The 57671-nt window shown below is 26.0% G+C and carries 57 protein-coding genes (1 of these 57 running past the window's edge); 9 read left to right on the forward strand and 48 right to left on the reverse strand.

All coding sequences use genetic code 11. The features are described 5' to 3' along the window. The 4 genes from ACYUDJ_RS16555 to ACYUDJ_RS16570 all read right to left on the reverse strand — a co-directional run. A partial coding sequence (locus ACYUDJ_RS16555; protein ID WP_460289669.1) for an ATP-dependent helicase occupies positions 1 to 1743 on the reverse strand: 1743 nt, incomplete at its 3' end. 94 nt (positions 1744 to 1837) lie between these two features. After that, positions 1838 to 2386 carry a CD3072 family TudS-related putative desulfidase gene (locus ACYUDJ_RS16560; protein WP_043031829.1) on the reverse strand — a complete coding sequence of 183 codons (549 nt, stop codon included), beginning with the start codon at positions 2384 to 2386 and terminating at the stop codon, positions 1838 to 1840. A 129-nt stretch (positions 2387 to 2515) separates the two neighbouring features. Further along, positions 2516 to 3175 carry an amino acid ABC transporter permease gene (locus ACYUDJ_RS16565; protein ID WP_043031828.1) on the reverse strand — a complete coding sequence of 220 codons (660 nt, stop codon included), beginning with the start codon at positions 3173 to 3175 and terminating at the stop codon, positions 2516 to 2518. 1 nt (position 3176) lies between these two features. Continuing rightward, positions 3177 to 3986, reverse strand: coding sequence for an ABC transporter substrate-binding protein (locus ACYUDJ_RS16570; protein WP_043031827.1), 810 nt, complete (start codon positions 3984 to 3986; stop codon positions 3177 to 3179). Positions 3987 to 4444: 458 nt separating this feature from the next. On the opposite strand from ACYUDJ_RS16570, the gene ACYUDJ_RS16575 reads away from it, so the two are divergent. After that, the gene (locus tag ACYUDJ_RS16575; protein WP_043031826.1) at positions 4445 to 5926 is read left to right on the forward strand and encodes a nicotinate phosphoribosyltransferase; all 1482 of its coding nucleotides are present in this window, start codon (positions 4445 to 4447) and stop codon (positions 5924 to 5926) included. Between the two features lie 141 nt (positions 5927 to 6067). On the opposite strand, the gene ACYUDJ_RS16580 is transcribed toward ACYUDJ_RS16575, so the two are convergent. The 3 genes from ACYUDJ_RS16580 to ACYUDJ_RS16590 form a co-directional block, all read right to left on the reverse strand. Continuing rightward, on the reverse strand, positions 6068 to 7588 hold the full coding sequence (locus tag ACYUDJ_RS16580) for a YfcC family protein (protein WP_080333511.1): 1521 nt from the start codon (positions 7586 to 7588) through the stop codon (positions 6068 to 6070). 173 nt (positions 7589 to 7761) lie between these two features. After that, complete coding sequence (locus tag ACYUDJ_RS16585; protein ID WP_030034653.1) at positions 7762 to 7986, reverse strand: hypothetical protein; 225 nt, start codon at positions 7984 to 7986, stop codon at positions 7762 to 7764. A gap of 375 nt (positions 7987 to 8361) precedes the next feature. Further along, positions 8362 to 9525, reverse strand: a complete 1164-nt coding sequence (locus ACYUDJ_RS16590; protein ID WP_043031825.1) for an iron-containing alcohol dehydrogenase — start codon at positions 9523 to 9525, stop codon at positions 8362 to 8364. A 365-nt stretch (positions 9526 to 9890) separates the two neighbouring features. On the opposite strand from ACYUDJ_RS16590, the gene ACYUDJ_RS16595 reads away from it, so the two are divergent. Then, positions 9891 to 10238: a hypothetical protein gene (locus ACYUDJ_RS16595; protein ID WP_003486655.1), complete on the forward strand. Its 348-nt coding sequence runs from the start codon at positions 9891 to 9893 to the stop codon at positions 10236 to 10238. A 50-nt stretch (positions 10239 to 10288) separates the two neighbouring features. Here ACYUDJ_RS16595 and ACYUDJ_RS16600 read toward each other — a convergent pair whose 3' ends face one another. After that, entirely contained in the window at positions 10289 to 10912 is a 624-nt protein-coding gene (locus ACYUDJ_RS16600) for an NUDIX hydrolase (protein ID WP_003486656.1), read from the reverse strand. Between the two features lie 321 nt (positions 10913 to 11233). Here ACYUDJ_RS16600 and ACYUDJ_RS16605 point away from each other — a divergent pair, with 321 nt between their 5' ends. Continuing rightward, complete coding sequence (locus ACYUDJ_RS16605) at positions 11234 to 12508, forward strand: D-alanyl-D-alanine carboxypeptidase family protein (protein ID WP_043031824.1); 1275 nt, start codon at positions 11234 to 11236, stop codon at positions 12506 to 12508. Between the two features lie 201 nt (positions 12509 to 12709). Here the strand turns inward: ACYUDJ_RS16605 and ACYUDJ_RS16610 are convergent, their stop codons facing one another. The 14 genes from ACYUDJ_RS16610 to ACYUDJ_RS16675 all read right to left on the reverse strand — a co-directional run bounded on the left by ACYUDJ_RS16610 (position 12710) and on the right by ACYUDJ_RS16675 (position 27505). Then, positions 12710 to 12928: a helix-turn-helix domain-containing protein gene (locus tag ACYUDJ_RS16610; protein ID WP_003491000.1), complete on the reverse strand. Its 219-nt coding sequence runs from the start codon at positions 12926 to 12928 to the stop codon at positions 12710 to 12712. Between the two features lie 427 nt (positions 12929 to 13355). After that, positions 13356 to 14093: an amino acid ABC transporter ATP-binding protein gene (locus ACYUDJ_RS16615; RefSeq protein ID WP_043031823.1), complete on the reverse strand. Its 738-nt coding sequence runs from the start codon at positions 14091 to 14093 to the stop codon at positions 13356 to 13358. Between the two features lie 18 nt (positions 14094 to 14111). Then, positions 14112 to 14777: an amino acid ABC transporter permease gene (locus tag ACYUDJ_RS16620; RefSeq protein WP_003486666.1), complete on the reverse strand. Its 666-nt coding sequence runs from the start codon at positions 14775 to 14777 to the stop codon at positions 14112 to 14114. A gap of 12 nt (positions 14778 to 14789) precedes the next feature. Next, the gene (locus ACYUDJ_RS16625; protein ID WP_042385214.1) at positions 14790 to 15608 is read right to left on the reverse strand and encodes a transporter substrate-binding domain-containing protein; all 819 of its coding nucleotides are present in this window, start codon (positions 15606 to 15608) and stop codon (positions 14790 to 14792) included. Positions 15609 to 15682: 74 nt separating this feature from the next. Then, positions 15683 to 16861: a MalY/PatB family protein gene (locus tag ACYUDJ_RS16630; RefSeq protein ID WP_003486668.1), complete on the reverse strand. Its 1179-nt coding sequence runs from the start codon at positions 16859 to 16861 to the stop codon at positions 15683 to 15685. A gap of 397 nt (positions 16862 to 17258) precedes the next feature. Further along, positions 17259 to 18293 carry a DUF2804 domain-containing protein gene (locus ACYUDJ_RS16635; protein ID WP_043031822.1) on the reverse strand — a complete coding sequence of 345 codons (1035 nt, stop codon included), beginning with the start codon at positions 18291 to 18293 and terminating at the stop codon, positions 17259 to 17261. Between the two features lie 357 nt (positions 18294 to 18650). Continuing rightward, positions 18651 to 19373 carry a DUF3298 and DUF4163 domain-containing protein gene (locus ACYUDJ_RS16640; protein ID WP_042385215.1) on the reverse strand — a complete coding sequence of 241 codons (723 nt, stop codon included), beginning with the start codon at positions 19371 to 19373 and terminating at the stop codon, positions 18651 to 18653. Positions 19374 to 19441: 68 nt separating this feature from the next. Next, on the reverse strand, positions 19442 to 21250 hold the full coding sequence (locus ACYUDJ_RS16645; protein WP_043031821.1) for an FtsX-like permease family protein: 1809 nt from the start codon (positions 21248 to 21250) through the stop codon (positions 19442 to 19444). Beyond that, positions 21240 to 21995, reverse strand: coding sequence for an ABC transporter ATP-binding protein (locus tag ACYUDJ_RS16650; protein WP_043031820.1), 756 nt, complete (start codon positions 21993 to 21995; stop codon positions 21240 to 21242). The genes ACYUDJ_RS16645 and ACYUDJ_RS16650 overlap by 11 nt, the downstream gene beginning before the upstream one ends. Before the next feature lie 49 nt (positions 21996 to 22044). Next, complete coding sequence (locus ACYUDJ_RS16655; protein ID WP_043031819.1) at positions 22045 to 23022, reverse strand: sensor histidine kinase; 978 nt, start codon at positions 23020 to 23022, stop codon at positions 22045 to 22047. Position 23023: 1 nt separating this feature from the next. Next, a complete protein-coding gene (locus ACYUDJ_RS16660; RefSeq protein WP_003486679.1) occupies positions 23024 to 23725 on the reverse strand; it encodes a response regulator transcription factor in 702 nt (233 codons plus the stop codon). 464 nt (positions 23726 to 24189) lie between these two features. Then, positions 24190 to 24687: a transglycosylase SLT domain-containing protein gene (locus tag ACYUDJ_RS16665; protein ID WP_043031818.1), complete on the reverse strand. Its 498-nt coding sequence runs from the start codon at positions 24685 to 24687 to the stop codon at positions 24190 to 24192. A 177-nt stretch (positions 24688 to 24864) separates the two neighbouring features. Then, positions 24865 to 26754 carry an ABC transporter permease gene (locus ACYUDJ_RS16670; protein ID WP_043031817.1) on the reverse strand — a complete coding sequence of 630 codons (1890 nt, stop codon included), beginning with the start codon at positions 26752 to 26754 and terminating at the stop codon, positions 24865 to 24867. Further along, positions 26741 to 27505, reverse strand: coding sequence for an ABC transporter ATP-binding protein (locus tag ACYUDJ_RS16675; RefSeq protein WP_003486683.1), 765 nt, complete (start codon positions 27503 to 27505; stop codon positions 26741 to 26743). Before ACYUDJ_RS16675 ends, ACYUDJ_RS16670 begins: the two co-directional genes overlap by 14 nt. A gap of 546 nt (positions 27506 to 28051) precedes the next feature. Between ACYUDJ_RS16675 and ACYUDJ_RS16680 the strand changes: the two genes are divergently transcribed. Continuing rightward, complete coding sequence (locus ACYUDJ_RS16680) at positions 28052 to 28690, forward strand: peptide-methionine (S)-S-oxide reductase (protein WP_043031816.1); 639 nt, start codon at positions 28052 to 28054, stop codon at positions 28688 to 28690. A 296-nt stretch (positions 28691 to 28986) separates the two neighbouring features. Here ACYUDJ_RS16680 and ACYUDJ_RS16685 read toward each other — a convergent pair whose 3' ends face one another. The 3 genes from ACYUDJ_RS16685 to ACYUDJ_RS16695 all read right to left on the reverse strand — a co-directional run bounded on the left by ACYUDJ_RS16685 (position 28987) and on the right by ACYUDJ_RS16695 (position 32480). Beyond that, complete coding sequence (locus ACYUDJ_RS16685; protein WP_043031815.1) at positions 28987 to 29823, reverse strand: pyridoxamine kinase; 837 nt, start codon at positions 29821 to 29823, stop codon at positions 28987 to 28989. A 240-nt stretch (positions 29824 to 30063) separates the two neighbouring features. Continuing rightward, a complete protein-coding gene (locus tag ACYUDJ_RS16690; RefSeq protein ID WP_042385216.1) occupies positions 30064 to 30957 on the reverse strand; it encodes a tetratricopeptide repeat protein in 894 nt (297 codons plus the stop codon). A 59-nt stretch (positions 30958 to 31016) separates the two neighbouring features. Next, positions 31017 to 32480 (reverse strand): aminoacyl-histidine dipeptidase, encoded by a 1464-nt coding sequence (locus tag ACYUDJ_RS16695; protein WP_043031814.1) that lies wholly within the window; start codon positions 32478 to 32480, stop codon positions 31017 to 31019. Positions 32481 to 32891: 411 nt separating this feature from the next. On the opposite strand from ACYUDJ_RS16695, the gene ACYUDJ_RS16700 reads away from it, so the two are divergent. The 3 genes from ACYUDJ_RS16700 (at position 32892) to ACYUDJ_RS16710 (ending at position 34860) form a co-directional block, all read left to right on the forward strand. Then, the gene (locus ACYUDJ_RS16700) at positions 32892 to 33095 is read left to right on the forward strand and encodes a cold-shock protein (protein WP_003362301.1); all 204 of its coding nucleotides are present in this window, start codon (positions 32892 to 32894) and stop codon (positions 33093 to 33095) included. A 167-nt stretch (positions 33096 to 33262) separates the two neighbouring features. Next, a complete protein-coding gene (locus ACYUDJ_RS16705; protein ID WP_003486693.1) occupies positions 33263 to 33754 on the forward strand; it encodes a hypothetical protein in 492 nt (163 codons plus the stop codon). Between the two features lie 554 nt (positions 33755 to 34308). Then, positions 34309 to 34860, forward strand: a complete 552-nt coding sequence (locus ACYUDJ_RS16710) for a nitroreductase family protein (protein WP_003486695.1) — start codon at positions 34309 to 34311, stop codon at positions 34858 to 34860. A 377-nt stretch (positions 34861 to 35237) separates the two neighbouring features. Here the strand turns inward: ACYUDJ_RS16710 and ACYUDJ_RS16715 are convergent, their stop codons facing one another. The 18 genes from ACYUDJ_RS16715 to ACYUDJ_RS16800 all read right to left on the reverse strand — a co-directional run bounded on the left by ACYUDJ_RS16715 (position 35238) and on the right by ACYUDJ_RS16800 (position 49961). Further along, the gene (locus tag ACYUDJ_RS16715; RefSeq protein ID WP_043031813.1) at positions 35238 to 35456 is read right to left on the reverse strand and encodes a hypothetical protein; all 219 of its coding nucleotides are present in this window, start codon (positions 35454 to 35456) and stop codon (positions 35238 to 35240) included. 18 nt (positions 35457 to 35474) lie between these two features. Then, complete coding sequence (locus ACYUDJ_RS16720; protein WP_043031812.1) at positions 35475 to 36581, reverse strand: ABC transporter permease; 1107 nt, start codon at positions 36579 to 36581, stop codon at positions 35475 to 35477. A 1-nt stretch (position 36582) separates the two neighbouring features. Further along, positions 36583 to 37761 carry an ABC transporter permease gene (locus tag ACYUDJ_RS16725; protein ID WP_043031811.1) on the reverse strand — a complete coding sequence of 393 codons (1179 nt, stop codon included), beginning with the start codon at positions 37759 to 37761 and terminating at the stop codon, positions 36583 to 36585. A 105-nt stretch (positions 37762 to 37866) separates the two neighbouring features. Then, positions 37867 to 38805 (reverse strand): ABC transporter ATP-binding protein, encoded by a 939-nt coding sequence (locus ACYUDJ_RS16730; RefSeq protein WP_043031810.1) that lies wholly within the window; start codon positions 38803 to 38805, stop codon positions 37867 to 37869. Positions 38806 to 39071: 266 nt separating this feature from the next. Beyond that, positions 39072 to 39725: a response regulator transcription factor gene (locus tag ACYUDJ_RS16735; protein ID WP_043031809.1), complete on the reverse strand. Its 654-nt coding sequence runs from the start codon at positions 39723 to 39725 to the stop codon at positions 39072 to 39074. 53 nt (positions 39726 to 39778) lie between these two features. Then, entirely contained in the window at positions 39779 to 40936 is a 1158-nt protein-coding gene (locus ACYUDJ_RS16740) for a sensor histidine kinase (protein ID WP_043031808.1), read from the reverse strand. Positions 40937 to 40951: 15 nt separating this feature from the next. Beyond that, positions 40952 to 41329 carry a PH domain-containing protein gene (locus ACYUDJ_RS16745; protein ID WP_003486707.1) on the reverse strand — a complete coding sequence of 126 codons (378 nt, stop codon included), beginning with the start codon at positions 41327 to 41329 and terminating at the stop codon, positions 40952 to 40954. A 636-nt stretch (positions 41330 to 41965) separates the two neighbouring features. Further along, positions 41966 to 43006: a ribonuclease Z gene (locus ACYUDJ_RS16750; RefSeq protein WP_003486709.1), complete on the reverse strand. Its 1041-nt coding sequence runs from the start codon at positions 43004 to 43006 to the stop codon at positions 41966 to 41968. Positions 43007 to 43382: 376 nt separating this feature from the next. Next, positions 43383 to 44654 (reverse strand): M14 family metallopeptidase, encoded by a 1272-nt coding sequence (locus ACYUDJ_RS16755; RefSeq protein WP_043031807.1) that lies wholly within the window; start codon positions 44652 to 44654, stop codon positions 43383 to 43385. Positions 44655 to 44796: 142 nt separating this feature from the next. After that, on the reverse strand, positions 44797 to 45276 hold the full coding sequence (locus ACYUDJ_RS16760) for a DUF134 domain-containing protein (protein ID WP_003486713.1): 480 nt from the start codon (positions 45274 to 45276) through the stop codon (positions 44797 to 44799). Then, positions 45246 to 45452: a Fur family transcriptional regulator gene (locus ACYUDJ_RS16765; RefSeq protein WP_242651486.1), complete on the reverse strand. Its 207-nt coding sequence runs from the start codon at positions 45450 to 45452 to the stop codon at positions 45246 to 45248. Before ACYUDJ_RS16765 ends, ACYUDJ_RS16760 begins: the two co-directional genes overlap by 31 nt. Then, positions 45428 to 45574: a transcriptional repressor gene (locus ACYUDJ_RS16770; RefSeq protein ID WP_321161540.1), complete on the reverse strand. Its 147-nt coding sequence runs from the start codon at positions 45572 to 45574 to the stop codon at positions 45428 to 45430. Before ACYUDJ_RS16770 ends, ACYUDJ_RS16765 begins: the two co-directional genes overlap by 25 nt. Positions 45575 to 45656: 82 nt before the next feature. Then, complete coding sequence (locus ACYUDJ_RS16775) at positions 45657 to 46256, reverse strand: ABC transporter ATP-binding protein (protein WP_080333610.1); 600 nt, start codon at positions 46254 to 46256, stop codon at positions 45657 to 45659. Between the two features lie 153 nt (positions 46257 to 46409). Next, on the reverse strand, positions 46410 to 47171 hold the full coding sequence (locus ACYUDJ_RS16780) for an ABC transporter permease (RefSeq protein WP_043031806.1): 762 nt from the start codon (positions 47169 to 47171) through the stop codon (positions 46410 to 46412). Beyond that, positions 47143 to 48150: an ABC transporter substrate-binding protein gene (locus ACYUDJ_RS16785; RefSeq protein WP_043031805.1), complete on the reverse strand. Its 1008-nt coding sequence runs from the start codon at positions 48148 to 48150 to the stop codon at positions 47143 to 47145. The genes ACYUDJ_RS16780 and ACYUDJ_RS16785 overlap by 29 nt, the downstream gene beginning before the upstream one ends. Before the next feature lie 1067 nt (positions 48151 to 49217). Then, a complete protein-coding gene (locus ACYUDJ_RS16790) occupies positions 49218 to 49547 on the reverse strand; it encodes a nucleotidyltransferase domain-containing protein (RefSeq protein ID WP_242867353.1) in 330 nt (109 codons plus the stop codon). An 85-nt stretch (positions 49548 to 49632) separates the two neighbouring features. After that, positions 49633 to 49767 carry a hypothetical protein gene (locus tag ACYUDJ_RS16795; RefSeq protein WP_265202985.1) on the reverse strand — a complete coding sequence of 45 codons (135 nt, stop codon included), beginning with the start codon at positions 49765 to 49767 and terminating at the stop codon, positions 49633 to 49635. 56 nt (positions 49768 to 49823) lie between these two features. Beyond that, the gene (locus ACYUDJ_RS16800; RefSeq protein WP_072584590.1) at positions 49824 to 49961 is read right to left on the reverse strand and encodes a hypothetical protein; all 138 of its coding nucleotides are present in this window, start codon (positions 49959 to 49961) and stop codon (positions 49824 to 49826) included. Between the two features lie 475 nt (positions 49962 to 50436). On the opposite strand from ACYUDJ_RS16800, the gene ACYUDJ_RS16805 reads away from it, so the two are divergent. Further along, positions 50437 to 50691 (forward strand): hypothetical protein, encoded by a 255-nt coding sequence (locus ACYUDJ_RS16805; protein WP_042385223.1) that lies wholly within the window; start codon positions 50437 to 50439, stop codon positions 50689 to 50691. Positions 50692 to 51013: 322 nt separating this feature from the next. On the opposite strand, the gene ACYUDJ_RS16810 is transcribed toward ACYUDJ_RS16805, so the two are convergent. The 4 genes from ACYUDJ_RS16810 to ACYUDJ_RS16825 all read right to left on the reverse strand — a co-directional run bounded on the left by ACYUDJ_RS16810 (position 51014) and on the right by ACYUDJ_RS16825 (position 55881). Continuing rightward, complete coding sequence (locus ACYUDJ_RS16810) at positions 51014 to 52090, reverse strand: Ig-like domain-containing protein (RefSeq protein ID WP_043031804.1); 1077 nt, start codon at positions 52088 to 52090, stop codon at positions 51014 to 51016. A gap of 278 nt (positions 52091 to 52368) precedes the next feature. Next, a complete protein-coding gene (locus ACYUDJ_RS16815; protein ID WP_043031803.1) occupies positions 52369 to 52800 on the reverse strand; it encodes a DUF1259 domain-containing protein in 432 nt (143 codons plus the stop codon). A 632-nt stretch (positions 52801 to 53432) separates the two neighbouring features. Continuing rightward, positions 53433 to 53981: a GGDEF domain-containing protein gene (locus ACYUDJ_RS16820; RefSeq protein ID WP_030034589.1), complete on the reverse strand. Its 549-nt coding sequence runs from the start codon at positions 53979 to 53981 to the stop codon at positions 53433 to 53435. A 133-nt stretch (positions 53982 to 54114) separates the two neighbouring features. Beyond that, complete coding sequence (locus ACYUDJ_RS16825; RefSeq protein ID WP_003486737.1) at positions 54115 to 55881, reverse strand: helicase-related protein; 1767 nt, start codon at positions 55879 to 55881, stop codon at positions 54115 to 54117. Between the two features lie 413 nt (positions 55882 to 56294). On the opposite strand from ACYUDJ_RS16825, the gene ACYUDJ_RS16830 reads away from it, so the two are divergent. After that, entirely contained in the window at positions 56295 to 56789 is a 495-nt protein-coding gene (locus tag ACYUDJ_RS16830) for a hypothetical protein (protein WP_043031802.1), read from the forward strand. A gap of 123 nt (positions 56790 to 56912) precedes the next feature. On the opposite strand, the gene ACYUDJ_RS16835 is transcribed toward ACYUDJ_RS16830, so the two are convergent. Next, positions 56913 to 57671, reverse strand: the 3' portion of a protein-coding gene (locus tag ACYUDJ_RS16835; protein WP_043031801.1) for a metal ABC transporter solute-binding protein, Zn/Mn family. The gene runs 180 nt beyond the window's last position; 759 of the gene's 939 nt are visible here — the last part of the coding sequence; its start codon lies beyond the right edge, outside the window; it ends in the stop codon at positions 56913 to 56915.

The raw sequence follows: 57671 nt of genomic DNA on the forward strand, positions 1-57671 counted from the left end.
TTCTTTTGCCCTTGTAATACCTACATAAAAAAGTCTTCTCTCTTCCTCTATATTAATTTCTTCATCTGATTTACTATAAGGAATATTATCTTCATTACAATTTACAATAACTACATTTTTAAATTCCATGCCTTTGACTCCATGTATTGTACTTAATATTACACTATCTTCATTTATTTCTTTTTTATTTATTTCCTTTTCTACTTCCTCAACATGAACTAAGAAAGTTAAGATACTTGTATATCCTTCCCCTGCTTCTTTTAATTCATCTACTATTTGTAAAAGCTCTTCCTTATCTATTTTTATTCTTTCACTATATTCTTTAATATACTCTTCATAACCTAAAGTATGCATTATGTGCCCTATAGCATCTTGGGCACTCATTTTATTCATTTTATTTATATCCTTTTCAAGATTCTCTAAATTCTTTATTTGAAAAGGTTGTATATCCTTTTGCTCTTTTAATATATCAAAACTATTTTTAGCATATTTATATCTTCTTACTCTTTCCACATTTAGTTTACTTACATATCTAAAGGGTTTATTTATAATCTTTAAAAAGCTTTTTTTATCATAGGGATCTATACATACTTGCATATAGGCTAGTATATCCCTACATACAAAATGATTAAAAAAATTATATCCCTTATCTAAAAGTCTAAAGGGTATTCTTTTTTTAAAAAACAAATCTGTTAAACTTCTACTTTCCATATTAGTTCTATAGAGTATAGCTATATCTTTATATTCATATCTCTCATTTATAATGTTATTAATTATTTTACTTATTTCCTCCGCTTGCTCCCTTTCGTTTAAAAAGGATTTTAACACTATATTTTTATCATAGTCATTATAAGCTTCTATTTTCTTATTATTTCTTAATTTATTATTTTGAATAAGATTTTTGGAAATCTCTACTATATTTTTAGGACTTCTGTAATTATATCTTAAGTATATCTTTTCTCCATTTTCAAAATAGTGGTTAAAATTCACCATACATTCTGGCTTAGATCCTCTAAAAGAATATATACATTGATCCTCATCCCCTACTGCAAATAAAGAATTACCCTTAGATAACATTTGAAGAATATTTATTTGCAATGTATCACAATCTTGAAATTCATCTACTAATATATATTTAAATAATTTTTTATAACCATTAAGAATTCTTCCATCTTCCTTTAAAAGCTTAAACATATTAATTTGCAAATCATCAAAATCTAAAAGTTCTTTTTTATCTTTATACTCTTCATAGCTATTAAGACAGTGCTCAAATATACTTTTATCAATTTTAGGAACAAAATTGTCCATAGTTAACCCACTAGTTTTAAAAAAAGATATATCATTTAAAACATCTCTTACTTTATCCTCATTTACAGAATCCAAATAAGATATAAGTATATTGTTTATTAAAGAATAGGCTTCTTTGCTGCTTATTATATTTATGTTTTTATAATATCTATTTAATATTTTATAAAAAAGGCCATGAAAAGTCCCAAAAAAAGGTGATCTTCTACTATCACTTATTTTTTTATATCTTTCTTTCATATTCATAGCTGCAGCTCTAGTAAAAGTTATTACTAGTATATTATTAGGATTTATTTTTAAATCCTCTATTAAATGTACAACTCTATTTATAATAACAGTGGTTTTACCAGAACCAGGTGGAGCCACAATCAATGTATTATCCTTATGGCATTTAACCGCTTCCTTTTGATATTGATCTAAAAAACTATAATCTATCATATAAAAACTCCCTTAACCTTCTAATGTTAATTAAGTATACTTTACTAGAAGCTAAAGAAAATATCAAATTTACAATAGTAACCTTTCCTATCATTTATAAAAAATTTTTTATCTTTTCTAAAGAAATCTTTTCAACTTCATTTATTGAAATTATAGGAATATTTATATCTTTTTCTTTCAACATTTTGTCTATCTCTTCCATAAATATCCCTTTCTCATTACAATATTTTATATTATCTATCTTTTTTAATGTTTCCTCTTTATTTATAAAATCTCCCTTCCATTCTTTTGATGAACATGTAAAAGAAACACCACAACTTGGACTGCCATCTATTCCTATTATGCATTTTATCTCATATCCATTATTTATATAATCTTCTACCTGCTGAAGTATAGGATAAAATATTTTTCGTGAGTATTCTCTATAATAAGGTGTATCAAATTGTTCTTTTACATGTCCCCATCTTCTCATTCCATAAAACCCTGCTTCTGGACAAGGTAATTGTATTACTCCAAATTTGTTTTCTATCAAATATTCCAAAAGTTCTAAAGAATTGTTTTCATATTGAGCTAATCCTTCCACCTTTGAATTTACATTTAGTATACAATGACCAAGCAAAACTATTTTTTTACTTCTTTTCATTATTTAATTCCTCCTTAAAATATAGTTTTTTAAATTATAAAAGAAAAAGCAGCTTTTAGCTGCCAAATAATCAAATATATAATCAGTATTTAATTAAAATTTTACAAACAAGCAGACTCATTTATTCATCTAACTCCACTTTTCATTTCTTTTTTCTATAAATTTTGAACATAAAGAAACTATATAAGTTAACACAAAATAAAATAATCCTAAAGTTAAATATACTTCAAAGGGCCTAGCTGTTCTTGAATATATAAGATTCCCACTTCTTGTTAGTTCCGTTATAGAAATAACCGATACCAAAGATGTGTCTTTCAAAAGTGAGGAAAAACCATTTACTAATGGAGGCACAGATATTTGAACCGCTTGAGGTAATATTATATAGCGTAAATTTTGAAATCTTGTATATCCTAAAGAAAAACCTGCCTCTTCCTGCCCTCTATCTATAGAAAGTATAGCTGCTCTTATAATTTCTGACATGTATGCTGCTCCATTCAATGCTAGTCCTATAACAGCAGCTACTTCTGCATCCATAGCTATTCCAACGCTAGGTAATCCATAATATATAAAAAATAATTGTATAAGTAGCGGAGATCCTCTAAAAATTTCTACGTATGCATTTAATATAAGGTCTAATATTTTAGAGAATTTATAAGTTCTTAAAACTCCTACAATAAAAGCTAATATAATAGCCATAATAAAAGAAAGTAAAGTTATTTTTATAGTTACTAATGTAGCCTTTAATAAAAATGGTAAATTTCTAAAAACAATATCAAAATTAAGTTCCATATTATTTCTCTAAACTTAACCACTTATTTTTGATTTCTTCATATTTGCCACTTTCTTTTACTTTTTTTAACGCTTTGTTTAATTCTTTTGTTAAATCATTAGAACCTTTTTTAGTAACCATAACTATATCTGACGAACCCACTGGTGAATTTATTATTTTTAAATTATCATCCTTTTTGTCCTTCATTGCGGTAGCTGCATAAGCATACCCTACAACCACAGCATCAATTCTGTTATTTTTTAAATCTATGAATGCTTCAGGATTCCTATTATATCTTTTTATTTCCTTTATTTCATCTAATTTATCAACTACTTGTTCACTGCTAGTAGATGTTTGAACCCCAACTACTTTTCCTTTCAAATCATCTTTATTATGTATAGAATTATTATTCTTATTTACTACTATTATGTCATCCAATTTGTAATATGTATCAGAAGTGTTTATATTAGCCTGTGCAGCTTCTTTTTTTGACATACAAGTTATTAAAACATCATAATCTCCTTTACTAACACCACCTAAAAGTGCTTCCCATTCCGCATCCTTTATTTCTACCTTTAAGTTCATTTCTTTTCCTAATTCTTTAGCTAAGTCTACATCAAATCCCTCTATTTGGCTTGTTTTGTCATTTCTTGACTCGAAGGGTGGATATTGAGCACATAACCCTACTACCAATTTTCCATTATCTTTAACCTTTGAATATGAACTATCTTTTTCATTAGAAGAAGACGTTTTCTGACCACATCCAACTAATGTAAAAGATAAAATGCATACCATCATAAATAAAACACTTAATACTTTTTTCTTGAACATAATTTTCCCCTCCAGAATAATTAATAATTGTATAGTTAATATTATATATAAAATAAAATTATATTAACTTATATATTTATCACAATAAATTTAATATAATTTAAATTTTATATAATTTCCACTTTCATTATAAACAGCTTTTTATATTATTGTCTATTATTATGTCTTATTATAAAAAAACATAATATACAACCAAAATACTATTACATTTTTTTATAATTATAAGCTTGTTCCTATTTTATGCAATGTATATTAATAATTTATAATAGATAAAAAGAGAATAAATATAATATTTTTATTTATAATTACTTAATATATATATTTTGTATAAATTCTTTAGTTAATCCTATAAAAATAAGGTTAATATTTTAATTTTAAATACTAAGTATTGTAATAGCTCTTGTAAAGTATTACAATGTTGTTATATATTTTTACTATTACATAGAGGAGAATTAATAATGGAATACAGTAAAAACTTCGATGTGAGAAATAATAGAAATCTTACTATGTTAGTGGATTTTTATGAACTTACTATGGGAAATGGATATTTAAAAAGTGGTATGGGAGATAAAATAGCCTACTATGATATGTTCTTTAGAAGAGTTCCTGATGGTGGAGGCTATTGTATTATGGCAGGAGTTCAGCAACTTATTGAATATTTATCCAGTTTAAAATTTACAGAAGATGATATAGAATATTTAAGATCTAAAAAGGAGTTTTCCGAAGAATTTTTAGACTATCTAAAAAACTTTAAATTTTCTTGTGATGTTTGGGCAGTACCGGAAGGATATCCTGTTTTCCCAAATGAGCCTTTAGTTACAGTCCGTGGTCCAGCCATTCAAGCTCAATTTGTAGAAACTATGATACTTCTTACTATAAATCACCAAACTCTAATAGCTACCAAAGCTAATAGAATCTGTAGAGCTGCTGAAAATCGTTCTGTTATGGAATTTGGCTCTAGACGTGCTCAAGGTTATGATGGTGCTATATATGGTGCAAGAGCAGCTGTAATTGGTGGATGTAATGCAACTGCTTGTACTATAGCTGAAGAAATGTTTGGAATACCTGCTGCAGGTACCATGGCACACAGTTGGATACAACTATTTCCTACAGAATATGAAGCTTTTAAAGCCTGGGCAGAAGTAAATCCAGAAAATTGTGTACTTTTAGTAGACACCTACAATGTACTAAAATCTGGTATTCCTAATGCTATAAAAGTATTTAATGAAGTATTAAAACCTAAGGGTATTAGACCTAAAGGCATTAGAATAGATAGTGGTGACATAACTTATCTTACTAAAACCTGTAGAAAAATGTTAGATGATGCAGGCTACAAAGATGTAGGCATTGTGGTTTCAAATTCTCTAGATGAATTTATAATAAGAGATGTACTGAATCAAGGAGCTAAGATTGATAGCTTTGGTGTAGGTGAAAGACTTATAACTGCAAGATCCGAGCCTGTTTTTGGTGGTGTATATAAACTAGCCGCAGTAGAGGCTTGTGATGGAATAATAACACCTAAAATTAAAATAAGTGAAAATGAAGAGAAAATAACTAATCCAGGATTTAAAAAGCTTTATAGAATATATGACAAAAATTCTCATCAAGCTATTGCGGATCTTATTACTATGAATGATGAAAAAATAGATGAAAGTAAACCCTTAGAAATATTTAATCCTTTATTTACATGGAAAAAGAAAAAAATTAAAGATTACTATGTAGAAGAATTATTGGTTAAAATATTTGATAAAGGAAAGCAAACCTATGAAAGTCCTGATGTTATGGATATAAAAGCCTTTGCGAAAAAACAAACTGAAAGATTTTGGCCTGAAGTTTTAAGGTTTGAGAACCCTCATAACTATTACGTAGATCTTTCCCCAAAGCTTTGGAGAGTTAAACAAGAACTTTTACATAAGTTTTCAGATACTTATGAAGAATAAAAGGTATTTATAGCTTTAAAATAGACTTCTAAAAATTTTAAATTTATTTTTACCTTTTAACTTATAATAAGCAATAAAAGCTATGAATTGAAATATAATAAAATTTTTCAATTCATAGCTTTTAATTTTTTTATTATTACATTAAGCAACAAAGCTTTGTATTAATAACATTATAGCTGATAAGGCTGCTATATATCCCATAAGCGGCATTATAAATTTAATCCATTTATCATAAGTAACATCTACCATAGCTAAAGTTGCCAGTATAAGTCCAGTTGGAGTTATGAATGAAATTAATCCCTGACCAAACATATAAGCATTTACTATAGCCTCTCTTGGCAATCCTACACTGTCTGCTAGAGGTGCCATAATAGGCATTGAAAGTACTGCAAGGCCTGAAGATGATGGTATAAAAAATCCAAGTCCTATAAATACAATTAACATAAATATTATAAATACACTAGAATTCATTCCAGCTATCATATTTGAAGAATGATATAAAATTGTATCAGAAATCATACCATTTTCCATAACAAGATTAATAGATCTTGCAACTCCAATTACCAATGCAACTCCTACTAAATCAGCTGAGCCGGCTACAAACTTATCTACAAAATTCTTTTCTCCCATTCTTGAAATTACACCTAAAATGATTCCTACAACAAGGAATAGGGCTGTCATTTCTGTAAACCACCAGTCTTTTTTAGCTACGCCCCAAATCATAACTACGAAAGTTAATGCAAATATTATTAACATGAGTTTACGACCTAAAGAGAATTTTGGAATAATATCATCTTTACTATAATCTTTTAAAAACTTCTCTTCAATTTCTTTCCTTTGTTCATATATTATAGATTTGCTCGGATCTTTTTTAACCTTAATTCCATATTTTACAATATAAACAATAGTTATAGCTACAGCTATAATAAGTCCTATAATCCTAAATATAAATCCTGAAGCAATAGATATCCCTGAAGTATTAGATGCTATAACAACAGAAAAAGGATTTACCGTAGCGAACATAGTACCTATAGATGATCCCATATATAAAGCTGCAATACAAACTAAAGCATCATATCCTGCCGCTATAAAAACTGGAACCAGTATGGGATATAATGCTATAGTTTCTTCTGCTAAACCAAAAGTAGTTCCACCTAAAGCAATTAATGTAGTAATAATAACTATAAGCAAATATTCTTTACCTTTAGTAGCTACGGAAAGTTTTGCAATTCCTGCATCAAATGCTCCACTACTATTTACTACACCAATAACTCCCCCTAAAATAAGTACAAACATTATAATATCGATAGTATCATACACCCCTTTGATAGGTGCTTCAATTACTTCAAAAAACCCTTGAGGTTTCTGTTCTACCTGTTCATAAGTATCTGGAATAGCTACAGGCTTATTAATACTACCATCTTTAAATTTTTCTACACTTACTTTAATCTTAAGTTTATCCAAAGTCTTTTGTGTTGCTGGTAATTCATTTGTCGATTCATCTGGTTTAGTTACAACAAAAACTTTACTATCGTTATCATAACTTAATTTTGAATAAGATCCAGCTGGAACTACGTAAGTAAGTATAGCTGCAATAATTAATACAATAAACAATACCGTAAAAGCTGTCGGAAAGCTTATTTTCTTTTTCTTTTTTGTCACAACAATCCCCCCTATTTTTGATATATTTTCAAGCATCGCTTTTTATCTATGCACTTAAAATATAATATTTTAAGTGTATAGATATTGCTTTAAGCAAAAACGCGCTCTTCTATAATAGATTAATAAAAATTATTATTATATACTAATAAATTTTTTATAGATTAAATTTAATATTATAAGTACTGTTCTGTTGTAAACTTATAGTGTTCTCTTATGAAATCTAATCCCTCATTTATAGCTGCATCATCTATATTATCAAAATCTTTTTCAATACTTACCTTGTTGTTCTCCAACTCCTTAAAAGGACATACGCCCTCATTATTTTTGTACTCATATAAAGCACATTCTTTAAAACATTTTATTTCTTCATCAAGAGTAGTTAAAAATGGACATTCCATAAAAATTCCCCTTTCTCCCACTATAATACAAATAATATTATACATCAGAAGAAAAAGTATTTAAATGGTTTTGTTATAAAATTAACTAAATTTTCATTTAATTCAATCAACCCTTATATTTTTTTATAAAACTTTATATTTTTTAATACTTTCCCCATGATTATCATATAAAACAAAATCCCTCAAAAACTAATTACTACTATTTACAATTAGTTTTTAACCTAAAAATCAAAGAACCATTAATAAAATAATTAACAGTCCTCTAATTTTTACTCTCCTAAATAAATAATTTTAAATTTTAATAATTCTTATTTCTAATGAAACTACATTTAGAATTAAGAATTACTTAGTATAAATATATATTCTGTTTTAAAATTAAAGTGATAATTTATATATATTCAAAACATCTTCAGTACTTAAAGGTTTAAAACCACCTAAAGTTCCATTTCTTGTAGCAGCCTTTGCCATTTGTTCTAGCTTTTCTTCTCCTATACCCACTTCTTTTAATGTAGATGGAATTCCTAATTCACTAAAATATTCTCTAGTTTTTTCTATAGACTTTTGGGCTACTTCATATTTATTTTCCTCTGGATCTATGTTCCAAACATTTACTCCATATTCATAAAAATCATTTACATTTTCATCATTTAAAACATATTTCATCCAATTTGGTGTTAATATAGCTAACCCTACACCATGAGTTATATCATAAAAAGCACTTAATTCATGCTCCATAGGGTGTACACTCCAAGGTTCTGATTTACCATAGCTTAATAATCCATTTATAGCTAAACTAGATGCCCACATAAGGTTAGCTCTAGCTTCATAATTTTTTGGGTCCTCTATGGCTATTTTCCCATACTTTATACAAGTTTTTAAAATAGCCTCTGCCATTCTATTTTGAATATAAGCTTCCTTTGTCTTACTAAAATAGGCTTCAAATATATGACTCATTATATCTGCAGTTCCCGCCGCTGTTTGATTTTTAGGCACTGTAAAAGTATATTCTGGATCTAATATAGAAAATTTAGGAGCCATAGAAGGATGTCCTACTCCTATTTTTTCATTAGTATCCATATTACTAATTACTGCTCCAGCATCCATTTCTGAACCAGTGGCAGCTAATGTTAATATACTTCCTATAGGCAGCGACTTATTTATTTTAACTTTTTTAATTACTATGTCCCAAGGATCTCCTTCATAATAATATGATGCGGCTATTACTTTTGAGCAATCTATAGTGCTTCCTCCCCCTACTGCTAATATAAAATCAATATTATTTTCTCTGCATAATTTTACTCCTTCCCTTACACTAGTTACTCTTGGATTAGGATCTATTCCTGAAAGCTCAACAAATTCTATATGATTACTCTTTAAAATTTTTATAACTTCATCATATATTCCATTCTTTTTTATACTTCCTCCACCATAAGTAAGCAATACCTTTGACCCATATTTTTTTATTTGCTCTCCTAAAATATTTATTTGGTTTCTACCGAAAAAAATTTTTGTTGGTATAGAATAATTAAAATTTAGCATTATTTTTCCTCCTACTATACTTTAATTAAGTATTATTTTAAGAAATAGTTTGAAAGCATATACTACGATAACTCTTATGCATTCATGCCATTACCTAAAGGCTATCCTAATTTTATTGTAATCATTATTCTTTTTAATATAAATAATTCTATACTACGTAAAAAAATCCTTTTATACTGAAGTTATTATTTTACTTATTTTTTTCAAATTCTAAAGCTTATTTATTTTATAATAATTATTAAAATTTAAAATTAAACTATAAAGTAATTGTTTGTTTTGGGTATTTTTTCTACATTACTGGTTAAAATAACAATATATAATTTATACAAGGAAAATAGATTTTTATTTATAGGAGGAGCTTTACTATGAACGTAACAAGTATATCATTGTCTTATTTATTTTTAGGTATATGTTTGATATCTTTAAGTTTTTTTATTTATTTTAAAATATTAACTAGCAATTCATCTAAAAAGGATGAAAAAGGTGAAAAAATAGTTGGAAACATGAAAGACCCTGAAACTTGGATGAATAGGAACAATAGAATGGCTTATGTTTCTTTATTTTGGTCTATTGTATCTTTAGCTATATTTATTTACTTAAAATTTTTTACTATGCCTACTATAATATCAATATTATATGTTATTGGTTATATTTTTTTAATAGTTATATCAGTTGTAATAGCTGGTATGAAAAAACAGGAAAAAAGTATTTAAAACATTCCACCAGCTAATTAAAAGTTGGTGGAATATTTAATATACTTTTATTAATTTTTTTTCCCCTTAATTATATCTATAAAATTTTTTACAATAAGTGCTGTAAATCCCCATATAACATTGCCTTCATATTCATAGAAATATTCAGGAATAGTTCCCTTACTAAACTTATAGTTTTTACCATTTCGTATAAGAGAAAAAGGAAAATCCCCTGTTATACTAGGTACTATATCTATTTCGTAACAAATAGGTGAATTTTCTAAAAAAAACTCTATAGGAACTTCAAATACGTGATCTACTTCCTGCTTATCAGGAACTATATCTGCATCTTCAACCATTGCAACAAAAGGATACATTACAAAATTATAGGGACTAATAAAATAGTCCATCTGTCCTATTACTTCTATTTTTTCCTTATCTATATTAAGCTCCTCTACAGTTTCTCTTAAAGCTGCCTCTAAAGGCCTTTCTCCTTTTTCCATTTTGCCACCTGGAAGACAAACATCTCCTGGCTGATTCTTTAAAGTTAATGCTCTTACTTCAAATATTATATTAATATTCTCTCCTACTTTATTTAATAATATCATTACTGAACTTCTTTTAAACTTACCTATAGGCTTTGCTTTTCTACATTGAAATTTTTCATATACTGTATCTATTAATTTTTTCTTCATAGTTCCTCCTAAAAATGATTTATACCTAAATAAGCATTAGGTATTTATTTAACACTGAATATTTAATAATTTTTTGCTTTATTTTATAAAATTATTAAAAAATTTACCCTAGTGTGGATAAAATTTACGAACATAGACTAAAATTTTTTATTTTACTTTAGTCTATCACAATACTACATATCCTAATCATAAAATATTATATTTTTATGATTTATATTTGTAAAATATACTCTCTAATGCTATACTATCAAAGTGTATACATATAGTATATACTTAAAATTTTATATTTAAATTATAAAAAAGTAAACGGAGAGATGGCCTATGAGAAAAGGAAAAATGACTTTAATTTCACTATTAATTTTTATTTTCACCTTAACATCTAATGTATTTGCTGCAGGAGATTCAAATACTGAGCCTCCTATTATTTATGGTAAAACAGCTATGACTATAGATGTTGAAACTGGTGAAATAATATATGCTAAAAATATTGACAAGCGTATGTATCCTGCTAGTACTACAAAGTATTTAACCGCCCTTTTATTAGCTGAAAACAAAGGGAAAAATGATAATATACCTTATACAGCTACTGCTAAAAGTCAACCACCATATTCTATGAATATAAATCTTCACCCTATAAATATAGGGGAAACCATAAAAGCAGAAAATGTTATGGATGGATTACTACTATTTTCTGGTAATGATACAGCCTACATGATAGGAGATGCCTTAGCTGGTAATAGTAAGAATTTTGAAAATATGATGAATAAAAAAATACAAGAATTAAATTTAAAAAACACTCACTTTGTAACCCCTAATGGATTACATAATCCTAATCATTATACTACAGCTTATGATTTAAGCATAATTAGTAGAGCTGCTTTAAAAAATCCTTGGGTTTATCAATCTTCTAATAAAAAAGAAAGTTCTATAGTCACTTCTAAGGGTACAAAAATGACTGTAGAAAATAGTAATAAACTTTTAGGGAAAGATGGTTGTGTTGCAGGTAAAACTGGTTATACTGATGCCGCTGGTAGATGTTTAGTAACTTTATTTAATAGAGATGGTAGAAAAATACTTGGGGTAGTTATGGGCTCTGTATATGATGCTAAAGATTCTTTTGTTTTTGAAGATATGAAAAAAATTATAGACTGGAGTTATAATATAAAACCATCCACTCTATATAAAAAAGACTCCGCCCTAAAAACAGAAACAGTAACTTATAATCCTTTAAAATTTATAGGACCTTCTGTGACTGTAGATGTGCCTGTAATTTTAAAAGAAGATGCTACTTATTATAAAAATGAAGTAAATGATAAAGAAACTAATAAAACAATTAATATAGATAATACTTCTTATGCTGCTCTTTCTGGGAAAAAAGGTATGGGAACTTTAACTGTGAAAGAAAGGGAATATGAAAAAAAATATGAAGTATACTCTGGTTTATCTAAGGAAGAAATAATTAAAAAGAATATGCCTTTTTATGTGGTTTCCATAGCTTTATTACTAGCTATAATTGCTATAATATTCTTCTTAATAAAATTTATTAAAAATAAAATAAATAGAAAAAATAAAAGCAAAAATAAATACTGGTATTAAAATATGAAATATTATTTATATAATAAAAAAACTTACTGATATATTCTAAATATATAATAAAAACACTATCACTTATATTTTGATAGTGTTTTTATTATATTAAATTGTAAATAAACATAAATATTTTATATTTTTGTTTTTAAGTTTATTCTCTTAAGCTTTCATACAATAATTAATTTTATACTTTTAATAGTAACTGCTTTACCTAGTGACTAAATCATCTAATTTACACATCAATACCTGAGATAAAACTACTACTTTTTCAAAACTTGGATTCTTTTTATCCCCTCTTTCTAATTCTTCTAAATAGGATTTTGAAATAGATGTTGTAAACTTAGGATTATGAGTAAGATTTTCAATGTCCCGAGCAGTATAGCCCAACTTAATTCTAGCTTCTCGGATTTTTTTTCCATTTAACATATAAATCCCCCTTATGAATTGGTAAAGCAATATTTAATTTTCAACTTAATTATACATCAAAATTAAAAAAATTTATATATATATATTTACTATATACTATGTAAAATTAGTATAAAATATCTATATAAAAGAGGGTGTCTCAAAATAAAAACAGCCTTAATTTTAGTATAGTAAATATAAATAATACATGTAATAAACATATAAATGAGCTTTAGTAGTTCTTAATTTGACGAAATTGAAAATTTTTGTAATTCCTCACAGGATGTGAGGAGCCAGTAGTTAAGCCAAGGAAGGCACCTCTATTGGGTAAAAAACTTTTAATGGAATCAAATTTAGAACTGCTTAGCAAAATGAATTGCTTTATGAATGTATTATTTATATTTACGGTTTTAAAATTAAGGCTATTTTGAGACATCCCTTTTTATTACTATTTATTTTTAACTTTATTTAAGAATTTTATTGTTCTTTCATTTTTAGGATTATTAAATACTTCCTCTGGTGTACCCTGTTCTACTATATTTCCACCATCCATAAATATAACTTTGTCTGCTGCACTCTCTGCAAATCTCATTTCATGGGTTACTATAATCATAGTTGTATCTTGTTCTGCTAATTTTTTAATAACCTCTAAAACTTCACCAACAAGCTCCGGATCCAAAGCTGAAGTAGGTTCATCAAACAACATTATTTTAGGATCTACTGCCATAGCTCTGCCTATCCCTACTCTCTGTTGTTGCCCGCCAGATAATTTAGAAGGATAATAGTCCTTTTTATCTTCTAATCCTACCTGTTTAAGTATACTTAATGCTCTTTCTTTAGCCTTATCTTTATCCATTTTTTTTACGATTATTAAAGGTTCCATTATATTTTCTAAAGCAGTTTTATTTTTAAATAAATTATAGCTTTGAAAGACCATAGATGTATTCAGCCTTAGTTCATGTATTTGTTGTTTGGTAGCTTTCTCTACATCCACCTTTAAATCTTCTATTTCTATTATACCTTTTTCAGGTTTTTCTAAAAAATTCATACATCTTAATAGAGTAGATTTTCCTGTACCTGATGGTCCTATAACGGCAACTACTTCACCTTTTTTTATATCTAAATTTATTCCTTTTAATACTTCTACCCCATTAAAAGACTTGTGTAAATTACTTATTTTTATCATATGTTTTCACCTACCTTGCTAATAAACATTATTCATCTTTCTTTCTAGTATATTTTGTAAATATCCAAAGGCACTAATTATGATCCAGTAAATAATTATTACTGCAGTAAAAGATTCTAAAAATCTATAACTAGATGCTCCCTCACTTTGTGCCACCGCCATTATCTCTACTACCCCTAAAGTAAAAGCTAATGCAGAACCCTTTATAATATCTACAAAGCTATTGGATAGAGCTGGCAGCGCTACCCTAGCAGCCTGTGGAAATACTATTCTCTTCATGGATTGAATTGGTGTCATTCCTATAGATAAACTTGCCTCTATTTGCCCTTTATCTACAGAAGAAATAGCTCCCCTTAATGTTTCTGACATATAAGCTGATGCATTAAACCCTAAGCCTATAATGGCTGCAGTCATAGCATCCATATTTTTCAAACTAGGTATTAATTGAACTATACCAAAATATAAAAAGAACAATTGGGCAATTAAAGGAGTCCCTCTAAAAAAGGATACCCATATTTTGCTTATGCTATAAAGAACTTTGATTTTTAATTCATTAATTACTGCTATAAATATAGCAAGAATTAATCCTAAAATCAATGCTAAAAAAGAAATTATAAAAGTAACTTTCAAATATTTAAGCATTAAAGGCACTAATTTATTAAAATATTCTAGGTCAAAAATCATATACTCCCACACCTATTCCTTCTTAGTTATATCAAGTTTAAACCACTTTTGTGATAGTTTACTCATTGTACCATCAGCCATCATATCCTTTATAGCTTTATTTATATCTTCTAGCATTTTTTTATTTTTTCCGTCTTTTTTAAATGGATATTGATTAATTTCAAAAACATATTTTGGATCATAAAGTTTTAAATCCATCTTTTCTTTTTCTATAACTGTTTTAGCCTTAACAGTTCCAATCCATGCTGCATCAAGCCTTCCAATTTCTACATCTTTCTCCATTGGAGTTTGATCATAAGTTAAAACCTTTATATTTAAGCTTTTTTCCTCATTTAATTTTTTTAGAGTTTTTTCTCCATTACCTCCTAGGGTACATCCAACTTTTTTACCTTTTAAATCCTCTAAATTTTTAATATCTTTATCCTTGTTCACTACAAAACTATATCCACTATAAGCATAAGTTTCTGTAAAATCATATTTTTTTCTTCTCTCTTCTGTAGTTGATATTTGATGAGCAACGGTATCTATTTGACCTGCATCCAACATTCCAAATAATCCACTAAATTTTGATTGTTTAAATTCAATATCATATCCTGCTTTTTTCCCTATTTCATTCCAAACATCAATTTCAAATCCTTGAAGCTTTCCTGCCTCTGTATAACACCATGGGTAATAATCTGGTGATGTTCCAACTATAATTTTCTTTTCACTCTTGCTATTTCCTGTATTTTGCCCCTCTGTTGAAGTAGCTTTTTCCTTTCCACAACCAGCTAAAAGAGTTATTACTGCTAGAGCTGATACTAAAATTAAAGATAATTTTTTCTTTTTCAATTTTATTTTCCCTCCCATAATTTCACTTTAAAAATTATAAAAATCATATAAACCTTTTTTCACAATTATTACTTTTAAATTTTATTGTTTATAGCTTTTTCAATTCTCTCTAAAGCCTCATTTAGCACCTCTCTAGGGCAAGCTATATTCATTCTTTCAAAACCTATAGCTTCTTCTCCAAATATATACCCTTCATCAAAAGCTACTCCTGCTTCTTTTAGCATAAATTCCTCAAGTTCCTCCTTTGACATTTTTAATTCTCTGCAATCTATCCATAAAAGATATGTTCCCTCTGGCTCTATTACCTTTAACATAGGCATTTTTTCTTCAATAAATTTTTTTGCAAATTCTTTATTTTCTTGTAAATAATCTACTAATTCTTCTACCCATTGCTCTCCATATTTATAGGCTGCTTCACAGGCTATAGATGCAAAAATATTCAATCTTGACAATCCTATATTTTCCATAGCTATTTTGAATTCATTCATCAATCTTTCATTAGATATTATTATATTTGAACCTTGAAGACCTGCTAAATTAAAGGTTTTACTTGGTGCTGTACAAGTTATACTTATATCTGCAAATTCTTTACATATAGCTGCAAAAGGAATATGTCTATTAGGTTTATATATTAAGTCTGAATGTATTTCATCTGAGATTACTAATACATTATGTTTTAAACAAAGATTACCTACCTTTACGAGCTCTTCTTTAGTCCAAACTCTTCCTGTAGGATTATGAGGACTGCACAATATCATTATCTTTACTCTAGGATCTGAAAGTTTATTATCTAAGTCCTCAAAATCCATTTCATATCTTTTGCCATTAAATTTTAATGGATTGTTTACTATATGACATCCATTATTGTTTATAGCCTTGAAAAATGGATAATATATAGGTCTTTGTAGTAACACCTTGTCCCCTGAATGAGTAAAAGCTCTAACTATAGTATTTACAGCCATAACTATACCAGGGGTATTAGTTATCCATTCTTTTTTTATATTCCATCCATGACGTTTTTTCATCCAATTTACAACTTCTTCATAATAGGATTCTGTCGTAGCGGTATATCCATAAATACCATGATAAGCCCTATTTATTATTTCTTCTTTTACCTCTGGAAGTGTTTCAAAATCCATATCAGCTATCCACATGGATATAATATCTTCGTACCCAAAGGTTTCTTTATTAAAGTTCCATTTGCTACAATTTGTATTATCCCTATTTACTACTTTGTCAAAATTATACTTCATAAATTATCACTCCATATAAAATTATTTTAAATATTTACATTTTTAATAACATAAAGAATTTCTTACTTTATATTAAATTAATTATTCTATTATAAATATCCTTCTTTTATCACTGGGAATTTTGTGATAATTTTGTCATTTTTCTACCTTTTTCATGATATCATAGTATATAAAATTAGTTAAATAGCATTTATTTATATTGAAGATTACATCTATCAAAATTTATTATTTAATATCATATAATTGAAATTAATTGTAAAAAAATCCCTATGCTATTAATTTTAAAAATAAAGTACTTTAATTAATTATAAATATACTAATTAAAGCACTTTATTCACGAAAATAAGCCTATAAAGTTATAATATCTTTATAGACTCATTTAAACTTATTGTATGTTTTACCATTTGGCATAATGTTCTTCTGCACAGCCTTTTAAAGCTTTTATATTAATACTGTTCCCCTTTTCATCTTTTATTTCCCCATAAAATTCTCCTATTATTTGATGAACTGTAGATTTTAACAACACTGCATTCGTTTGAGCCTTTCTATCATATATAGGTTCAAAAATAAGATTTACTTTATCAGATATTTCTGTTTTTATACTCCAAGGTTTCATAAGATTATTCTTATCATAATCATATAATATACATTCATTTAGCTTTAAAATTTTTCCATCTATTAACAGAGCATTTTCTGTAATATCTGTACCATCCGTCCATTTTGCTCCTAAATTAAGCCCTATGATTTTTCCTTGTTGATTCCCTGATGCAGTAGCCCAGTTCCACATAATTTTAAAAGGCCATATCCCTCTTCCAAAATCCAATCCCGCAAAACTATTACTTTTATCAAAAATATAGGTTTTATTATTTAGCATAATTCTTCCTTCTGTAGGTAGACAATTTTGCTTTGATGTAAATTGAAATTTATTTTTACTCCAAGGTATTAATACATTTAATGTTTCATGGCCTTCAGGATAAAGTACAGAAAATTTCGCTGTAAGATTTCTCCCCTTAAAATCTTTACAATGTACTAATATACTCATAGTTTTTAAATATTTATTCCATTTAAAAAGTACCTGTAGCTTGCCATTAGAAAACTCTACATTTTCAAAAACCTTCTGTGATATACTACATCCCTTCCCCAAAGGTGTAATAACGGTTTTTTCTGCGAATTCTTTCGTGTTGAAGTCATAAAAATATACAAAAGCCATTGCTATATAGTCTAAATGGGCTACAGTAACAGAAAATAGACAGTCTTCATTTATCATATACCAATAATTCCACTTTTTCTTTCTAAAGTTATTCCCCTTAAGGTTACAATGAAATATAGGCTCCCTACTCCATCCTATACTTTTTTCATTTAATTTACCGTCCTTTTGGCATACGTTTACTCCAGTCATTATTTCTTTTTCATTAAAAAAAATTTTCCCCATTTTTAATAATTCCCCACCACCAAAGCCTTTATATTATTAAAACTAGTAATACCTTATATTTTAACTCCCCACACTTTCTTTTTAACTAGTTATAGCTATAACAATTATATAACATACAAAAATAAACCCTAAACTGAAAATAAATAAATTAATTTCACAAAATTATTATAACACACAATATTTAAATAAAAAAGATATTATGCTATTCTTTTCAATATATATGTTATATTATTTTTGATAATTAAATCAATTATGCATCATATTAGTTTTTGTTTTTCTATATTATAACTAAATATACGTTAAATTATAAACTTTTAATATTATATATTTGTTTATTTTCAAATTTTACTTATAATATTATTTAAGTAATCTTTGTATAGGGCTTACTGGCCCTAATAAATTCAGTATATCTTTAAATGGTATAGGTATTTGGAATAAACCATAAGCATATGGAGTGTACTTATATATTGGATAGTATAATACTAATGAATTTGGAGTAAGATAAAATTGCTGGTCTTCATCTAACCCTTTATATTCTTCTATTAAAGGAACGTTATTTGCTTTTATATACTCTCTTACCTTTTGTTCTAATATAGGTTTGTAGTTTATTTTACTTGTGAAAAGGTCACTTAATTTATAGAGCTGTCCCGTATTTAAATCTATATTTAAAGATGAATAAGCAGTAAGACCATGCGCTGCATTAGCATAATAAGTATACATACCAAATAATATACTTAATAAACAGCTTTTATTTAATTTAACTTCATAGAAACCTATAACCTCTTGAATATTTGCTTTTCTTGGTATCAACACTTGCTCTTTAAATAAGTTGCTTACCTCGTTATCTATAGATTCATTTACAAATTTTGATATATTCTCGTTACCTATATCCTGTACAAATGGATATGTTATCTTAAAATTTTTAGGCTGTAAATTTTGTTCATTCAAAGGAAGAGGGTCAATATTACATTGTCTATAATAATTATTATAGTATCTAAAATTATTGTGAAAATTTGGATTACAACTGTTTAAATAACAAAATCCACACCTGTTATAATCATAAAAGGGTATAAAATTCATATCATATCTTTCCTATATATTAATTCCCTTACCATTATATGTTATCAAATACAGTATTGATACCATATTTATTCATTTACTGCTTCTATAATTTTTCTTTTCCAAACTATAAAGTAAAATGTATATATAAATAAATATATTATAAAAACCTGTATTTCAGATGCATCATTTTTATAATTATATATTAATCTATTTAATTTAAATATAAAAAACAAATTTAATGAACTAATTAAAAAAGGTACAAAAAACATAACTAACATTTCTTTATTTATTATAGAATTTATGTTTTTTTTAGATATTCCTAAATTTATCAATATATCATATTTACCTTTTTCTTTTTTTATATCATCATAAAATTTATAATACAAAAGACTTACTCCCATAAGAAAAAAAACTAAAGCTACAGCACTACAAAGATAGAAAAAACCATAGGCCGATCCTCTTTCTTTCATTAATTCTAGTTGTTTTATATATATTCTTTCATTAGGCAATCCCTCTTTTATACTTTTCAATTCTTTTATGTATTTTTTTAAATTCTCTAATTTATACATATAGTAATTTATTTTTTTATCCTTTGGTAATGCTATTAAAGAGCTATCTTTTACTATAATAATATCTCCCATAGTTTTACTTTGAAATATACTTTTTTCTCCTATTTCATTTATTTTAACTTTATTACCATTAATATTTATTACTTCATTAAAATAATATTTTTTAATATCTTCTTCGCTCATATTATCATTATATAACATTACAGCCTTATCTTCTTCTATATTATAAACTGGATAAGAAAGTTCACTAGCTATTTTATTATATTCCGATTCTGATATAATACTATATTGTGCACTTTCTACATCGTAAAATGTAACTTTTACCTTTTTAAATTTAATATTATTCTCTTTTAGTTTATTATCTATAATATTATTATAATCCCTCTCTTTAACTACATAACCTATATCAATAGGGTATAAAATGTCCTTCTTTTTGTCTATTAAATCTTTTTGAACATATAAAATTCCAAATATAAATATAGATATAGACAAAAACATAGTCATAATAAAAAGAAGATTTCTATTTCGAAGAGTTTTTTCCCTAATATTTGATATAAAAATCATATTTACTTTATCCATATATATTAGTTTAATTTTTGATATTTTAGTCAATACATAGGGGAATAACTCTGTTAAGCTTAATAATGTATATGAAAATCCTAATATAAAAAATAATATTATTTCTGTTGTAGATTTAAAAGAATCCATCCTTTTACTGATTATAAACAAGCATATAATCAATATTATACAAACTATACTTAAAAACAGAGATGGCTTTCTTTCCTCATATATCTTATTAAGTCTTTTTACATATCCTCCCTTAGTTATGCCGCATATAATGAATATTATAAGAAAAACTTTAATTGTGTCTTTTATAGCCTTAATATTTCCTATTGTATTTATATTTTTGCTCAAAGTTTTTCCTATACCCATCATCATAAATTTAGAAAATACAAAGCCTATTACAATTCCTAAAACTGTTATTATAACACCTAAAAATAAGCTTTCTATAAAAATAATTTTTTTCATCTTTTTCTGAGAAATTCCTAACTTATAAAATATTTTAAACTCCTCTATTCTAGATCCCAAAAATATATTTATAGAATAATCAGTTAAAAAAAATATACCTATTATTAATAATAATTTTATAAAATTTAAATCATCTATAAATCCTATGGTAAATGCATCTTGCACTAATTCTATATTATTTAAAATCAAAGAAAAAAAATAATATACTATGACAGATACTACGCCACTTAGTATAAAAACACTATATTTTCTTAAATTCCTTTTTATATTATTTATAATTATAGTATTAAAACTCATTAATTCTTCCTCCTAAGAACATATTAAAATTTAATATATCCTTATAAAAGTTTTCCTGATTTTCCCCCTTATAAATTTCACTATATATTTCACCATCTTTTATAAAAAGTACTCTTTTAGCATAACTAGCTACAAAAGGGTCATGAGTTACAAGAAAAATGGTACATTTCTCTTGCACATTAGTATCCTTGAATATTTGCATAATTTTCTTTCGGGAATTAAAATCTAATCTTCCTGTAGGTTCATCTAAAAACATAATTTTTTTTCTCTGAACTAAAGCTCTTCCTATTTCTCCCTTTTGATTTTGTCCTCCTGATAATTCCCATACCATTCTATTTTGTAAATCTTCTATATTTAAAAGTTTTAAAATCTTATCTGCTTCTTTTTCTATGTACTTTTTGTCCTTATTCTCAAAAAGCATTGGATAGATGATATTATCTTTTATAGTCAAATTTTTTATTAATTTTACATCTTGGAATACAAAAGAAAATGTTTTTCTTCTAAATTCCCTTCTTTCTTCCTCGTTAATCTTTTTTACATCTATACCATTTATAAGAATACTCCCTGCAGAAGACTTTTCTATAGTAGAGGCTAATTTTAAAAGAGTACTTTTCCCGCTACCAGAGGGACCCATTATGGATATAAATTCCCCTTCATTTACGGATAAATTTATATTTTTTAAAGCTATTTTCCCTTTTTCTGTACCATATATTTTATAAACTTCTTTTAATTCAATAATACCCATAGATTTCTCCTAACTAACAAATCTAATATCAATTATTTTAAATAAACTATTAATTAAAATATATTGTAATCTTAGTACCTTCTCCTTCATTAGACTGTATATCCAATTCATGGTTTAATTTTTTACAAACTTCATTTGTTATATAGAGTCCCATACCTGTAGATTCTCCAAAAATCCTACCATTTTCTCCTGTATAAAAAGGTTCTATTACTCTGTTTATATCTTTTTTAGGTATGCCAATGCCCTCATCTTTTATATATATATAACTTCTTTTTTGCTGTTCTCCTGCTTTTATTTCTATCAGTTTTCCTTTTCCCTTTGAGTATTTTACACCATTAATTATAATCTGATCTAATATAAAAGATATCCATTTTCTATCTGATTTAATTTTAATATTATTCATTTCTACTTTTGGGAAAACTCCATTTTTTATAAACAATTTTTTATTATAGTTAACTCTATCTAAAACCAATTCTTTCAAATCGAACTCTGCCACATTAAAATCATTGTGAAAACTTTCTAACCTAGCATTGTAAAGAGCAATATTTAATCCCTCTTCTAATTTTTCTGTTTCTTCTTTGATATCTTTTATGCATTGTTGTTCTCCATTTTCTTGAATTATTAGTTTTATTACAGAAAGAGGTGTTTTCATTTGATGTACCCATTGATTTATAAAGTTTAAATGTTCTGTTTGCTTTTTTATATTTTCATGCATATGAAATTTATATATACTATATAATTCTCCAGTATATTCATTTAAATTTTTTCCTAATGTAGAATCACCAAAAGAATTTAAACAATCTTCAAATACTTCTGGTTTTTTCTCCAAACTTTTATACATTTTTCTTTCATTTAAATATTTTAATATGAAATAAACTAATAAATTAAACAAGCTTAATAATATGAAATAAAGGAAATTATCAAAATCCTCAAATCCCCCCATTAAGTTGTATAAGCTAAACAGTATCATAAAATTTAATAAAAATAATATTATAACACCCTTATTATTTTTTATAAAAATTTTCATCCTACTTCCTCCAGGTTACATTCAATCTATATCCTGCTCCTCTTACAGTTTCTATAGAATCCTTTATACCTAAATCTGATAATTTTTTTCTAAGCCTTGCTATATTTACATTTAATGTATTTTCATCTACAAAAGTAGTATCATCCCATATTTTTTCTAAAAGTTCTTCTCTAGTAGCTACTTTAGGATATATTTTCATCATTGCATCTAAAAGATCTCCTTCTTTTTTAGAAAGCATTGCCTCTTTTCCATTAAAATGGACCTGTAATCTTTCCGGATAAAAAAGTAATCCTTCTACATCTAGTATTCTTTCTACTTGACTATTTGCTGCATAATCACCATATACTCTTCTTAGCTGACTTTTTATTTTTGCTAAAACTACTTCATAATAAAAAGGCTTAGTAATATAATCATCTGCTCCACTTTCTATAGCCATAACTTGATTCATTTCTGAATCTCTAGCAGATATAAATATTATAGGACATAAGGATTTTTCCCTTATTCTTCTACACCAGTAATATCCATCAAATTTGGGCAAATTAACATCTAAAAGAATTAAATTTGGTTTTTCCATTTCAAAGATTTCTAATATTTTTTCAAAATCTTTAGCTACTAACGCTTCATAGCCATATTTTTCTATATGTTCACCTAAAAGTTTTGCTATATTTTTATCATCTTCTATTATCATTATCTTGTAACCCATATTTATCACTCCCTTTTATATCTAGTGCAGTAACCACTCACCCCACTAATTTAATTATATTTTACGCACTAAAGCCTGTATTAAATTCATATATTAAATAAACTTTTTATTTTTAAAATATATCATATTTAGACTTAATAATTAATTCAAAGTTTAATCAAGTATATTAAAAATAAATATAGTAATAATTTAGCTAGAACTAGATTTTATGAATTATTATTAAATTAGATTTAAAAATAATATATTATGCTTTTTTATGAATTAATTATTAGCTATTTTATTTATAATAAAGTTAAAATTAATAGACCATCTATTTTAAATTATAAATTATGAATATAATTTTTAAAAGTAATCTTTTGTTATTATTCATTTATTAATTACATTATATAAAAATGCTAAGAAACTCTTAGCTATTTTCACTTTGTATTTTGTAAAAATATTTTTGAATTACTTAGCATTTAAATCTATTTAAGTTCTGGATGAACAACTTTATATATCTTAGCCCTTTTTTCTATTTTGGGTCCATAGTACTCCCTAGCATAATCTTTCATTTTATCATCCTCTGATTGGTTTCTTTCTATCCATTTAACTGCAAATTCCCTGTAATCTCCTTTAAAATTCTTAGATATATACCAAGTTCCTATCTTTACATTTACATCTGGATTCCCTATATCTTCTTTTTTAAAATTTTTTAATCCCATTTCCTTTGCATAATCTAATACTTTTGTATCCTTTAAGTTAAAGGGACCACAATGCTTAGAAGGTTCATATTTTAATTCCTCATTTGCTGTTTCAAAATTAATTACAGCTGCAACTAAATAAGGATCTACATTGTATTCTGTTGCATATTTCTTTATTTCATCTTTATGCTTTAAATCAAAGAGTACATTTCTTAAAAATACTCCTGAACCTATTGCTAAAATCAAAACCAATCCTACTAAAGATTTTAATATCTTTTTCATCTTTGTTTCCTCCTGCTTTTTATTGAATTTATTGAATATTTTTACACATATTTTTAGAAAATTTATATTAAATAGAACTTATATCTATTTATTTAGAATTTCTGTATTTATATTTCTCCATTTCATAATAAGTAGTTTTAAGAAAACAAACTCATTTTCCAATCTAATTTCTATAAATTATGATATTGCTTTGTAATAAAATTGTACTGTTAAAAAATAATAGATTAAATATACTATTGTATATGGTATAGCTACCATTGTTATTGGTGTTAATATACCTAAGTTTAAGAATCCTCCAAATATTGACAAAGCTACTCCTCCATGAGCTATGCCTACTATTAATGGAGCAAAGAATATAAATGCCATTTGTTTATATATGGAAGATTTAAGTTCTTTATTCCTTACCCCTATGTTTCTTAATATTTTATATCTATATTTTTCCTCCATAGCCTCTGAAAGTTGTTTAAAGAATATTATACTTGCCGTACATACTAAGAAAACTAATCCTACAAAGCATCCTATAAATAGCATAGTTCCAGATGAAGATATATTTTCTATATAATTTTCATAGTAATTAGAGTTAACCATTCTATACTTTGGATCATTTTTAGATTTTTCATAGTTTGTTATTATGCTATTAAAATCCTTTGTTAGTTTCACACTCCTATTATGATTTTCTACTAAATAAAGCGCATATTTCTCCTTCTTTATTTGATTTTGTAGCTTTATGAATTCCTCGTCTCTAACTATTAATACATTGTCTAAAACCATCATATTAGCTAATGATCTTTCTTCTGAATGTACTACTTTAAAATTTTCTTCACCTATATTAACATTGAGAATTTTATTTTTTTTATCAATAAATCTTGGAAAATAATAAGCTTCTTTTCGTGAATTTATTTTATCTTTAACTTCAATATTCTTAGCTTTAGCTATTTTATTAAAATCTTTTTCTGATAAAATAGATTTACCATCATAAATATTATTATTTTTATTTTCATACTGCAGCACTGTAATATCTATTTTTTCCTTTAACTTATTTTTACTATTATTTTTTATAAGCTTGTCTATATCATTTATAACTTTATTATTTTCTACTTTTACCACATAATCAAAGGGCATATCTTTATCCATGTTAGCTGAAAAATATTTATAAAAACTTATACTAGCTCCTGAAGCTGTAAGAGTAGTGGCTATAAGTATAGCTATAGTAGCTAAGGTTCTAGAATTCCCTTTTATTCTATATAAAAGTTGAGCATTTGAAATCATATTTAGTTCTTTAAAATGATTTTTCTTATTATTTCTTTTTACTTTTAAATAATATACTGTAAAAGAACTAAAAAACAAATAGGTTCCTATTACTACTGTAGTTAATGTAATCATAGCAACTGATCCTAAACTTTTACCTTTGCTAATAATATACAAACCATGCCCACCCAATAAGAATATTAAGGATAAAACAGCCTTTATCCTTGAAGCTTTAGGTTCTTTTTCTCTCTTACTTTCTGCTGTAAATAAGTCTATTAATTCATATCTATATATAATACTAGATCCACTTATAGAAACTACAAAATATATTAATATAAAAGTTTTTATTGTGGAAAGTAAAGCTTTAATTGAAAACCCTGTATTTATAATATTTTCTGCATCTATAAGCTTTAAAAAAACTAATATAAAACCTTTAGAGAAAAAAGCTCCTAAAAAAATTCCTATGACTAAAGCCATAATTCCCATGGTCATAGTTTCATAAAACATCATTGCCGCTATACTTTTCTTTTTTATCCCTAAAATGGAGTATAAGGCCATTTCTTTTTTTCTCTTTTTAATAAAAAATGAATTTGAATACCATATAAATATAAAAATGAACAAAGCAATTATAGCTGATGCTCCTGAAAAAGATTTGCTTACAGTCTTCATTCCATTTGCTACATCTGCAATTTGATTATTATATTCAATAGCTTTAAACATAGAGTATATAAGTACGGAAAATATCATAGATGTTAAATATATAGCATAATTCTTAAAATTTCTTTTTACATTTTTAAAAGCTATACTAAATAAGCCCATTATTTTCTCCCCCTAGCATAGATGTTACATCTAATATTTCTCTAAAGAAGTCTTTTCTACTTGAATTATTCTCTATTTCTTTATATAATTTTCCATCCTTTATAAATATAACTCTGCTACAATAGGATGCAGCAAATGCATCATGTGTAACCATCATTATAGTTGATTTATCTCTTTCATTTAATATACTAAGGGTTTCTAGCAGCTCCTTTGATGATTTAGAATCCAATGCTCCTGTAGGTTCATCTGCTAATATTAATGCAGGTTTATTAATTAAAGCTCTAGCTGCTGCTACCCTTTGTTTTTGCCCTCCTGATATTTCATAAGGATATTTATTTAATAGATCCTTTATGCCTAACTTTTCTGTTATTTCTATTACTTTTTTATCTATTTTTCTATAGGATACTTTTGATAAGCTAAGGGGCAATGCAATATTCTCTTTAACAGTTAATGTATCTAATAAATTAAAATCTTGAAATATAAATCCTAATTTATCCCTTCTAAAATCTGATAGTTTATCTCCCTTTAACATTGTTATATCATCACCATCTATTAAAATTTTTCCTCCTGTAGGTTTATCAATTGTTGATATTATATTTAATAATGTAGATTTTCCTGCCCCTGAGGGTCCCATAACGCCAACAAACTCTCCTTCAAAAACTTTCATATCTATGCCATTTAACGCTTGATATATATTTCTCTTTTCTCCATATACTTTTGTTACATTTATAGCTTTCAGTATTTCCTTCATAATCTGTTCCTCCCTAAAACTTTAAATTCATATTACAGTGTTAATTATATATACAATAACAAGCATTAAAAATCGATTAATATTTCAACTACATTACAACTTTGTAATACAAATCTGTAAAAGTTGTAACATATTTTCTATAAACAAAGCACAATTTATTTTCTATCTTTTCTGGTCGCATACTATATACTACTAACATTACAAAAAAATAAGGAGATAAGCATTACACTTATCTCCTTACTTATATTCACTATTATTGGGGGATATTTAGAGGGACTCTTTTAATTTATATATATTATAACCATATTTTATTAATTTATTATTAATTAAATAAAAAGTTTTTTTAAATTATTGAAGTTTTTTTCATAAAACTTAATTTTAAACTAATTATTTATAAAAATATGATATAATATATTTTAATTAATAATTATTATTTTTATTTATTATAATATTATTTTCAATACTTTGCAACTTTTTTTTTTATTTATTTTCTTATTTATTTTTTATATTTAAAATTTCATTTTTTTATAATTAGGAGGGTGGAAAATGTTAGCTAAAAGTCATATAAAAAAAGCTTATTTTTCTATGGGTTGCTTTTGGTCAGTAGAAGCTTTATTTGATTCTTTGGATGGTGTCATTAAAACCTATGTTGGATATACTGGTGGAAGCACACTATTTCCTACCTATAACAGTATAGGAGATCATTTAGAAACTGTAGAAATATACTATGACTCTAGTAAAATAACCTTTGAAAATCTACTAATGGTTTTTGAAAAAAATCATAACTATACTACAAGACCTAATTTATTACAATATAATTCCGCTATTTTATATAATAATGAAAATGAAAAAGAGCTTTGTTTAAACTGGAAGAAGAGTAAAGAGGAAGAGTTAACTAAAGAAGTTTTAACTAAAATTTCTCCTATAGAAAAGTTTTATTATGCAGAATTTTATCATCAAAAATATTATGTTCAATTGGAACCTGTAATTATGTCTAATTTAAGATCTAAATTTTCTACTGGTAATGATCTAATCTCTTCTCCTTTATGTCATAAATTAAATGCTTACTTAGCGGGCTACAGCTCTCTAAAAAATCTAAATAAAGAGATTAAAGATTTTAATCTTTCAAAGGATGCTAAAAACAGATTATTGTCTATTGTAGAAGGTTTTAACCATACTAAATAAAATTAATTTTAAAATTCAATTGATTTTTTTATTTTTTATTAGTTATAACTAATAAAAAAGAGGTGTCTAAAAATACATTTTATTTTTAGACACCTCTTTAACTTATATACAATTTCATTTCTATGATTAATTCTATTTTTTTACTACTCATATTAATTTATAAAATATTTTAGCTTTAATTAGTATTTCATATTTGCATAATGCTAAACACTTTCCTAGATAACTTTTTTAAGATTAATACAAAAATGTCTACTTATAAGACAGATCTATCTAAAACTGAAATACTTGATTCTATTTTATATTAACTTTTTTAAGGCTTTTTCTAATAAAATACCATCCCTTTGATTGTAATCGTATTTTAAACTTATTTCTATACCATACCTTATAAAATCAACAGCCTTATCTACAGCAGTTTTTATGTTTTCACCTTTTAATAAACTTCCTACAACTACACTGGTAAAAGCATCTCCTGTCCCAGGATAATTTACATTTAATTTCTCTGTTTTTGTTATATAAAATTCATTCTTTACTTTATTGTATGAAACTGTGGCTATTATATTGTCGTATAAAGGAACACTGGTTATTATAACATTTTCTGGTCCTATATCACTTAAGTTTATAAGCATTTCTTTAACTTCTTTTTCAGAAATTTTACATTTAGAGCAATCTTTATTTAAAAGATAGCAAGCTTCAGTATAGTTTGGCGTTATAACATGAGCTAATTTTATAAATTCTTTCATTTTATGTACCATTTCATAATCTATAGCAGAATAAAGCTCACAATCGTCTCCCATTACTGGATCTATAACTACCAATGTATCTTTTTTCTTAAAATGCTTTATAAAATTTGATATTATATTTATTTGATGCACTGATCCTAAATATCCACTATATATGCAATTAAAATCTAAATTTAAGCTTTTCCAATGATCTATATAAGCTTGTAAATTATCTGTTAAATCTATTATTTCAGGATTACCAAATCCCCCTGTATGAGTAGACAAAACCGCCGTGGGAATTGGACATACCTGTGTACCCATAAGAGATATTATAGGTATTACTGTGGTCAAAGATGCTCTCCCATAACCAGATATATCATGTATAGCCGCTACTTTTTTTGTATTTACTTTCATATGTACATCTCCTAAACAATCTGAATTTACATAATTTTATATTTAAAATATATGAAATTTAATATTTTTACAACTGTATCCATACAGTTGTAAGTTTTAAATTTCATACTACAGAAGATCAATATGTACATTAAAATTCATATATAATATATTAATTTTTAATATTATTAAATATAAGCTTAAATAAAAAGATTGTGCTTAATGAAGCACAATCTTTTTTAATTTATTGATTATAATATATTAGATTGGTTTTAATATATCAGATGCTAAATCCCATAAAAACACTTGTCCGTTATCTTTTCTTACATAATACCAACCCATTGTCGCTGTATGATCCTCAACAACTTCATATACATGGACTAAATAATATGATACCCCTTGTCTAACCTCTTCTCCTTCACAAATAGCTTTAATATTATTATTGCCAGTTCCTATTTTATTTTTTACTATTTCTTCTGCCTTCTTTTTTGTAGTTACCTGTCCTTGTAAGTTTTTATTTTCCTCTTTTATTTTCTGCTCTTCTTCAGCTTGCTTTTTTTGCTCCTCTTCTACTTTTTTTGCTTCTTCTCCTGCCTTTTTTATTTCTTCTTGCAGCTCTTTCTCTTCTTTTATATACTGATCTTTTAAATTTTTAGCCACTACATTTTCTTTATCTATAGATAATACTTTATCTAAATAAGCATAGGCTTCTTTATATTTTTTATCTTTTGCTAAAGCTTTTGCTTTATCTAAATTTTCATTTACATAAATCTTTATACATTCCTTTATTTTATCTTGAGCTAAACTAAATCTTTTACTATCTCTTTTAGATACTTTTTTAAATAATTCTAAAGCAGCTAGATAATCTTTTTTATTATATAATTCCATAGCTTTTTCATAATTTGCTTTAGATTCTTTTATTTCTTTAGCTAAATTTATTTTATCTACAATATCCTTATTATTTTTATAATCTAAGGTTTTTTCATAATTTTCTATAGCCTTATCATAATTTTCTATCTCCATATAAGCTTCTGCCTTATTTAATAATGCTTTATAATCTTTGTACTTTGTATACTTATAACTTCCAAAGCCCCCTAGCATAACTAAAATTATTATAGTAGCACCTATTATAATATTTTTTTTAGATTTGTTCATAGTAGCACTCTCCCTTCTATACATACAATTCTGTAACATCCTTTTTTACAATCTTGTGACTAAAAATTATTAAATTCCTTTAATATTTCTAATATGTATTGAAAAGTTCTTTCCGCAGAACTTATACTTAAATGTTCTTTAGGTGTATGTATTTCAAAAATATTAGGACCTATAGATATACACTGTAATCCTTTTATTTTATTTTTAAGCACTCCACATTCAATACCACAATGATATGCTATAATTTCTGCATCTTTCCCATATAATCTTTTAAACACTTTTCTACTTAGAGAAAATACTTCTGATTTTTCATCATAGGGCCATTCTGGATAATCTCCGTGGCAAATAATTTGTGAATTTGTAACCTCTCCTAGTGCCTTTATTTTTTCTACTATTTTATGCTTTAAAGTCTCATTTGAACTTCTAATTCCACTTTCCAATATAGCTTTACTATGGTCTACTGAAATAGTTCCTAAATTTACAGAGCTTTCTACTAATCCTTCTATATTAGCTACCATTGATTCTACACCATTTGGAGTAATCAATATAGAATTTAAAATTAACTTTTTGCTTTCCTCTGAAATAATTTTATCTGTATTATGAGTAGAATCTTTCAACTTTATGTTTACATTATCATCTTTTAGATATAGTTCCTCTTTTAATGTATTATTCGAAAATTTTATAAATTCCTTTAATTCATTTTCATAACTTTTTTCTATTAAAATTTTAGCCTCAGCATTTACAGGAATATTATTAGTTTTACTTCCACCCTGTATAAAAGCTAAAGAATATTCCATATTATAGCTTAAATCCTTTAGTATTCTTCCTAATATTTTAATAGCATTTCCTCTTTCTTTATGGATGTCAAGTCCTGAATGTCCCCCTTTTAAATCTTCTACTACTATATTAAAAACTTGTGAATTTTCCTTTGTATTTTCCCATTTTATAGGTATATTATGTTTAATATCTACTCCTCCAGCACTACTTACTAAAATTTTTCCTTCTTCTTCTGAATCTATATTTATAAGAATTCTACCTTCAAACAAATTATGATCAACATTTAATGCTCCTATCATGGTAGTTTCTTCTTCAGCGGTAAATAACATTTCAAGATTGGGATGACTAATATCATTGGAATCTAATATAGCTAACATATAAGCTATGCCAATTCCATCATCAGCTCCTAAAGTTGTATCCTTTGCATAAAGCATATCCCCTTCTATTTTAAATTCTATGGGATCCTTTTCAAAGTCATGTACTTTTTCCTTAATCTTTTCACAAACCATGTCCATATGTGCCTGAAATATAATAGTAGGTGCTTTTTCATATCCCTTTGTAGCTTTCTTTTTTATAATTATATTTAGATATTCATCTTGAATAACCCATAAATTTCTTTCTTTTGCAAAATTAAAGAGATAATCACTAATTTTCTTTTCATTTCCTGATTCTCTAGGTACATTACTTATGTCCTTAAAATATTTAAAAACTTTATTGCAAATTAAATCATCTATTCTTTGGTACATATAGTTCTCCTGCCTTCATAATAAATTTTGTCTAACTTTATTATAATATAAAAGTAATAGCATAAAAAAGTAAAATCTCAAAAAAATTCTGTAAAATATTATTTCTAATTTTAAGTTAAATGTAAATATATAAAATAAATATATTTACATACCTACCATACTTAACACATAAAAATACTTAAATAAAAATTTATTTGTATATACTCTTTATAAGTTAAAACACTCTAATAATACCACACATTAACATAAATATTACTTCCATTTTCATCATATGCGTGGGCTTTAATCCAGATTAAAATATTTTTGTAAAAAATATAGCATTTATATTTGTCTATTTGTTAATAATATGTTATAATAATAGAATAAAATTTAATTAGTAAAGCATGATGTTTTACACTAGGAGGTCAATCAATGAAAACTGGAACAGTAAAATGGTTTAACTCAGAAAAAGGATTTGGATTTATAGAAGTAGAAGGTGAAAAAGACGTATTCGTTCACTTCTCAGCAATCCAAGGAGATGAGCCAAGAAAAAACCTTGAAGAAGGACAAAAAGTTGAATTCGAAGTAGAAGAAGGTCAAAAAGGTCCTCAAGCTGCTAATGTTATAAAGCTATAATATAACTTTGTAATATATAATATATTAAGTATTTTAATATATAAATAGCAAATACCACGCCACCTTTATTAAGGTGGTTTTTATATTATATAAAATTTTTATTAAACTTTTATAAAGCTTACCAAATCCTTGCTTAAAAATAGTTTAGTATAAGGAGAGTAGTTTTAATGAAAAAAAATTATAACATGAAAAAAACCATAGCTATGAAAGGCTTTATTGCTGAATTTGGAGAAATTTTTTCTGAAAAAATGAAAAAAAGATTATTAGAGCTAGAAATAAGAACTGTACTCACTCGAAAAGAACATAGAAATAAATTAGATATAAAACATGTAGAACATACAAAATATCCTTGTGAGGATTTAGATAGCAAAAATCTAGAAAAAGAATATACTTATGGTCAATTTGTAATTACAGATGAAAATCTATATTTTAGTAATAATTGTGTAGAAAATGAAAAAGTTATGCAATCACCTATAGTAAATACAATATATAATTCTCTTGATGATGAAGATATGCTTATTGATGAAGATACAACTGCTAAAAAAATAGATGATACCAATATTGATTATGTAATAGATACCTTATTAACAGCCTGTCCTGAAGTCTCCCAAAGATATTTAAAAATTGTGCGCGAAATGTTATCTAACGAAAAAAGATAATTTTAATATTTAAAAACAAGAGCATATATTATAACATATATATGTCTTTATATGGATAAAACTTTTAAATAGTTTTTTCTAATATATGCTCTTTTATAACTGTTAATATAAAAATATTAATGATCTTACTTTATATTATGAAAAATTACACTTCCACTATTTATACATACCATACATAAATACAACAATAAACTTAATCTTATAATAATAAACAATACATTCCATTAATTAACTTACATTTTTATGTTATTAGACTTTTATACCTCCTATTATTGGGTTAAATTATATTAATAAAATTATATATTCTTTATATCTAGATTATATAATTTTATATCTTAATAATTATATTAAATACTTATAAAAATTTACATAAACTTATGTTACAATTAATATAAATAACATTAGTTTATATTTTATTATCTTTTAATATTGATTTTCACTCCTTCTGTTTACAAACTATTTTATTTAAAAAATTACTATATTTTAAATATACGGGAGTAAAATCAGTATTTTCATCATTGAACAAATTATATGTTAGTTAGAGGAGGATTTATATGAATACTGTATTACAAACTATAAAAAATAGAAGAAGTATAAGAGGTTATAAATCTGAACAAATAAAAGAAGAAGAACTTCAATGTATATTAGACGCTGGAATCTATGCTCCTTCTGGTTGTAATCATCAATCCTGGCATTTTACTGTTATTCAAAACAGAGAATTAATTACAACTATGAGCAATGTGGCTAAAGAAAAACTTAAAGATTCATCTAATGAAAATTTTAGAAATATGGGTAATAATGAAAAACTTGATTTAACTCATGGTGCACCTACTTTAATTGTAGTATCAGGGAAAGAAGGTAACTATTCTCCTTTAGTTGATTGTTCTGCTGCTATAGAAAATATGCTAATTGCCGCTGAAAGCTTAAATATAGGTTCTTTATGGATAGGCCTTATTTCACTAGCTTTTGAAAATAAAGAAATCATGGAAAAATTAAATATACCTAAGGGATATAAACCTTATTTTGGCATAGCTTTAGGATATAAAAACGTAAGTGAAGCTAAAGCTCCTAAAAGAAATGAAAATGTAATAACTTACATAAGATAAGGAAATTACGCCTTAACATACTTTAATACCTTTAAAAGTTGTTATCATAATTTCTCACGTGACATAAAACTTACTAAAGGATGATTTTGTTCCACTTCTTTACTGTTCTTGATACTAGAGAAAATTTAGACTAACTTCAGTATATTAAAAATTAGGATATGTGGCGTAAAAGGCATTTGAAAAAGCTAAGATATTCTTATTTGTTTTTTGAAAATATATTAGAAAAAACTGATTGTTTGAACGGTCAGCGAGTTATCATTTTTTTCAATATATTTTATAAAAAATAAATTTAGAATATCTTAGCGAATTGAGTTGCCTTTCTAGACATATACCCCTTTTTTAATATACTGACGGTAAACTTCCTTTTAAGTCGTAATTTATTTATTTAAACACTTTTTTATAAAATTTCTTTTACAATTTTCAAATTTTGAAATATCATGATTTATGGAATATACGCCAATTAATTCAAATGCAATGCCGATTCCATAGCCTAATCCCAAAATAAATTCTGGTAATTGTATTGTAACATGTCTTAAAATCGTAGTAATTACAATAATAAATATGCCTATACTTAAAGTTCTATTGGGCTTTTTCATAAAAATCACCTCCATATATTAGTTAGTTGCAAAATCTCTTACTTTAATGTTTCCTGCAGTAAATAATACTAATGACATAAGTATTACTATAAATATATTAGGGAATATGCTAGAATTCTTTATGCTATCAAATATCCAATATTGAGGAGTAAATTTTCCTATATTCAATAGTATCCAAGGAGATTTACTCATAGATAATCCCATAACCCCCATAGAATGCAAACTTAAAAATGTTGTGCTTATACCTACTATGTTAACTGCAAGGGCCACTACAGATTCGTTTTGAAATAATCTAGTTACAAATACACCTAAACTTACTGAAAATATACTAGCTACTATTGTATTTATAAGTATAAAAGCTAAATTGTCAAAGGAATATCCGACTATAAATTTTCCGCATATATAAACAGACATATACACAAAGCTTTGAATTAATATCATACCTAGATATATTCCACCTATTATTTCAAATCCTCTGTTAGAAGTAGTTATAGCCCTTTTTAATATATTTTGTTTCTTAAAATTTAATATTTCTGAACTTACATTATTAGCTGAAAAAATTATAAAATTTATTATAAGACTTAGTACTAAGAATGCGCCTTCCTCTACATTTTTAGTATTTTCTATAACTGTTTTCACACTATTGTTATCTAACTCATTTTTACTTTTTATAATGTTTTTGTTTATTAATAAATTTTCTCTTACTTTTTTATTTATATTATTATTTAAAGACTTTTCAATAGGTAGAGTTCCATTACCAATTTCTTTTTTATATGCTTTTATTTCTGGTTTTTCTCCTTTTTTAATCTTCTCTGAGAAGTTCTTTGGTATTTCATATACAGCTACTACATCATTTTTATTCAAAGATTCTACAGCTTTATCTTTATCTTTATAAAAGATAGATTTAGTAGGTATTTTAAGTTCTTCTAAAAGCTGTTTTCCCTCTTCCCCATTATCTTGTACATTAAAAGCTGCATCAACCATAATAGTACTTCCGCCACCACTTTTAATTGCAAAATTAATTATGGTTATCACTACTAGGGGCATAATAAGCATAAAACCTATAACTTTTATATCTTTTATCATTCTTTTGAATTGTATAAATCCATATCTTAAAATTTTCATGTTAATCCCCCCATTTCATATTAATCTTTAAAAGACTAATACTATATAAAACCATAGAAATAAGAATAAATGTAATTAAATAATATTTAATAGCTCCAAAGGAATTATAAATTAAAAAGGTTTTATAGGTTTTCATAATAAGTACATTAGGTGCAAAATCACTTATAACTCTAAATATTTTATTAAAACTATTAATAACTTTCTCTAATGGATAAAATACTCCACCTAAACTTACACTTATTATAATAACTGTATTTAAAAATATTGCTGCCATCTTTTGTTCCTTAAAGAAGGCTATCACTATAGAGGATATAGCCACTTCTAAAAGGCTTTTGGTAAGTACTATTAATAATAAAAGTCCTATATTACCTTTAAAAGATAGTCCTAAAAGTCTATAAGACAATACATATATGGAATTAAATAAAACCGCAAAAATGTACCAAGAAACTAATGAATAATTAAAATATTGAACTTTACTTATACTTGTAGATAATGTTCTTTGAAAAATACCTTTTTTCTTTTCTTCATAATATCCATTACATAACGACATTATAGTTACTATAAACATAAAACTTAATATAGACACTGAATAGTACTCATAGGAAGTTAAATTCCTTGTACTTTTGACTATGGAATTTCTTATAGCATCCTTTTTATATATTTTAATAATATCTTCTGATATTTCCTTTACTAATAAATCTTTTTTTTCTTTAGAAATATCCATTTTATTTATGTTGTTTCCTATTGTAAGATTATTTTTCATTTCTTTATTATAATTATCTATTAAGTCCTTTAGTATTTTAGAGGATACTTCCTTATCTTTTTCTCTTTCATTTATTTTTATTGCAATTTTTTTATCTTCTATAGCGCTTTTTTCATATCCCTTTGGTATTACTACTTCTTCTATAGCTTTTTCCTTACTTTTTTTCATATCTATAAATTTCTCTAACCCATTACTTCCCAAAAATTTTATAAATTCATTAGATAATTTTGAATTATCTTTATCCTCTACATAAATTACTATTCTATCTATTTCATTTTTAGGATTAAACATATCCTTTTGAAAATATCCATATAATGAACTTATAACTATAGGAAATATTGCAAAAGTAAATATCATAACAGGTAATTCTCTAAATACAGATTTTAATTTTAATTTTATAAATGCTTTTAACCGCACACTCTTCCCTCCCTATATAAAATTTAATCTATAAATTTCTCATTTTAATGTTTTAAATATATAAATTTCCTATATCAACAATATAATTTATTAATATTAATATAATTAACCTCTAAGCTTCTTACCTGTTAATGCTAAAAATACCTCTTCTAATGTTGGTTCTTCAAAATTTATTCCTTTTATTTCTATATTTTCATTTTCTAATATTTTAAGTAAACTATTTAATTCAAAATTTTTTTCACGAACCAATAGTTTAATAATTCTTCCCTCCTCTTCACATTCAACAACCCCTTCTAAAGATCTAATGTTAAGAAGAGTTTCTCCTGTATAGTTTTCTAGTTTTAAAATCACTCTATTTTTATCACCCACCATAGATTTTATATAATTCTTATTTCCATAAGCTACTTCTTTTCCTAAATCCATAATGAATAAATTGTTACAAAGCATTTCAACCTCTTCCATATAATGAGATGTATAAATTACAGTGGTCTTTTCTTCTCTATTTATTTTTCTTGTAAATTCAAATATATGATTTCTTGACTGAGGATCTATGCCTACTGTAGGCTCATCCATTATTAATATTTTAGGGTGATGCATTATAGCTGCTGCTATATTTAGTCTTCTTTTCATACCACCAGAAAATTTCTTAACCTTCTCACGTCTTTTTTCTTTAAGTCCTATAACTTCTAGTGCTTCATCTATTCTCTCTTTTAAAAGCTTTCCTTTAAGTCCATATAAGCTTCCAAAAAATTCAAGATTATCTATAGCAGATACAGTTTCTATTAGGGCTATTTCTTGAGGTACTAATCCTATATATTCTTTGGCCTTTAAAGCCTCCTTAGTTATAGAATATCCTCCAATTTTTATATCTCCTGATGTAGATTTTAAAATACTTGTGATTATATTTATTAATGTAGACTTACCTGCTCCATTAGGCCCTATAAGCCCAAATATTTCTCCCTCTTGGATTCTAAAATTTATATTATCTAAAACCAATTTATCATTAAATCTTTTTGTAACATTATTTACTTCAATTATGCTCACAAAAAAAACCTCCTTAAACTTTCTAATTATATAATAGAAAATTTAAGGAAGTTTTACCATTGCCTTAAGTAACTAACATTAGTGACTTAAGTCACTAATCATTTGGGAATAGCTTGCAAATTTTACTTAAGTTATTCTCATTAATATATTACTTTTAATTATTAAATTCTTCAAAAATTTATAAACATAAAAATCTTTAAATTAGATATAGTTCTGTAATTTATTATTTTTTCTTATTCTAGCTTTCAAAGCTTAGATTTTATTATTTAATTAGCTATATTATTTTTAAAAGCAAATATAGCTATTTGTGTCCTATCTCTTAAATCTAACTTAGAAAGTATAGTACTTATATTGTTTTTTATAGTTCCTTCAGAAAGGTATATCCTTTCTGCTATTTCTTTGTTAGAAAGTCCATTAGCTATTTCTCTTATTATATTAATTTCTCTTCCCGTAAGATTATATTTTAAACTTATGTCATCATCATTTAATTCTTTTTCATAAGTAGTATTAAGTATTATGTTGTTAGCCACATCCGGGTGAACCACTACATTTCCTTTTACACAGGCTTTTATACCTTCATAAATTAACTCATTAGAACTATCTTTTAGTAAATACCCTGAAGCTCCAAATTTTAAAGCTTCATGAATATATTCTTTATCATTGAATGTAGTTAATATTAATATTTTTATATGTGGGAACTGTTCTTTTATGATTCTTGTACCTAATACTCCATCACAATTGGGCATTCTAATATCCATCAAAACTACCTGTACATCTTTTTCTTTACATAAACTTAGTGCTTCCCTTCCGTCACCGGCAAGACCTATAACTTGAATATCATCATAGGTAGAAAGAATTATTTTTAATCCTTCTCTTATTAATTTTTCATCATCCACTACTATAATATTAGTTTTATTCATTTTACTTTTCCCCTTATTAAATTAATTTTCCCTAAGCTTTATAATGAAAATTATTAGATTTCATTGATTTGTGGATATAATACTACTTTTAATAAAAATCCTTCTTCTTTTTTACTATTATATGCTACAGTCCCACCTAATTCATTAACTCTTTCCCATATGCTTTTAAGGCCTACACCTTTTTCTATTTTATCCGCCCCTTGTCCATTATCCCTAAGAGTTATTATTAAATTTTCTTCATTAAATCCCATAAATATATCTACTCTTGTGGCTTTCCCATGTCTTAAAGAATTAGATAAGAATTCCTGCACCACCCTATACAAAACAAAACATTGATCTGAGTTAAGAGTCCATTTTTCCTTTGAAAATCCTAGCTTTATTTTTACTCCTGTAAGTTTTTCAAAGTTCTTTGTAAGTTCCTCTACAGCTAATATACCCTCATATTTTTCAAATTCCCTAGGTTTTAGCGCTCTTACCGCACATCTTACTTCACCTAAACTATTTTTAGCAAATTCCCCTAAATTTCTTGCCATTTCTGATGTGAGTTTCCCATCTTTTTCAGCAATCTTTTCTATAGCTCCTAATTGTATTATCATCGTAGATAAACTATGCCCTACACTATCATGTATTTCTCTAGATATTCTATTTCTTTCACGGAGAACTGTAAGCTCTTCTATAGAATTGGCATAACTTTCTAAGTCTTTATTAGCTTTTTTTAATTTTTCTTCTGAAATTCTAAGTTTATCATATAATTTTTGCGCTCTTAATTTACCACTATTTTCTTCTTTTATATAAGTAGCTAGTATAAACAGCATAATAAAAGAAGTTACTATAGATAAAATTTCGCTTAAATTTAAATTCCATCCAAGAAATATTATTATAATTAATACTATAGAAAAAGTTAAATAAGATAATCTTCCCTTAAGAAAAAGAGCTGAATCCAAAATATCTGTAAAAAAATAAAAAAACAATATTCCGGAATAATTAGTATAGCCAATATAAGCTAAAATACATTCTAATATTATAGACATGAAAACCAGATTTTTATTTTTATTAAGAATAAAAAATCTGACTTGGTTATTTATAATAAATAATAATATTAAAATAACTGTATGAGTTGTAATGTTTTCTTTTTCAAAGGAGGCTATACCAAATATAAGAAGCAATATAGCTATATATCTAAATATAATTAATAATTTTTTTCTCTCCATATTTTTTATTAATCCTTATTTTAAAACATAGTTAGCTAATACACTTTGAAGTTCATATATATTTAAACTTTTATTAAATTGCTTTTCTATAGGCAATTGAGTTCCTGAAATCCATATTTTAAGTTCTGCATCTAAATCAAAATTTCCTGCTGTTTCTATACTAAAGTGTGTTATAGCTTTGTATGGAATAGAATGATATTCTGTTTTCCTAGCCGTCATCCCCTGCTTATCTACTAGAATTAATCTTTTGTTTGTAAAAATAAACATATCACGAATTAGCTTATAAGCTTTTTCTACTCTTTCATTTTCAGATAATATATTACTATATTCTTTTTCTACTTCCATTATATTAACCTCTGAAGCGTTTCCCATTAATCCATCAAACAATCCCATTCTTCATCCTCCTAAGTATTACTCAATTCATATTTTTATAAAATTACACCCTTAATGATACTAAAATCTTTTACAATGGACAACCATTTTATTTCTATTAAGACTATAAAACTAATCATATTCTATTATAATCTGTTATAAATATTACTAAAATCCATATCGTTATATTAAAACTATTGATTCATATAAACTAATAGCTTTAATATGGATGATAATTGTACTAATTATGTTTAAGTTTCAATATATATTAATATACAGTTGAATTTATTTTACTTTTAATACTATCTTAAATTAAAACTTTTAAAGTTATGGTTTATTATCTAGTTTATGGGGATAATTGTAGATAAACACTATATTATTCTGCTATATAAATTATCTAAAATATTAATAAAAGTTGTCTTATTTGTCACCAATGTATCTATATTTAATCATATTTTAAATATGTATTAATTATTTATCCAATAATCTATTAATTGCCTTGTTTTTACTTGAACTATACAAGTAACATTTTTATATGATTTTTTCTATTTTATAAGTTTCATAAGGCATCTATTTTTCCACCTCCTCTAAAGATCATTGGTGACAAATCCTCTCACTATTATTTTTATCTTAATGACACTGCAACCAAATATTAAACTAGTCCTTAAAAGATAATGTTTTAATAAGTCTGTCTTTTCCTATTATAGTATCCGGAAAAACTTCTGTAGCATTTTGTCTAAAGCTTTCTGGATCTATCATAGCTGGACTAAAATGTGTTAATATAAGTTGTGATACTGTACCTCTATTAGCTAATTTAGCTCCTTCTCTAAAAGTCATATGCTTATTCCTTATAGCTTTATGTAAATCTTCATCCTGTCCATAAGTTCCCTCACATATGAACAAGTCACTATTTTCTATAAAATCTATTATAGAATCTATTGGTCTTGTATCTGTAATATAACTTAATTTTATTCCTTTACGGCTTCTCCCCATAACCATACTAGAATTATATTTTATCCCTTCATAAACTAGATTTTCCCCCTTCTGAAGCCTACTCCATAAAAACTTTGGTACATTATTTCTTTCCGCTTTTTCTAAATTAAATTTAGGCTTTCTATTAATATATAAACTATATCCTATACAAGGACAAGAATGATCTAATTCTAATGTGGAAATCTCTATGTCACAACTTAGCATATCATTATATTTTTCATATTGATTAATACTCTCCTCTCCATTTTTTATATAATCCTTTGAACTGTTATTTTTTATGAAAGTGCTACTTTTATATTCATTTAGTACCTCTATACCATTTTTAACTACCTTTATCTTTAATGAATCTTTAGGATTTTCTATTATAGTTATATCATAAGGTAAATAAGGCACTATAGTCCTAAGTCCATTTATTACCTTTTCTATGCCTTCTGGACCTATTATAATTAAAGGCTCTTCTCTGCTACTATTACCTATAGTAGCTAAAAGTCCTGGTAATCCAACTGTATGATCTCCATGCATATGAGTTATACATATAATATCAATAGATTTAAATCCCCACCCCAACATTTTCATAGATACTTGAGTTCCTTCTCCACAATCTATAAGTATTTTTCTTCCTCTATAATTTATAAGAAGAGAAGATAAAAACCTATCTGGAATAGGCATACCTCCTCCACATCCTAATAAAGCCAAATCTAACATTTTATTCCTCCTAATTTTAGTTTTTTATATCAATAATTTTTACTAATTGTTATTAACTTATATCTTAATTCTTATTATGTATCATTATTTTAATTAAAAACATCTCATTATAATGTTAATTTTTTAAATAAATTCATTAAACTTTTTAATATAGTATAGTTAAGTTTATATAATTTTATTAAAATTAATAATTATATTTTAGTATATATATCATTTTTAAACTAAAAATATAAGGAATAGATAATTACTAAAAAACTATATACTAAATATCTATTCCTGCATAATATTCATATTAAACTTTAATAAACAATAACATTATTAAATACTGATATAAATATATTATCTATCAATTAATCTATAATAAACAAATTATAAATTAAACAATAGGAGCTAATAAAAGTATTTCTATATTATCTTTATATATTTCATCGAATTGACTTATAGGCAAAGGATTAGTTCCTTTTCCTACTTCTATAGTAAACCCTGGCCTTCTATACTCTGATATAAACCAATCCTTATAACCTGCATAAGATGCTATTCCATAGGGCTCTGAAAGTTCATAACCACTTACTTTTGAAAATAATTCTCCAATTTCTCTTGCACCTGGTGGAATTATATCTCTATAGGTCCAAAATATCACTTCTCCCTGACTATGGTAAGCTAGTATTAATCTAAAGTTATGTCTTCTTGTAAAATCTGCAACGTTTCTACTTTCAGGTTCTGATTCAGGATAAGGTCCACCATATCTAGTAGGTCCCGGACCGTAAACACCGTAGGATTCTTCTGCAATTTTAGATTCATACCAGGAAGCATTATAATTATGATTTAAATCTACTCCTCTTATATTAGCTTGCCAATTCTTTGAAAAATCTGTACTTCCCATATTCCATTTTATTAAATCATTATAATAAGGATTATTCCTTTGAAGTCCATTTATAACTAAATCTACACCATCTGGATTTACCATTGGCATTATATAAATACTACTCCTATTCCAAATATCTCTTATATTATACCCTTTTATTTCGCTACCCTCACTATAAGCTTTAGAGAAATCTTCAATAAACTTCATAAGCAATGGTGTAGTTATCCACTCCAATGCATGATGAGCTCCATTATAAAATACTTCATTAGGTCCACTACCTAGTCTGATATAATACAGATTTTCCCCTAAAACACTTTTTCCTGCAATACCTACCTGTATAAAAGGATATCTTGCTTTTAATGCCTTTATGTCACTTTCCATAATTCCATAAGTATAATCAACATTAGTATCTACTATATCAATACCTACAGGAACTATTATCTGCTGACCTATAGTAAGATTGTTAGGTTCTATGTTAGGATTAGCAGTTATTATCCTAGCTACAGTTGTATAATGTCTTTTAGCTATATTATATAAAGTATCTCCAGGCTTTATAGTATAAGTATTATAGCCTAATATAAACTTATTCAATACCTCATAAGTCTTAGGTCCTATAATGCCATCCACCGCTAACCTATTATTCAGTTGAAATCTTTTAACTGCCTCCTCTGTCTTACTCCCAAATATTCCATCTATAGGACCTACATCATACCCTATCTTTTGAAGCACTGCCTGAATCTTTTTAACATCTGATCCCCTATCACCTTTTTTTAAAACTCTCATAAAATCACCTCATAGCATTATATGATTTTTTGATCTTACAAGTGAACTTTAAATTTAAACCTAAATATTTATATATTAATTGAACAAAAAAGGATTAACACTAAAAATTCAATGCTAATCCTTACTTCAATATTATTTATTATTAGATTAATTTATTTTCACTTTCCTCATATTGCTCATTCCTATTTTGTCCTTTACACCATCTTCTACAAAAATCAGCTCTCTTGTTACATATTACTTTTTCTGAACCACAATTAGGACATATATGTCTATCCTGTTCATAATTTATTTCATAAACATCTCCACAATCCATACATTTTAATTTACAAAGCTTGGTAGTATAATGTCCCCCACTTATTTTTATTGCCTTTCCTTCTGTTAAAGCTATAGCTACTTTTTTTCTAGCGCTATCTATTATATTTTGAAAGGTTTGACGAGATATTTCCATTCTTTCCGCACATTGTTCTTGGTTTAATTCTTCTATATCCTTAAGCCTCATAGCCTCTAATTCTTCAACTTTTAATACTACCTCATGTATTTCACATTTAGGTTTTCCCCAGGGCACAAAATAATTATTTTCTGGGAAAAATTCTACTCTTCTAAACTTTGTTGGTCTTGGCATTTTTCTTCCTCCTTGTATCTACTACATAACCCTAAAAATAATGTATTAGCATCATGAATTTCTAAGTCTTCGCTATGTTCCATAAATCTACTTAATTTTAAATATTCTAAATCTAATTTACTATTATCAATATATATTATACTATTACATTTTAAACATTTAAAATGTATATGCAAGGTTTTCCACTAAATATTTTCATTTCGTAGTAATTTACACCGTTAATGTTCAATTCCTTAGCTATGCCAAGTCTTTTAAAAATTTTTAAATTTCTATAAATTGTAACGATTCCTATATTAATTTTTCATATAGTATAAATAATTATATCACAATAAAATCCTTATAAAAATATAAAAGCAAATACATAAAAATCTTTGCTTAATCTATAATTTACTATATTCCTCTAGAAAATAAGTATTATGTGCTAGAAGCTTAGCTTCCTTTATATCATGAGTAACTACTATAACCGTTCTTTTATCTTTTTCCCAAAGTTTTAGAAAACCTGATATAATTTCTCTTTTAAGGGATAAATCAAGACCTTTAAAAGGTTCATCCATAATAAGGACTTCGCTTTTATAAGCAAGGGCTCTGGCTAAAGCCACTCTTCTTTTCATACCTCCACTTAACTTATCTAAAGTATAGTCTTTATATTCTTTTAAGTTAACTAAATCTAAATATTTATCTATAATATTTCTTATTTCACATTTAAGAGTATTAGACTTCAATACAAAGGCTATATTCTCATAAACGGTAAGCCAAGGTAATAGTCTATCTTCCTGAAACATATAAGATATACTCTGAGCTTCCATAATAAAATTTCCACTATTTAAAGACTCCAGGCCTGCTATAATATTCAACAGAGTTGTTTTACCATAGCCTGAAGGAGCTAACAGAACAGTTATTTTATTTTTTTCAAAGTTTAAATTTAAATTCTTAAAAATTATTTTATCTTCATAAGCTTTACAAGCATTTATAAATTGCATTTCATATACTACCTCATGTTTTTTCATAATTTTATCTCTATATTAAGTAATTCTTAATTTTAGATTACCTCCCTTAAGAATTCTCATATATACCACTTTAATGTAAAATAGATATAGTAACATTGATATTATCGGTATACAATACCTTTTTGTTCAAAATACTTTTTTAACATAATATTTAAATATTTTTTCAAATATAAGGCTAAGTAAAACCACCACTATAGTCCAGGCAAATAGTTCCTCTGTAGCTAAGATAGCTTTGGCATTTAGAAGATTTAACCCTATAGAATACTTAGGAGTACTTAAAATCTCTGATGCCACAGAAACTTTCCATCCTATACCTAAACACATAAGTATTCCTGATATAATATAAGGCTTAGTAGAAGGAAGATAAATGTTCGTTAATATATACTTATTCTTAACCTTATATAAATTAGCCATTTCTAATAATTTTTTATCCACAGACTTTATTCCTGATAAAACATTAGTATATATTATAGGGAAACACATAAGTATACTAGTAAATATAGCTACACTAGAAGATTTAAACCATACTAAAGCTATTATTATGATTGACATAACAGGTGTTGCTTTTATAATTACTATTAAAGGTTCTAATAATTCCTCCATAAAAACATTTATACCTGCTATTATACCTAAACTAATTCCTAATGCTATAGATATAAGAATTCCTGTAATGACTCTTAATATACTTTTAAATACACTTATCCAAAAATATTTCTTAGCTTCAAGAATAATTAAGGTTTCAAATACTTTTTTAGGAGATGGAAGTAATATTTCATTATTTATAAAAAGGGAGCTAATCTCCCATATAAAAACCCAAAATATTATTATTAAAGTTTTTCTAACCAATCTTGAAATTGTCTTATTTTCCTTTATAGTAGAAATTTTCATCTGGTAATTTTCCTCCAATAGATTTTGGATCATTTTCTTTTAAAATATTATAAAATTTTTCTAGAGAATCCTTAGAATCTTTAGAATCCATAAATACTATATTACATTTTGGAATAGCCATCTCTGCTATTTTTGCCTTTGGAACTATTCCGTTTTTCTCCATAAGCTTGCTAGCTTCTTCCTTATTGTTGTTTACAAACTCTACAGATTTTTTATAATTATTTATAAAATTTTCTACATCTTTTCCTCTTTTATCTATGAAATCCTTTTTAAATACTAAGGCTCCCATAGTTAATTTTCCATCTCCAGATACTTTTTCCCATTCTTTTGTTAAATCTAACTGTACTTTTAAATCCTTATTTTTAGTTTTTGATATTGTTACAAAAGGTTCTGGAAGTACTGCTATTTTTGCCTTTTTTGAAGCTACTAAAGTTGCTAAATCATTATGCTGAGCTTTATATTCTATTTTTACATCCTTATCTGGATCTAATCCATTTTTCTTTAATATATAATTCAAAATAAATTCTGGAGTCGCCCCCTTTCCTGTAGCATAAATAGTTTCACCCTTTAAATCTTTTATATTTTTTACAGTATCTCCGTTTTCTACAATATATAAAACTCCTAAAGTGTTCACTCCAACTAATTGAACCTGCCCCTTTGTTTTATTATATAAAACAGAAGCCAAATTAGATGGTACTGCCGCTGCATCTACTTCTCCATTTACTACTTTAGAAACTATTTGATCTGGAGCATCAAATAAAGAAATATCATAATCCTCTTTATTTTCTTCTATAAGTTTAACCATGCCCATACCAGTAGGTCCTTTTAAAGTGGCTATTTTAATCTTTTCTTTTTTATTATTTTCCTGTGTAGTATTTGTACTCTCCTTCTTTTCCTCCTTATTTGAACAACCTACCACAAATAAAGCTGAACAAACTAAAAGAAAGACAATTAATAATGTACCAATTCTCTTTTTCATATATATAACCTCCTTGTATAGATATTAATAAGTTTTTAATTTTTTAATCCTATATAAAAGCTAAATTAGGTTTTCCCTAGTTCAGAACCTTTATCTTTATTATATAATCTTTGGTATACTTAACAGAATTAATTTAAAATTTCTCTAAAATCCTCATCAGAATTTATTATTATTGTACTACAATTTTATGTTTTTTGCATGATTCAACATACATTGATATACCTCATTTTCATTATATGTATTCTCATTTTTTAATTTATTTTTCTTATAAATTAAATAAAAAACCGTACGCTTTTAGTACGGTTTTTATCTCTATATTTAGTTAAAAAGAGGTAGCTGCAATTAGGGAACTGCCTTTTTCGATTAAAATTATTATTCATTGGATATAATAAAAACGGATTTAATTATTACACTTACACTAATAAACTCCCGTAAAAAAGAACCCATTATAAAATATAAAATGGGTTCTTTCTCCTATTAAACGGGATGGTAGAATAATATATATACTATTAAACTCCTATAAAGCTAAAAATATTCCTCTTAAATTATAACAAATAAATTTTGATTGAATATAATATGAATATATAAGAACACTTACCTGTAAATAGCGTGGTTGTCTTAATTGACTTCCATATGTTCACCTATAAAAAGGACCCTGGATATTATTCCAGGGTTTTAATATAATCGAGTATTTATGGATTAAGCATAGCTGCGAACTTAATGTATATTATTTTACGTATTTTACATAATTACTCCATGATTAAAGTTGTTATATCTGAATATAATAAAAAAAGAGCCCCCACTATATACATGGGCTCCTTTTTATTCAAGAAGGACTTTGATAATGAATTATAGAAAATCATTATATTTAATATTCGCCAAATGTAAAAAAATTCCTCCTAAAACAATTGAATAAATAATTTTAAAATTGGACATGACTAATTATGTACTATAAACTAAAACTTATACTTTGGTATAAAAAGAAGGTAGTTCCAGTTAAGGAACCACATTATTCAAGTTTGAATAATATAGTGCTCTGGAAAATTATTTATCTTTTAGTAATTACGTTAAATTTTCAAGAGATAACTGCTCCACGTAATAAGCTTCTCAGAATATAAGGAAAAATCAGATTTTTCCCAACCTGTAATCTCACTTTTCCCTGAAATAAATCCGCAGGCTTTTTCTTTATAAGGCATATGGGAAATTATCGCTCTATATTTTTTCAAATCCTGAATAGTTAACTCATTTAGAATAACTACAATATCTATATCACTATTGTCACTCGCTTCTTTGCGTCGATAGCTTCCCTGCAAACCAATAAAGGCAAGCCTATCTCCATATTTATTTTTTATTTTTAATACAAGCTCCTCTACCCAATTATCTATAGAAAAGATCATTTTATCACCTCGCCTATTACTATAAACTCTACTCCGCAATTTCTTACTTGTTCCATATAATATTACAATTGTATCATATAAAAGATTAAATTGTAATTGGAGGTATTATATTTTTATATATTGTGCACTCCATATAATTCTTGCATAATCCATTATTCCCCTTTTCAAACTTCTTGCAGTACTTCTTTTTCTTTTCTTTATCTGCACTTTTATTCTGCATATTACATATTCACCACCTGCCTATTGTTTGTTTCGGGTATTAAAAAAGAGTCTATACTAAGACTCCTTTTTAACTGATTTATATTTCGACTTATTTTTATCATTTGGATTTATATATTCAAAATCTCCATTTGAATTTTTTCTTATTCCCAACCTTGCATATTCCTTATCTTTTACTTTAAGTTTATTAGTCATTATTACCACCTCCAAGTAGTATTATTGCCCCGGAAGTGTTAAATTATTTTACCCGCTTAATTACCCCACCATTATATCTTCTATAGTTACCATGCTTCATAAAAGTAGAGGTCTTCTTCTTCCCTCTCATAGATTTGTTTTATTTTATATTTCTATTTTTATTTAATTGTTTATGTATTCCTGGTTGTTGTGTTTCTATTATTTCTCCAACTTTTAGACCTCTCACTACCAATCTATCTATGTAATATCAATATGATTTCTCAACCTTTGCTAAGTATGAAAAAGCACCTAATCTCTAGTAATGAGCGAATGACCCATCTTATAGTTAAGTACTTATTTATGTATTTTATTTAAAAATATACCAATAAATGTTATAATAAAATTATGTTGGAAATAACCTGAAAGGAGGTCTTAACAATGATAGTTTCTTTAAGAGTTCATAAATACGCCTAACTATTTAAAGGAGGTTAATTTTATGAAAAAATCTATAAAAAGAAACTACATTAAGGATATTAGCAAAATCATAATAAATAAAGTTAGAATTAATATAAGGGGATATATTAGCTCTATTATCATTAGTCTGATAAATACTTGGGTAAATAAATTAGTCTCTTCAAGAAATAGTATTTTTGGTAAACCTAGTAATAGTATTGCAAAATCTACTGATATATATTTTTTAATCTTATCAGCAATGATTCTCTTTACTTATTATTATTTGCACAAACATTAAAAATATTAGTTCCAACATAAAAATCCCAATTATACTACTTTATGTATTTTCTATTAGTAGTTTACACAGCAAGGGCTTGATAAAAAATTATCAAGCCCTTATCAATTTTCATCAATATCTAATGTTAATTATATTCTTATAGTATTATTTTAGTATCCCTTATTTTCTATATATCTGTTTTTTCTATACTACCATTATATCATGGTTTTTCTTTAAAATTATTGCGTTTTCGTTGCACACTTTTTATATAATCTCCTAAGCTATTCTAGGTATGTAGAAAGCACCTAAGGCTTATATCCCTTAAGTGCTCTCTGACATTTAGCTATTTATTGTTTCCCTCATACTCTCTTACTTCAAAAGATGCTATCTTATCATGTACTATATATTCTTTAACTGTTTTATAAGGATTAATTTTTTTATTAAATGAATACAATGATGGACCTTTACCATTAGATCTTTCCTCAAACCAGCTTATAAACTTCTCTACTTCCTGCATATTTACGTCATATTCTTTTGTAGCTCCATTTACTAAAGATATACTTAATATAGCATTATTTTTATTTTCTTCTACCTTTTTAGTAACATTAACTTTACAAGTAGCTATTAAATCAGTACCTTCTACTTTAGCTGTTATTGTTACTTTTCCTTCTTTTATAGCTGTAACTTTACCTTCTTGATCTACCTTAGCTATACTTTCATCACTTGATTTCCATATAGATTTCTTATTCGTAGCATTTTCAGGTAATATTTTAGCATTTAGCTTATCTGAACTACCTTCTAATAAATCCATAGATGTTTTATCTAATGATATAGACTCTACTTTAGTAGTTTCTTTATAAGGTTTCAACTGTCCATTTTTGTCTATATCTACAGCATCAAAGCACATCATATTGTTTGTATTACTATCTAACAAATTAGTTATTTCTACAGTGTGCTCCTTGTAAACTAAATCTTTTTTTTCAAAACATACAGCCGGGCTAACTTTATCATAGCTTCTAGCTTCAAATATATATGGAATTCCATCAATCTTTATTTCTATATTGTTAGTACAATAATATCTTGAAAACATAATTATTCTGATTTTATCTGTTACAGCATTAAATTTTACTTTTGATAAATACCCATTTACTTTACCATTTGAATCATTTAGTATCATAGAATATCCGCCAGAATAAGCAATATCAGAGTACCTTATCCAACTTGTATATTTCCCATTTATATAAGAGAAGTTATTGTTATCTTCTTCTATTCTTTTCCAACCTTCTTCAGGTTGTAATAATTGTTGTCCTACCTTTGTCTCATTATTTTGAGCATAAACAGCATAATCATTTTTAGTATAACTAAATACAAAAACAAATAATAATAACATACTCATAATTAAGCCTATTTTCTTTTTCATTGTTTTGTCCCCCTTATTCTTGATACCTATATTATATAATTACATCTTTCGCCATATCAAGAATAAAATTCCTACAAGTTCTCTTATATCTTACAAAATAATTAATTTTTTTAAAATAATTAAATTTAGATTAAAGGTTAACATATTTTTTGTTAACTTACTCATTCTAATATAAAAAGACACCTGGAATTAACCAAATGCCTTTTAGTGCATATACAAATTTTGTTGTATATAGGAGGGTCTTTCCCCTTAAATATATTTATTTTAATCTTTAGCGTTTATTCTAAAACTGTTGGTTTTATTCTCTTTTGTCCTCTTAATACCTTAAGTGCTTCTGCTACTTTTCTAGCAAAGTTTAACGGTCTATCTATTGATTCAAAATGAATATACATAAGCCTTGGTTCATCAAATAACCAATGATTATGAAGTGCAGTAACTAATATCCCATTTTCTCTTAAAATAGATATAAATCTATTTATTTCTTCTTGAAGAATAACTGTCTCACCTAAATTAAGAGTTCTACCTTGATTATCGGGTGATTCAAATGAAAACAATGCTGCTAAAGCTAATGGTGAATGAGTTGGTCGTCCCAATATTTCTGCATCAATATCTCTCATAAACGTTACTGTACAAACATTATCAGCTGTACTTAGAATTTCAGCTCCAAGTATATCAGCAAACTCTGCACAAGTTCTGCAAAAATTTCTCATAATCATTTTCTCCTATTATTTTTATCTTAAGTTTTTCAATATTTTATAGAGAGCTTGTCTATTTATAAATATAATATGAAACTTATTCATAAATGTGATAAATGTGTATGAATAAGTTTCATATCTAAATAATAGAGGAATGAAAAACACCTAAGGTTTGCATTCCTTAAGTGCTTTTAGTACTTATACACAATATATTTATTTTTTATTTTAGCAGTTACCTTATTTTGTACAATAAAATAAGGTAACTGCTATTTCTATACTATAACAAGTTATTGTTCCAGTATCTTTTAATTTTTTAGTGCTCTATATAAACTAGCTCTACTTATAGATTTTTATTCTTTCATTGTTAAAATTAAATTTATTTTGAAATAGCTATTTTTTGTATTTATTATAGTAGAGTATTTTTATTTAGCAATCATAATGTCTTTATGTCTTTTAAGAAATGGGCTAATATTTCTATTTCATATTCTTTTACTAAGTTGTAACCTTCTAAGTGTTTTTTATAAACCTCTCCCACCACAAAAGTTGTTGTCATATCAACTAATCTTTTAATTTTTCTACTCTTTCCATAAAAATCCTCTACAAATTAAAATATTTTGTATAATAATATATACAAAATATTTTAGATCCTATCCTATTTTACTTTTACTTTCATACATTTTAAAATCCGCCATTTTTATCAACTCTTTAAGGGATTTATTATAATATTCATCATATTCTACAAAGCCACAACTCATTCCTATTTCATATTTTAAATTTTTACTTGTTTCTTTTATTTTATCACTTATTCTATTCCACACTATACTACTTTCTTTTATATTAGTTTTAGGTAGTACAATTATAAACTCATCTCCACCATATCTAAATATGAAATCACTTTTTCTTATATTATCCTTTATTATATTACATAAAGTTATTAATACATAATCCCCTGTAAGATGACCATAATTATCATTTATATTTTTTAAATTATTTACATCTGCAAATCCTATGGTTAACTTTTCTTTATTAATTTTAGCTAATTCTATTTCTCTATATAAACTTTCTAGTCCTCTTTTTCTATTAAGTACTGATGTAAGAGAATCTGTACCTGCACAACGTGCAATATTTTCAATTATTTTATCTTTCTTTTCTAGTTCAACTATTAATTGTTCCCTGGTCATGTACTCATAACTCATAAATAACCACCTGTACTCCTTAAACATATTTTATAATATTATGGTAAAATCATTTTTTTAAACAAACATATATTTTAAACACCGTTGAATAGACAATAATATGAGAATTTATATGCAAACATACTTTTTAAGTTTAAAAACTAAATCTTTTTCTAAGTACTTTATTTATTTCTATACTTAGCTTGGTTCTTTCATCATAAACCCAGCATTCATCAAAATTTAAATTAAAATTTTTAGATAAAGAATAATATAAATTTAGTTTTTGATAATACAATTCTAAATCATATAAATCTTTAGAATTAAGTTTTGGTTTAGATATACTTTTAAAATTACCTATAAAAATCTCATTTACATATTTTAAAAAATCATTCATTATATTTATATTGGTAACATCAAAGGGTACCTTTAATAATTGCCACTGATACTTTTCTGGTAATTTATAATTTTTTATACTATCTAGCACTAAAATTTTTTCTCCTATATCCATTTTTCTATATAATAAACTTTTTTCTTCCCTTGTGCTCCAAAGAGCTAATTTTTCTCTCAATGGAAGACTTTTCACATCTAGTATAGCTTCACTTGGTTCTATTACAGCTTCGTATATTTTTCTATCGTATACTTCTATCATTTCCTTTACAAAATTTTGAGTGTTTCCATAAGATGCTATATAACCTATATCATATATACCAAATCTTCCAGCTCTTCCCCCTATTTGTTTAACTTCCTGTGAAGTTAAGTATCTCATATCATTTCCATCAAATTTTCTAATATCCATAAATATTATTCTTCTTATGGGAAGATTTACTCCCATACCTATGGCATCTGTAGTTATTAATATATTACTATCTTTACTTATAAATTGTTCATATTGTTTTCTTCTAACCTCTGGTGGAAGATTTCCATATATTACACTAGTTTTTATACCTAAATCTCCATAATAATCTGCTAATTGAAGGACTTTCTTTTTAGAAAAAGTAACTAATGCATCTCCTTTTTTTATATCCTTTAATCTAAAAGCCTCTTCTTCAATTTTAAGAGGTATATTTCTAAAGTACTCCTTTAATTCATATTCATCTCCACAATCTTCTATGATATTTATTATTAATTCTTTTGTATTCAATGCTCCACAAACATGTATTTCTTTACACTTTAATGCTAATATAGCTCTTGTCCAAGCACTCCCTCTTTGATCATCATCTATCATTTGTATTTCATCTATAATAGCTACATCATACTCTTCATTGATATCTAATTTTTCTATAGTACAACATATATGCTTAGACCCTTTTTTCTTTATTTCTTCTTCTCCAGTTATTAGGTCGCACACTACGCCTTCTTTATTTAATTTTTCAAAATTCTCTAAGGCCAGTATTCTTAATGGTGATAAATATATACCTTTTTTACTTTCTTTTAGTCTTTCCATAGAATTATAAGTTTTTCCCGTATTAGTTTCTCCTAAATGAAGATAAAATTTTCTATTCATATATCTAACTTCCCTATATTCATCTTTAGGATTCTTCGGAAATATCCTATCAAATTCTTTAAATATCATAGTTGGAATATGCCTAGTTATAAGAACACTTATTATTCCTGATTTCAAATAATTTTTTCTATTCCCCTTTATTATTTCATAAAAATCAAAGTCTGTATTATGTTTTATATTATAATCCCTTACTAATTTTTTAGAGATATAATCTAAAAGATGCAAATAATTATTATAAACCTCTTTAAAATCCCTTATATTTTCATCTTTCATAGTTTCTAATTTTTTTAATTTTTTTCTAATAGATGCTTCTTGTTCCCACAAACTATTAATTTTAGAATGCTGTACTATATCCTCTGTCTGACTATAGGAATTCTTTATTTTTCTAAAATTTCTATCTATGGAAGCTCTCTTCATAGTAATTCCTCCAATTTATATCTTAATTATAATTAAAATTTCCTTATTTTAAAGTAGGAATAAAAAAATATAAGATAAATTTTGCTAATATTAAAATCCAAAGTAGCCAAAGCATATTTATTATACACCCGTCTTCTCAACATAATAGTAAATTAACAGGTCTATATTATATTTTGTGCCATAAACTCCTGTTTATTAATTTTTTTAATAATAACTTCTTTCCATTCCCAATTGAATTTTTGGAAAATAAAAATAATTCATTATACTTTACGTTTTCCTATTGATAACTTATACAAGTATATATTATAATTTATATAGGGTATTTATAACCACTTTACTTACTTATTTTTTTATTAATTTTTTAAGTTATTAAAAAATTGAATTATTAAATTGTTAAGGATGTTGATATAATAGTGAAAAAATATAGAAATAATATTAAATTAAAAAATTTAAAGTCTAAAATAATATCTGGTGTTATGTGGTTAGAAACTTTGTTAGCTATTTTTATGATAGCTTCTGTATTGCTAAGTTCTAAAGACCTTATAAGTTTTATCATACAAATTTTTACCCTAGATGCAATTCCATCCTACGATATGTTTCAAAAATTCTTATCCCATCTCTTATTGTTAGTAATAGCTCTAGAATTAGCCTTAATGCTAGTAAAACATACACCAAACAGTGTAGTTGAAGTAATGCTCTATGCTATAGCTAGAAAAATGTTGGTTTACGGTTCCTCTGCTCTTGAAATATTTTTAGGAGTTTTATCTTTAGCAGGAATATTTTTCATAAAAAAATATTTATTCTCAGAACAAGATAAAAAGTTAGAAGAAAAAGAATCCTTTGTACAAGAATTATCCGTTGATATTATTGAAAAAACTAATATAGTATCAAATAAAACTGCAGAATAAATTAAAAAGTCTTTCTTTTAAATCATCTTCTCCTTATCTCTAATAAGGATTTTAAGATAATATTATAAGAAAGACTTTTATATTAATTTTACATTAATTTATAAATATCTATAATACTTTATGTTATTTTAAACTTTCATATATTTTTTCTAAATTATATTGCATTATTTCTATGTATCCTTTATTTTCCACTGAATTGGTTAAAGTATAAATTTTTTCTACTTTAGCTCCTACTTCTTTTGCTAAAGTCTTAGACACTTCTTCACTTACGTTCTCTTCTAGAAACACTGTTTTTATATTATTTTTTTTACAATAATCTATTAACTCCTTCATTTTTTTAGTGGTTGGTTCTCCCTCCGCAAAAACATTTTCTACACTATTTTGTTCTAAATTAAAGTCTCTACATAAATAACCAAAAGCTGCATGCCCTGTTACAAAGTGATTGCCTTTTACACTCTCAAACTTCTTTTTATATTCATCGTATAATTTTTCCAATTTTCCTCTAAAGTCTTTATAGTTATTTTCATAATAATTCTTATTTTTAGGATCTACCTTAACTAAAGCATCTTTTATAACTTCTGATTGTTTTACTGCAGCCTTTATGCTTAACCAAGTGTGTGGATCATATTGACCATGTTCATGTTCATGTTTTTCTTTATTCTCTTCATGATGTTCCTCTTCTGATTCCTTATTTTCTAAAGGCGTAACATTTTTAGATGCCTCTATTACAACTAATCCTTTATTGTCTATATTCTTTAAAGTTTTATCTACCCATGCTTCCATTCCAAAACCATTGTATACAAATATATTAGCACTATTTATAGATTCCATATCTCTTATTTTAGGTTCAAAATCATGAGGCTCTGAACCTTCTGGTATTAT

This window comes from Clostridium sp. CTA-6 (assembly GCF_054768115.1).

Excerpts from the sequence above, each read along its gene's own strand:
- ACYUDJ_RS16815 (WP_043031803.1), bottom strand. The coding sequence starts at position 52,800 with ATGAGAAATTTTTGCAGAACTTGTGCAGAGTTTGCTGATATACTTGGA.
- ACYUDJ_RS16615 (WP_043031823.1), bottom strand. The coding sequence starts at position 14,093 with ATGATAAAAATAAGTAATTTACACAAGTCTTTTAATGGGGTAGAAGTA.
- ACYUDJ_RS16610 (WP_003491000.1), bottom strand. The coding sequence starts at position 12,928 with ATGTTAAATGGAAAAAAAATCCGAGAAGCTAGAATTAAGTTGGGCTAT.
- ACYUDJ_RS16700 (WP_003362301.1), top strand. The coding sequence starts at position 32,892 with ATGAAAACTGGAACAGTAAAATGGTTTAACTCAGAAAAAGGATTTGGA.
- ACYUDJ_RS16595 (WP_003486655.1), top strand. The coding sequence starts at position 9,891 with ATGAACGTAACAAGTATATCATTGTCTTATTTATTTTTAGGTATATGT.
- ACYUDJ_RS16805 (WP_042385223.1), top strand. The coding sequence starts at position 50,437 with ATGAAAAAATCTATAAAAAGAAACTACATTAAGGATATTAGCAAAATC.
- ACYUDJ_RS16650 (WP_043031820.1), bottom strand. The coding sequence starts at position 21,995 with ATGGGTATTATTGAATTAAAAGAAGTTTATAAAATATATGGTACAGAA.
- ACYUDJ_RS16820 (WP_030034589.1), bottom strand. The coding sequence starts at position 53,981 with ATGAGTTATGAGTACATGACCAGGGAACAATTAATAGTTGAACTAGAA.
- ACYUDJ_RS16670 (WP_043031817.1), bottom strand. The coding sequence starts at position 26,754 with ATGGGCTTATTTAGTATAGCTTTTAAAAATGTAAAAAGAAATTTTAAG.
- ACYUDJ_RS16735 (WP_043031809.1), bottom strand. The coding sequence starts at position 39,725 with ATGAATAAAACTAATATTATAGTAGTGGATGATGAAAAATTAATAAGA.
- ACYUDJ_RS16570 (WP_043031827.1), bottom strand. The coding sequence starts at position 3,986 with ATGTTCAAGAAAAAAGTATTAAGTGTTTTATTTATGATGGTATGCATT.
- ACYUDJ_RS16790 (WP_242867353.1), bottom strand. The coding sequence starts at position 49,547 with ATGATCTTTTCTATAGATAATTGGGTAGAGGAGCTTGTATTAAAAATA.
- ACYUDJ_RS16715 (WP_043031813.1), bottom strand. The coding sequence starts at position 35,456 with ATGAAAAAGCCCAATAGAACTTTAAGTATAGGCATATTTATTATTGTA.
- ACYUDJ_RS16685 (WP_043031815.1), bottom strand. The coding sequence starts at position 29,823 with ATGAAAGTAAATACAAAAAAAGTAGCGGCTATACATGATATATCTGGT.
- ACYUDJ_RS16655 (WP_043031819.1), bottom strand. The coding sequence starts at position 23,022 with ATGAAAATTTTTATAAAAAATAATAAGGGTGTTATAATATTATTTTTA.
- ACYUDJ_RS16705 (WP_003486693.1), top strand. The coding sequence starts at position 33,263 with ATGAAAAAAAATTATAACATGAAAAAAACCATAGCTATGAAAGGCTTT.
- ACYUDJ_RS16640 (WP_042385215.1), bottom strand. The coding sequence starts at position 19,373 with ATGAATTTTATACCCTTTTATGATTATAACAGGTGTGGATTTTGTTAT.
- ACYUDJ_RS16760 (WP_003486713.1), bottom strand. The coding sequence starts at position 45,276 with ATGCCAAGACCAACAAAGTTTAGAAGAGTAGAATTTTTCCCAGAAAAT.
- ACYUDJ_RS16750 (WP_003486709.1), bottom strand. The coding sequence starts at position 43,006 with ATGTTAGATTTGGCTTTATTAGGATGTGGAGGAGGTATGCCTATTCCA.
- ACYUDJ_RS16575 (WP_043031826.1), top strand. The coding sequence starts at position 4,445 with ATGGAATACAGTAAAAACTTCGATGTGAGAAATAATAGAAATCTTACT.
- ACYUDJ_RS16775 (WP_080333610.1), bottom strand. The coding sequence starts at position 46,256 with ATGCAATTTATAAATGCTTGTAAAGCTTATGAAGATAAAATAATTTTT.
- ACYUDJ_RS16560 (WP_043031829.1), bottom strand. The coding sequence starts at position 2,386 with ATGAAAAGAAGTAAAAAAATAGTTTTGCTTGGTCATTGTATACTAAAT.
- ACYUDJ_RS16690 (WP_042385216.1), bottom strand. The coding sequence starts at position 30,957 with ATGAACAAATCTAAAAAAAATATTATAATAGGTGCTACTATAATAATT.
- ACYUDJ_RS16630 (WP_003486668.1), bottom strand. The coding sequence starts at position 16,861 with ATGAAGTATAATTTTGACAAAGTAGTAAATAGGGATAATACAAATTGT.
- ACYUDJ_RS16605 (WP_043031824.1), top strand. The coding sequence starts at position 11,234 with ATGAGAAAAGGAAAAATGACTTTAATTTCACTATTAATTTTTATTTTC.
- ACYUDJ_RS16585 (WP_030034653.1), bottom strand. The coding sequence starts at position 7,986 with ATGGAATGTCCATTTTTAACTACTCTTGATGAAGAAATAAAATGTTTT.
- ACYUDJ_RS16720 (WP_043031812.1), bottom strand. The coding sequence starts at position 36,581 with ATGAAAATTTTAAGATATGGATTTATACAATTCAAAAGAATGATAAAA.
- ACYUDJ_RS16675 (WP_003486683.1), bottom strand. The coding sequence starts at position 27,505 with ATGAAGGAAATACTGAAAGCTATAAATGTAACAAAAGTATATGGAGAA.
- ACYUDJ_RS16795 (WP_265202985.1), bottom strand. The coding sequence starts at position 49,767 with ATGCAGAATAAAAGTGCAGATAAAGAAAAGAAAAAGAAGTACTGCAAG.
- ACYUDJ_RS16635 (WP_043031822.1), bottom strand. The coding sequence starts at position 18,293 with ATGGGGAAAATTTTTTTTAATGAAAAAGAAATAATGACTGGAGTAAAC.
- ACYUDJ_RS16710 (WP_003486695.1), top strand. The coding sequence starts at position 34,309 with ATGAATACTGTATTACAAACTATAAAAAATAGAAGAAGTATAAGAGGT.
- ACYUDJ_RS16695 (WP_043031814.1), bottom strand. The coding sequence starts at position 32,480 with ATGTACCAAAGAATAGATGATTTAATTTGCAATAAAGTTTTTAAATAT.
- ACYUDJ_RS16800 (WP_072584590.1), bottom strand. The coding sequence starts at position 49,961 with ATGACTAATAAACTTAAAGTAAAAGATAAGGAATATGCAAGGTTGGGA.
- ACYUDJ_RS16665 (WP_043031818.1), bottom strand. The coding sequence starts at position 24,687 with ATGAAAAAGATATTAAAATCTTTAGTAGGATTGGTTTTGATTTTAGCA.
- ACYUDJ_RS16590 (WP_043031825.1), bottom strand. The coding sequence starts at position 9,525 with ATGCTAAATTTTAATTATTCTATACCAACAAAAATTTTTTTCGGTAGA.
- ACYUDJ_RS16740 (WP_043031808.1), bottom strand. The coding sequence starts at position 40,936 with ATGGAGAGAAAAAAATTATTAATTATATTTAGATATATAGCTATATTG.
- ACYUDJ_RS16600 (WP_003486656.1), bottom strand. The coding sequence starts at position 10,912 with ATGAAGAAAAAATTAATAGATACAGTATATGAAAAATTTCAATGTAGA.
- ACYUDJ_RS16825 (WP_003486737.1), bottom strand. The coding sequence starts at position 55,881 with ATGAAGAGAGCTTCCATAGATAGAAATTTTAGAAAAATAAAGAATTCC.
- ACYUDJ_RS16565 (WP_043031828.1), bottom strand. The coding sequence starts at position 3,175 with ATGGAACTTAATTTTGATATTGTTTTTAGAAATTTACCATTTTTATTA.
- ACYUDJ_RS16785 (WP_043031805.1), bottom strand. The coding sequence starts at position 48,150 with ATGAAAAAGAGAATTGGTACATTATTAATTGTCTTTCTTTTAGTTTGT.
- ACYUDJ_RS16780 (WP_043031806.1), bottom strand. The coding sequence starts at position 47,171 with ATGAAAATTTCTACTATAAAGGAAAATAAGACAATTTCAAGATTGGTT.
- ACYUDJ_RS16755 (WP_043031807.1), bottom strand. The coding sequence starts at position 44,654 with ATGAGAGTTTTAAAAAAAGGTGATAGGGGATCAGATGTTAAAAAGATT.
- ACYUDJ_RS16660 (WP_003486679.1), bottom strand. The coding sequence starts at position 23,725 with ATGGGTTACAAGATAATGATAATAGAAGATGATAAAAATATAGCAAAA.
- ACYUDJ_RS16745 (WP_003486707.1), bottom strand. The coding sequence starts at position 41,329 with ATGGGATTGTTTGATGGATTAATGGGAAACGCTTCAGAGGTTAATATA.
- ACYUDJ_RS16680 (WP_043031816.1), top strand. The coding sequence starts at position 28,052 with ATGTTAGCTAAAAGTCATATAAAAAAAGCTTATTTTTCTATGGGTTGC.
- ACYUDJ_RS16645 (WP_043031821.1), bottom strand. The coding sequence starts at position 21,250 with ATGAGTTTTAATACTATAATTATAAATAATATAAAAAGGAATTTAAGA.
- ACYUDJ_RS16810 (WP_043031804.1), bottom strand. The coding sequence starts at position 52,090 with ATGAAAAAGAAAATAGGCTTAATTATGAGTATGTTATTATTATTTGTT.
- ACYUDJ_RS16620 (WP_003486666.1), bottom strand. The coding sequence starts at position 14,777 with ATGATTTTTGACCTAGAATATTTTAATAAATTAGTGCCTTTAATGCTT.